This is a genomic window from Tenacibaculum sp. IMCC1, assembly GCF_054906355.1.
In genome coordinates, this window is sequence record NZ_CM142818.1 from 2,250,758 (window position 1) to 2,308,428 (window position 57,671).

Genomic DNA, 57,671 nt, shown 5'->3' on the forward strand with positions numbered 1-57,671 from the left:
GATGAACTTCCTTATATTCAAGCAGATGGTGAGTTAATAGGTAGAGGACAAGTTAAAGTTAGTATTCTAAAAAGTGCTATTCAAATAGTTATTCCTTAAAAAGTTAAAAAAAACTTAATAAAATTGTAACGTTTCTTAAATTCATACGTCTTTATAGTAAGAAAGTCGTTAAAAATGAAAAACTTACGCAAAATAATAGCACTGTTTATTTTCATATTCATTACAGGAATTATCGTAACAGTAGTGAGTATAAATACAACTTTAAACAAAAAAACTCCTTCAGAAGTAGTAACTAAAGATACTATTTACCTTATCAAAGCTTCTAAGAAAGCCGTATAAGCCTTTTTCACTCACTTATTATCACTTTTCAACAAACGTAGTATTTACGCCTTATTTTTTGCAATTTGCCCTAAAAGAAGACAAAAAGGTTACACTAGTTTTTTTAAATCAGTAAATGATTAGTAGAAGAATTTGTAAAACTCAAACTTCAAAAAAACTGTTATTAACATATTATATTATTAATAAAAGAGATTTTAAAAATTTAAAAAAAGAAATGATTGTTATTATAGTGTGTTAATATGTAGCATAAAAAGTGGATTTTATTTTTGGTGAAGTGACTTATTAAAATAAATAAACAAGTTATTAGTTAAATAAAACTTTAAAAATCAACTATAAAATAGAGTTATTAACAAAAGTTATAAACAGCAATTCACTGAAAATTTTGAATAGTTAATTTTCTTTTCAATGTAAAAAAAGGGTTAATTTAATGTTGATAAATGTTCATTAAAATCTCAAAAAAAAAGTTGCATAATTAATTCTTGTTCTTGTATTGTAAAAAATATCTAGAAAATCAAATTTTCTTTTCAGAATATACTATTACTTCTTAACAATTTGATAATATAGCTTAACTTCTTAATTTTAAATAGGTTATTAAGAATGCTAAAAAAAGCATTGTTAATTACTGTTGATAACCGTGAATAACTGTATTTTTGTAATTCACAACTGAATTAAAATCAACAAATTATGACAATCGCTGTAGGAAATGATCACGCAGGCACCGAATACAAATTTGAAATAGTTAAACTTTTAGAAGAATTAGGGCATAAAGTAATCAATTTTGGTACAAATGAAACAGATAGTATGGATTACCCAGATACCATTCACCCAACTGCTGAAGCTGTGGAGACAGGACAAGCAGAAATGGGAATTATTTTATGTGGAAGTGGTAATGGAGCGCAAATGACTGCTAATAAGCACCAAGGAATTCGTGCTGCTTTATGTTGGAATAACGAATTGGTTGAATTAACACGTCAGCACAATGATGCTAACATTTTAACAATTCCAGCTCGTTTTGTATCGTTACAACAAGCTTTAGGTTTTGTAAAGATTTTTTTATCTACCGAATTTGAAGGAGGTCGTCACGCGAATAGAGTAAATAAAATAGCTTGCTGTTAATGAATTTTATAGTAAAAAGATTTCAAGAATTAACAACTTCAGAACTGTATGAGCTTTTGCAATTACGTTCTGAAGTTTTTGTTGTTGAACAAGATTGTGTCTATCAAGATATTGATGGTAAAGATCAAAAAGCTTTACATGTTATAGGAGTTAAAGAAGGTAAAATAGTAGCTTATACACGATTATTTAATAGTGGTGAATATTTTGATACACCAAGTATTGGTAGGGTAGTAGTTAAAGAAACGGAACGTAAATATGGTTACGGACACGATTTGATTAAAGCATCCATAAAAGCTATTGTTGATAACTACAATGAAACTACCATAACGATTTCTGCACAAACCTATTTGCAAAAATTCTACGAATCTCATGGATTTAAACAAATAGGTGATGGTTATTTAGAAGATGGTATTCCGCATATTAGAATGGTACGTAATTGATTAAACCGTGAAGAGAATCAGTTGTACAAACTATAAAAAAGTAAAAACAGCTTTTTTATGTATTTTCTTTACCACTAATTTATCATTGTTTTCTCAATATAATGAAATTGAAAAAGATCTGATAGCTTGTGGAATAACTGTATATAATAAATATTATACAGCTAACAGAGAAACACTTATTATTGAAACAGATTCAATAACTTCTAATAACTTTTCAAAAATATATATTGAACCATTTAATCATGAAGTTTTAATTTCAGATTACAGTAAAATAGATTCTATAATTACTCAAAAATATAAAAGAAAAGAAATTCTTTCTAGACAGACATCAACAGAAACGTATGGGGATTTATATGCATATGTAATACATAATTCAAAAGGTAACCCTTGTTATGATAGATACTTTATAAGAAAATATAAAAACAGAAAAATTTTAATTTCTTATAATTCGATAATGGGTAATAATAGAAGTAATTTTTTAAAATTTGAATGTTTAATAAATAAAATAAAACTACATTAATTCCTTAATCTCTCTTACCTCCCCAACTTGCATATTACCTAATAAAATATTACCCACACGAACACGTACTAAACGAAGTGTAGGAAAACCAACAGCTGAGGTCATTTTACGAACCTGTCTAAACTTTCCTTCGGTTAATGTAACTGATATCCAAGGAGTAGGACCGTGACGAGCATCTCTAATTTTTTTAGAACGCTCTGGTAAATCTGGTGTATCAATTGACTTAACTTTGCAAGCTTTAGTTATATATTTCTTTCCGTCAAAACCAATTTCAACCCCATTTTTTAATTGATCAATAGCTTCTGAAGTAATTGCTCCGTCTAACTGGACATAATATTCTTTTTCAACTCCACCTCTGGTAGTGATAAAGTCGCTTACTTTTCCGTCGGTTGTTAACAACAATAAACCTTCCGATTTTGCATCCAATCTACCAACAGCCATTGTTTTTTCAGGAAAATTGTATAATTCACCTAATAATTTGTGTTTACCTCCTTTTTTTTGATTTGTAATAAATTGTGATAAAAAACCATAAGGTTTGTAAATCATGAAGTGACGATGGTTTGACATCTTTTCTTTTTTAAGAAGTACAATATTACAAAATGTAACATAAAAAGATAGGATACTAAAGCTAGTTTTTCATAACTTAGCCGTTCTTATTACTTAAAATAATTAGTACGATTTATGGCAGCAGATAAAGAAAAAGAAGCGAAATTAAAAGCGCTTCAACTTACACTAGATAAGTTAGACAAAACTTACGGTAAAGGAACCGTAATGAAGTTAGGAGATAGCCAAGTAGAAGATGTAGATGCAATATCGTCAGGTTCTTTAGGATTAGATTTAGCCTTAGGAGTAGGAGGGTATCCTCGTGGAAGAATTATAGAAATTTACGGACCAGAATCATCAGGTAAAACAACTTTAACAATACATGCAATTGCAGAAGCTCAAAAAGCAGGAGGTATTGCTGCTTTTATTGATGCGGAACATGCTTTTGATCGTTTTTATGCTGAAAGTTTAGGTGTAGATGTTGATAATTTAATTATTTCCCAACCAGATCATGGAGAACAAGCATTAGAAATTGCTGATAACTTAATTCGTTCGGGAGCTATTGACATTGTAGTGATTGACTCGGTTGCAGCATTAACACCAAAATCTGAAATTGAAGGTGAAATGGGTGATTCTAAAATGGGATTACATGCACGTTTAATGTCACAAGCTCTACGTAAATTAACAGGTACAATTAGTAAAACAAACTGTACAGTTATATTTATTAACCAATTACGTGAAAAGATTGGAGTTATGTTTGGTAACCCAGAAACTACAACAGGAGGTAACGCTTTAAAGTTTTATGCATCTGTTCGTTTAGATATTCGTCGTAGAACACAAATTAAAGATGGGGATAAAGTAATTGGTAACAGTACTAAAGTTAAGATTGTAAAGAATAAAGTAGCTCCACCATTCCAACAAGCAGAATTTGATATTATGTATGGTGCAGGAATATCAAAAGTTGGTGAAGTTTTGGATATTGGAGTAGAATACGGAATTATAAAGAAAAGTGGTTCATGGTTTAGTTATGGAGACACTAAATTAGGTCAGGGTAGAGATGCTGTAAAAGGTGTTATTAAAGACAACCCTGAATTAATGGAAGAGTTAGAAAATAAAATAAAAGATGCTATTGAAAATCAAGATTAAGTTTTAAATTTAAAAGTTCTAACTATTACTAAAAAGCTGTTGAAAACTTCAACAGCTTTTTTTCTTTAGAAAGAATAAGATATGTGTTTAAATTCCAGTACTACCAAAACCACCAGCACCACGTTCAGTTTCGTTTAAAACTTCTACTTCTTGCCAGTTTACACGTTCGTGTTTTGTAATAACTAATTGCGCAATTCGCTCACCATCGTTAACTGTAAAATCTTCGTTAGATAAATTTACTAAAATCACCCCAATTTCTCCACGATAATCAGCATCAACTGTACCAGGAGAATTTAATACGGTAATCCCTTTTTTGGCTGCGAGTCCACTACGTGGACGAACTTGAGCTTCATACCCAACAGGAAGCGCAATAAATAAACCTGTTTTAATAATAGCTCTCTCTAAAGGTTTTAAAATAATAGCAGCATCTATATTTGCACGTAAATCCATTCCTGCAGATCCCTCGGTTTCATAAGTTGGTGTTTGATGTTTGGATTTGTTTATGATTTGTACGTTCATATGTTTCATATAGTTTTTAAAATTCAAATATAATAACCTTTAAGTTTAGAGAGTCGATTATAGATTTCTTAATTTTGTAATACAAACAAATACTACTTATGAACAATCAAACTAAAATAGCCGTTTTAGGAGGTGGAAGTTGGGCAACAGCTATTATTAAAATGTTATCTGAAAATTTAGAAACTATTGGTTGGTATATGCGCAGCATATATGCTATTGAACATATTAAACGTAATAAACATAATCCTAGTTATTTAAGTTCTGCAGAGTTACATCCTGAACAGTTAGATTTGTCTGAAAATATAAATTACATTGTAGAAAATTATGACGTGTTAATTTTTGCCGTTCCTTCTGCTTTTTTAAACGGAGAATTAGAAAAACTTACTGCTTCTTTAGAGAATAAAGTTATTTTTTCAGCCATTAAAGGAATTGTACCAGAATCAGGATTAATTGTTGGTGAACATTTTCATGAAAAATACAATATACCATATGAAAATATTGGGGTAATATCTGGACCATGTCATGCAGAAGAAGTAGCCATGGAACGCTTATCGTATTTAACACTTGCTTGTCAAGATGAAGAAAAAGCAAAAAAACTTAGTGAAGCTATTGCAGGACGCTATATTAAAACTAAAATATCTGATGATATTATTGGTACTGAATATGCAGCGATGTTAAAAAATATTTATGCTATAGCTGCAGGAATTGCTCATGGTTTAGGCTATGGAGATAATTTTCAAGCGGTATTAATGAGTAATGGTATTAGAGAAATGAAACGCTTTATTAAAAAGATTCATAAAATGAAGCGCAATATTAACAATTCAGCATACCTAGGTGATTTATTAGTTACTGGATATTCTACATTTAGTAGAAATAGAATGTTTGGAAATATGATAGGAAAAGGTTACACTGTAAAATCTGCAATGTTAGAAATGAGTATGGTTGCTGAAGGATACTATGCAACAAAAAGCGCCTATAAAATTAATCAAAAAAACAAAGCTAAAACTCCAATAATAGACGCTGTTTACAACGTTTTATACGACAAAAAAGAAGCGAAAGATGAGTTTTTAAAGTTAACAAATAGATTAGATTAGTTGTTTGCATTTGTACAAATAATCCTTCTTAATAAAAATTAAGAAGCCCCATCAATCGCTCCTATATTTAGTTGTGTATAGGTCTTGTATACAAGATACAATAGTAACAAATTTAGATTAAAATTCTGATTAACAAAGTTTTTAATTAAAAATATTAGATATTTTAATTATGAAATAATTTTACTATAAGTTTTATTTTTGTTTCTTTGGTTTAAAATTAAACAAAAAATGAAAACAATTCAAGAAGCTGTTGAAATAACTATCAGAAAAACTCCTTTCATAGAGGAGGCTCTTAATGAAAAGTTAATTAATGTGTCATCGTTAGCAAGAGAAATTTTACCTGAAGTTTCTAAACTTTTAAAAAAAGAAGTAAAAGTAGGTGCTGTAATGATGGCTATTAACAGATTATCTCCAGCAAATGAATTGAGAGTTAGAAAAAATATTAAAAGACTTGCTTTAAATTTGGGTGACGTGATTGTCCGTTCTGATTTATGTGATTTTACATTCAAAAATACAACGTCTTTATTAAAAGAAATTGCTAAAATTTTAAGTAAATCAGCAGATAGTAAAGATTATTTCTTAACGGTTTCACAAGGTATTTTTGAAACAAATATTGTAACAAGTAAAAACTTACAACCTTTTGTTGAAGAAATTTTTAAGAAAGAAGCATTAATTAATAATGTAAACGATTTAGCTTCTATAACTATAAAACTACCAAAAGGAAACTTAGATCAATCAGGTATATACTATTTTATTTTAAAACAATTTGCTTGGGCAAATATAGCGGTACAAGAAGTAATTTCTACAACACATGAAATGACTATAGTAGTAAAAGAAAGAGATGTAAATGAAACATTTGCAATTTTAATGGATTTGAAATTAAATTAATTTATGGAAAAAAAAGACCCCTATGCTTCCTTAAGAATTAAAGAATTTAATATTTTTCTTTTAGTACGTTTTGCCTTAGTATTTGCATGGTCTATGCAATTTATTATTATCGAATGGCAGGTTTACAGTATCACTAAAAATCCATTATCATTAGGAATTATTGGACTAATGGAAGTAATTCCTGCAGTATCCATGGCGTTGTTTGCTGGTCATATTGTAGATCAAAAAGAAAAAAGAAATCTACTAGCCTTGTGTATTGGCCTATTTTCACTCATAAGTTTAGGACTATTCTTTTTAACATTGCCTAGTTTTATTGAAGATTGGAATAAAAATACTGTGCTATATGCTATTTATGCTCTGGTCTTTTTTGGTGGATTATTACGTTCTTTTTTCGGACCTACGATTTTTTCATTAATTGCTTTAATTGTACCTAAAAAATTATATCCTAACGCTGCAACATGGAGTAGTTCAACTTGGCAAATAGCTTCAGTATTAGGACCAGCTTTTGCAGGGTTTACTATTTCTTGGATTGGAGTACATTGGTCTTTATGTGTTGTATTTGGTTTAGTTTCAATATCATTTTTTACGGTATTTTTTATAAAAAAGAAACCAATTCTAAATCCAAAAATTGGAGAACCCGTAATGAAAAGTTTAAAAGAAGGAGTACGTTTTGTATATAAAACAAAAGCTATTTTAGGAGCACTTACATTAGATATGATTTCGGTATTATTTGGTGGAGCAGTAGCATTATTACCAGTATATGCTCAAGATATTTTAAAAGTTGGACCAGAAGGGTTTGGTGCATTGCGTGCAGCACCAGCCATAGGAGCCTTTTTAACGATGTTAGTTACTGCATATATACCTATAAGTAGAAATGCAGGAATGAAGCTTTTAACAGCTATATTTGGTTTCGGAATTTGTATTATAGTATTTGGTTTATCAACCGTTTTTTGGATTTCTATTGTAGCCCTATTCTTTAGTGGTGTAACCGATGGAGTTTCTATGGTAATTCGTCAAACTATTTTACAATTAAAAACACCCGATCATATGCGCGGTAGAGTAGCTTCAGTAAATTCTATGTTTGTAGGTTCTTCTAACGAATTAGGAGCTTTTGAAAGTGGGGTAACAGCAAAGTTAATGGGAACAGTAACAGCAGTGGTTTTTGGTGGTACTATGACTTTAATTACCGTTATTACTACTGGAGTTTTAAATCCAACGCTTAGAAAGTTAGATTTAACTAAAGATTTGGAAGAGCATGAGAAGGAAGAATGATAAGTAAACTGATGTTCTATAGATATAAATAAAAATGCCTAGAAAATTACTTCTAGGCATTTTTAATATACTTTTTAAAGTAAATCAATTAAGACATATCAAAATAATTGATTTTTGTAATCTTTTTTGTTGCTTGATCAAAGTTTATGTTTATAAAAACATCACAACTATCACATTCAGCATATAAAATACTCTTAGAGCCATTTCTACCAGTTGTTAAAGCAACTTCTCCTAACTTACTTATTGGATCTCCAACAGTAATTGTTATTCCTTTAATAGTAAAAGTAGCTTCATTACTTAAAACATCTAAAGACTCGATATATGGTTTTCTTCCAGAAGTAGAAAAATCTAGTTTTAAACCATTAAACTTAAAATAGTAATAAAAACCATTATCTTCAAAAGAAACAGTTGCACCTAATAAAGACTCTACTTTAGCTTGTTTACCTAAAGTTTTTTTAATATCAGTTAAGGCAATATTATTTATTTTAATATTATCAAAATCAGAGTTCGAAATAATATTAGTTTGACTTTTTGCTATAAACGCGGTTAATAGAAAAAATACTAGTATTAGTTGTTTCATATTACTTAAAAATTAATTGTATAAACCCTTTCGAAGAACGAGGGTTTTGCAGTTGCCAAAGATATAATACTCGATTAATTTTCTATGTAAGAAACTAGTTAAATTTTAAGGTTAAAGCTATTTTTTTATCCAATTCTTGTTGATGTTTTAAAGTTGTATTTTCATCCCAATTAAAGCGGCTTGTAAATTCTTGAATAACAAAGTTTTTATAAAGATCAACACTAGGTTTATCAAAAAATAAACGACCAGTTCTTCTCATAAAGAAGTCGGTAGGAGTACAGGTCATTTCATGCTTTATTACAAACCATATTTCAGCTTTTAATAAGCGCTCTTGTATATTTTCTTCATTAAGCTCATCAAACTTATCTAAAATAAGTTCGGTTTGTTTACCATAGTTATATACTAAATAACTGGCATCTTTTTCAGTAAAACCATGTAATTTTAGTTGTTTATAAATTTGATTAATGTATAGTTTTACTGATTTATAATTTTGAAAAGGCCCTCCTGATAAAACAATTTCTTCAGTTTGAATTGGATCAAATTCAACTTCAAAACGACGTTTCATTTTTTTCGCAACAATATCCACAATCCGTTCTGCCATTTTTCTATAACCTGTTAATTTTCCTCCAGCAATTGAAATTAACTTGGTATCAGAAACAAAAATTTCATCTTTTCTAGATAATTCTGAAGCCGATTTTCCTTCTTCGTGAATTAACGGGCGTAATCCTGCCCATGATGATTGAATATCATCTATGGTTAATTGAATATCAGGAAACATGTTATTTACTGCTTCAATTAAATACAAAGCATCCACCATTGAGGTTTCAACGGTGTCTTTATCTTCTTGATAATTGGTATCGGTAGTTCCAAAATAGGTTACTTTTCCACGAGGAATAGCAAACATCATACGACCGTCTGGAATATCGAAATACACAGATTGTTTTACGGGTAATTTTTCATGCGGAACAACTAAGTGAACTCCTTTGGTTAAATGTAAACGTTTTCCAATTTTAGAATTGTTAATTTGTCGCAATTCATCTACCCATGGTCCAGCTGCGTTTACTACATATTTAGCTCTAATATCATAACTTTCTTCAGTAAAAGCATCCGTTACTTTAGCACCTACCACACGCTTATTTTCGTAAATAAATTCGTCTGCACGCGTGTAGTTTAATATTTGTGCGTCGTATTGACTTGCTGTTTTTAAAACTTCTATAGTTAAACGAGCATCATCAGTACGATATTCAGCATAAAAACCAGCACCATTTAAAATACTTTTAGGTAATAAAGGTTCTTTTTCTAACGCTTCTTTTTTATCAAGCATTTTACGTTTATCATCTCCTTCAACAGAAGCTAACACATCGTATACTTTTAATCCGATAGATGTTAGCCATGAACCGTAAGTTCCGCCATCAATTAATGGTAAAATCATTTTTTCAGGAATTACCAAATGTGGCGCTAGTTTATGAACAATAGCACGCTCAGTACCCACTTCTTTTACCAACCAAAAATCAAATTGTTTTAAGTAGCGTAAACCTCCATGAATTAGTTTGGTAGATTTACTAGAGGTTCCCGAAGCAAAGTCATTTTTTTCAATTAAAGCGACTTTCATTCCACGTGAGGCAGCATCTAAAGCAATACCTGCACCTGTAATACCACCACCAATCACTAGAATATCAAATTCGGTAGTTTGTAATTCTTGTTGAATGTTTTTTCTATTGAAAGAAGAGAAATTATTCATAGAGCTGTTTTTATTAACCAAAAATAAGAATAAAAAGAAACGATAAGCATAAAAAAAGAGCTGAAATTATCAGCCCTTTTAGAAGTCGCCCCCACAACTATTAAATCTAAAACTAACGATTCAATTTTTTCCAATTAGTATCTGCTTGTTTTTTGAGCTCTTCTGGATTTTCTTTTAACCACATTTTTAAAGTATTGGTTCCCCAAGAGTTATAAAATAAATACAGTTTACCATCTCGTATTTCAAAAGTTTTCGGATCAATATCCACCTTTTCACCAGTTTTTCCAATGGCATAGGCGCAGTACCCTCCATATTGTGGATTGTATTTTTTAGGGTTTTTAAGAAAGGTAGCTAAGTTTTCTTTTGATGAAAAACGAAAAGAAACACTGTTGTATTTTGTGGTAAATTTTTTGTTTCCTTTTTCTGCTTTATTATGAAAATAACTTACTACATCGTAACCTTTAGCAATAACTCCGTTTTTGGTATTGTATTCTTGTGAGAAGACAATACTTGAAAAAAATAGAAAGAAGATAAATATATGTTTCATTTTATTTTTTTTTATGTTTTAGTTCTTCCCAGTTTATATCTCCCTGAGTTTGTAACTTTTTAGTATCACCATTTTTCCAATCATCAAGTTTGCTAGAAAGCCAAGAACTATAAAAAAGATATAATTTACCATCTCTAATTTCATAAGCTTCTGCATCAATATACATTTTAGTTTTCTTAGCAGCTACAGCATATGCACAATATCCACCATATTGAGGAATGTATTTTATTGGATTTTCTTTGAAAAGGGATAAATTTTCTTTTGAAGAAAACTTGAATTTAGCTCCATCATAAGTTGTTTGAAACTTCTTTATTCCTTCAACAGGTTCACTATTTGTAAAGTAAGAAACAACATCGTAACCTTCGGCTACATAACCTTTTTTTGTATTGTAGTCAGTTTTTTGAGCGTATAATGCAGTAGAGACTACTACTAAAAGTAGTGTAATAAAGTTTTTCATTGTTTGTAGATTTTATGAGTAGTCGATGAAAAACAAAAAACATTACAATTGAATAATTAAGAATTATTTAATAATTGCCAAGGCTGTTGAATTTTACCGTTTCTAATAGGTAAAATTTCTCCAAATTGTAAAAAAACAAACTCACTTTGGTGTGGTCTTAAAAAGACAAAATCATCTACTTGTAAAGGTATGTTTTTAGAAACATTAATCATTGTTTGATTAGTAGAAGAACCAAACAAATTATTCTGTTTTACCCCTATAGGGTAGTAATAGTCAGCTTTCCAAAAACCGCCATAAATAAAAGCAGATTTCTTACTAAAAATTTGTTTTACTTTTTCTAAACCTGGAAGCGTTGTATTTGAAAAAGTTTTTAAAACTGGTGTTGCTATAAACGTTGCTGGTTTATAGTTTTTTAATGAAAGAATATCAAATGTTGTAGGTTTTACAAAGCATGAACCAATGGCAATATCGTTTATTGGAGAATTTTGTTCTTTGTGTAAGTTTAAAGTAGGGCTTCCGGCTCCGTTAAAGGTTAAATTTTCATTCCATAGCTCTGGAAAATCATTTTTAACTAAGGTTTTACAGTCTTCATAATATTGATTCGCTAATCGTAGTGCTTTCTTTTGAGAACGAATAATCTTTGGAAGTTTTACTACATGTGGATCATAACCCATAAACCCAGAAAATTCAACAAAATTTTGATTGTTTTCAATAAGTGATAGTACTTTTGTTAAACTTTTTAAAGAAGAAAACCCACCGCGGTGTAAACCCACATCAATTTCAATATTCAATCGTAATTTTTGATTGAGTTGTTTGGCCAAATTAATGTATTCTTCAATTCGTTTTTCGGTATCAACCAACCATTGAATTTGAGTAAATGGGTTAAATCCGTTGTGCTGTTGAGGTAAGTTGTTGTAAAAATATTCCGCAGTTTTTATAGGCATGGGTTTACCCAATAAAACATCAGCTTTGTTCCCCAATCGAGCAACTAAATCAGTTAAAAAAGGTTGATGAAAAACCATCAACTTGCTTGAATGTGTTTTTTCTAATATATATTCAATTAATTGGACCGAAGGCAATGATTTTACTACAATTCTGAGTGATGCATCTTTTCTAAAATTAGAAATTACTTCTGTAATATTTTCATCTAGAATATCTAAATCTATTAACAAACAAGGAATGGCCCGTTGGTAGTTTTTAAGTTCTTTATTTAAGATTTTAAAATAAGCATCCATAATATTAAATACCTAATAGTTTTTGAAGATACGGGTTCACAAATATATTTTCTGGATCATGTTCTTTTCTGAAAGTCATAAAGTTGGTGAATTTAGGGTACATTCTAGCAATATCATCCGAAGTAAATGTATTCATTTTACCCCAATGAGGTCTTCCGTTATAGGCTTTAAAAACTTCTTCTAAAGCAGCAAAATAAGCATTACTATCTTTTTTATTGTATACGTGACAAGCAATATATGCCGAATCCCTTCCGTAGGCAGGGCTCATAAAAACATCATCTCCTTTTACCCAGCGATTTTCAATAGGAAAATGAATATTGAACTTTTTTGAGTTGACAATTTTTTGCACATCCTTAAATACATCTTGATAGGCTTCTGCAGGAATATTATACTCCATTTCATGAAACTTTACCATTCGCTGTGTTGCATATACTTTATGACTGTGATATACTTTTTTTACGTTACTTATACTAGCTGCTGTAATGTTAGCAACTGTTTTGTTTTGTGAAGGAAAAACTTTTGCAAACTCGCACATCAACTTAAAAACATAGTTTTCGAGTACATATTCTGTCCAATAATTAAAAAAGTTTACTTTATCAGGCTCAGAATATTCAACAATATTTGAAGTTTTTGTCCATGCTGTGTTTGTGTATGGAATCCAGTAAAACTCAAAATTACGGTTTTGAGAATTTCTTTGATCCAGAGTAGCCAACACATCGCTTAATTTCTCCTTTTTGTTTTGAAGTTTTAGTTTATAAGCAGGAACACATTGTAAAGTAATTTCAGTAATAATACCTAAACAACCTAATGATACTTGAGCAGCTTTGAATAACTCAATATTTTTTTCGGTAGAACACTCAATGATTTCACCTTTTCCATTCACAAATTTTAATCCAACGACTTGGTTACTGATAGATTTAAGTTCGATACCTGTTCCATGTGTACCTGTACTTATAGCTCCTGCGATTGATTGAACATTAATATCACCCATGTTTTCCATAGCTAATCCTTCTTTAAAAAGTAGTTTGCCTAATAAAGAAAGTTTCGTTCCTGCTTTTACAGTAGCTTGATTTTTTTCTTTGTTTATTGAAATGAGTCCTTGAAAGTTATCGAGAGTTACTAATATTTCGTCAGTACTACATAAAGAAGTAAAAGAGTGACCAGAACCAATGACTCTAATTTTTTGATTAAATTGTATAGCTTTTAAAACAAGTTGTTGAATTTCATTTTCCGAATGAGGAAATGCAACTGCAGATGGATTCCACCGTACATTTTCTGCCCAGTTTTTCATAAGACCTTGAAATAATAGAGGTTAATTGACTGGGAAGATAGTAAAAAATAAAAAAGGATTACAAAACCATCAAATTACAACCGCGTATATCTGAATTATCAAAACGTCCTATAATTTCAAAACTATTGTCTTGGTATACCTTTCCTAAATCTTGTGTAGCAATAAAAGAACAAGAATTGTAGTTTGCTAAATCAATTACATTAATTCCGCCAGATTTTCCTTTAGGTAAAATAGTCAAAGCATCTTCAGTATCACGAGTTAAGACCTGCATCCATGGCGGACAGTTAAAAATACCATTTCCTTTTGAATATCCTTGACTTAATAATTCTGTCATTCCATATTCAGAATGAATTTCATTTACTCCAAAACCATTGCTTAAAATCGCATGTAATTCGTTACGAATAAGTTCTTTTCTTCTTCCTTTCATTCCACCAGTTTCCATAATAATGGTATTAGAAAGATTGAATTCATATTGTTCTACCAAATCTAATAAAGCAAAAGAAACGCCTATAAGTAATACTTTTTTTCCTTGTGAATCTAAATTTGTAAGCTTTTGAGCAAGTTCATCTAAATTGTTGAGGTAAAATCCACTTTCAGGATGTTGAGAACGTTTAATTAAGTCTTCAACCATATAAATCAAAGAAGATCCTTTACGTTCTAAATAATTGGGTAACAAAGCTAGTACAACATAGTCTTCAATATTACCGTAAAAATGTTCAAAACCTTTTAAATAGCTGGTTTCGTACCAAGATAAATCGGTAACTAAATGCTTACTGGTTGTACTTCCTGTAGTACCAGAACTTGTAAAGGTTTCTTGAATTTCATTTGTAGACGAAAGTACTTCTCGAGTTTTAAAAAACTGAATAGGTAAAAACGGAATTTGTTCAATAGTATGTACATCAGAAGGATGAACGTATATCAAATCACAAAAAGAACGATACACTTTATTATTTGTAAACTGATGTTTAAAAACTTGTAGTGCAGTTTTATTAAAATCTTCTGTAGACTGTATGTTAAAAATGGTGTTCTTCATAAACTTTTACAAAAGTAAGAGTATTCGACGCAACCTTTTTAATTTTTTTTCATCTACTATATAAACCATGGAAAGTTAAAATAATAACCCTAATTATATATGTCATGAAAAAAATTTTAATCCTTTTTTTAAGTGTATTTACGTTTTATTCTTGTTTAGATGATGACAGCCCTAATGTTAGATATGAGTTTTTAAAGGTTGATAGTGCCACAACTCCTGAAAGTTTTACATTCGGAGAAGTTGATACAATTAAGATAAAGTATACACTACCCAATAGTTGTTACTCTTTTAATGGATTGTATTATCAAAAAGTGGATACAACTAGAATTGTAGCTGGTACAGCAATAGTAGCTCTTGATGTTGCTTGTACTCAAGATGTAAGACAAGAAGAATATGCTTTTCCTGTTGAGGCAACACAAGAAGAAGATTATGTTTTTAAGTTTTGGAAAGGTAAAAATGATGAAGGAGAAGATGTATACGAAGAAGTGGTAATTCCAGTAAATTTGTAACATCAATTTAGAAAAACTCATACAAGGATGCTGTCATCAAAATATCACAGCGCAAGCGCAAGTTTACCAGTTGTTTTCTGGTAAACTTTTTGCGCTGTGTTTAAAGTATTCACGTAATTATCAAGATGCAGAAGATACTTTACAAGATAGTTTTTTAACTATTTTTAAAAAGATGCCTCAATATCAGCATAAAGGTTCTTTTGAAGGATGGATGAAGAGAATAACTATAAATACAGCATTACAAAAGTATAGAGAAAAATCACCTTTACAGTTAGTTTCAGAAGCTCCTGATGAGGAAATAGTAGAAGAAATAGAGCTTGAAACTGAAAATGTGAATATTGATGTTTTATTAGAGCTCATTCAAAGTTTACCAGATAGGTATCGTTTAGTTTTTAACTTATATGTATTAGATAATTATTCACATAAAGAAATAGCAGAATTATTAAATATTTCTGTAGGAACATCAAAATCAAACTTATCACGAGCAAGACAGATATTGAAAAAAGAAATGGAATTGTATCAAGCAAAAGAGGCAAAAGCATAACTGATGGAAGAAAAAAATATCGATAGACTATTTCAAGAAAAACTTAAAGATTTGGAGGTAACTCCAAATGAAAATGTATGGAATGCTATTGAAGAAAAGCTCCAAAAAAAGAAAAAACAGCGTGTTTTTCCTATTTGGTGGTTTTCTGGAGGGGTTGCAGCTATGCTTGTTTTAGGTTTTTTGTTTTATCCATTTACTTATGAAAAGGGAAATATAGATGATACAGATGTAATTATAGTTGAATCACCAAAACCAGCAACTAAAGAGCAAGAAAATAAAAATGAAGAATTAAAAGATAATTTATTAATAAAACCAACAAAAGAAAATATAAGGGAAATACTTGTTGTAAAAGAAGTAACGAAAAAGAAAAATAATTTGAAAGAAAAACATCGTAAAAACGAAGTTTTAACCGCTAATCATGTTGTGAAGGTTAGTAAAAAAGAATTGCAAGAAAAAGATAGCAATAATGTGTCAAGTAGAGTAGTTGAAGGGGCTTTACTGGCTAAAAATGATGTTGTGAAAGAAGAAAATTCTGCTGGCAAGCTTGAAAATAGCTTGCCAGTTCTTAAAAAAGAAGAAATAAGTTTTTTCAAAAAAAACAATGATACAATTCGTAAGATTATAAAACCAAAAAAAGATTTTTTAGCGGTTGTAAATGCTGAAAAGGATAAAAAAGAAGAGGATAAGATAAAGAAACTTTGGACCGTTTCTCCAACAGTAGCAGTATTAAACTCAAATTCTTTTTCTAAATCATCTCCAATAGATGCAAGTTTATCAAACTCTACAAAAGGAAGTACAAGTTATTCTTATGGTGTTCAAATTGCTTATCAATTAAGTAAAAAATGGTCTATTCAGTCAGGAGTACACCTCCAAGAAATGGGGTATTCTAATACCAACGTAGCTGTTAATCCTGCAAATTCAAGTACTGCAAGTGTAGCTTTTAGTTCAGGAGAAAGTTATGAATTAAATGATACTTCTCAAACAAATTTTAGTACAAATTCAGTATCCATTAGCTCAGGTAGTCTAGATGGTGAGTTGAATCAAAGTTATGGATATATTGAAGTTCCAGTAGAAGTTAAGTATAGTGTATTAGAAGGAAAAAAGCTAAAAACACAATTAGTTATGGGTTTTAGTTCTTTGTTTTTAAATAAGAATGATGTAAACTTAAAAACTACCGATTTTTTAACATCAGGAGAAGCAAACAACTTAAATAGCGTTAACTTTAGTGGAAATTTAGGGGTAGATTTTAGTTATAAGTTCAGTAAAAAATGGTCTCTAAATATTAATCCAATGCTAAAAACCCAGTTAAATACATTTAAAAACGATTCAAATGGGTTTCAGCCATACTTTATTGGTGTTTATACAGGTTTAAATTATCAGTTTTAATCGTTGTAAATTTTAATTACTAAATTACCTTTATCATCCATTGAAGCTCTGTACATTCCTGCAGTATTAAACTCAAAAGACATATTTCCATTTTTATCAAGTGCAACAACACCACCTGTTCCACCAAGTTTGGTTAATTTATTTTGAATCACATCTTTGGTAGCTTCTTTTAATGATTTTTGTTGATATTCCATTTGAGCAGAAATATCATACGCTACTTGAGATCTTATAAAGTATTCACCCCAACCAGTTGAAGAAACACCACAGGTTTTATTATTTGCATAAGTACCTGAACCAATAATAGGAGAATCTCCAATTCGTCCCCAACGTTTGTTAGTCATGCCTCCAGTAGAAGTTCCTGCAGAAATGTTTCCTTTTTTATCCAGAGCAACGCAACCTACTGTACCGAATTTACTATTTTTAATGTCAATATCATAAAAAGCAGCTTCTTTATCATCATGATCTAACTCCGTTTTTTCTTTGTCTTTAATTCGTTGTAAAGATTTAAAGCGATTTTCAGTATAAAAATAACTCGGGTCTACAATTTTCAACCCTTGTTCTTTAGCAAATTTGGAAGCTCCACTTCCAGAAAGCAGCACATGATCGGAGTTTGTCATCACCGTTCTAGCAGCTTCAATAGGGCTTTTTATATCTTTTACCCCAGCTACAGCACCTGCATTCAATGTTTTTCCATCCATAAAAGAAGCATCTAATTCATTAGTTTCTTCATGTGTAAATACAGCTCCTTTTCCAGCATTGAAAAGAGGAGATTCTTCCATAACCTGAATAGTTTTTACAACAGCATCGTTACTAGATCCTCCATTCTTTAATATCTCATATCCTGTTTTTATAGCTTCCTTTAGCTTAGTTTTATAAGCAGTTTCTTTTTCGGGAGTCATATTCTCTTTTAAAATGGTACCAGCACCCCCATGAATAATAATAGCGAACTCATTAGTAGGAGTATTATTTAGCTCTTTGGAAGTTACTTTAGATTGATTGCAAGAAAATAGTAACAAAATTAAGGCAAGGAAGTTGTAAATATTTTTCATTATTTTGTTAATTTTTAAACAAACTAAGTTGTTTTTGTTTAATTTATTAATTGTAAAATTATTCGTAGTTTTGAGTTTTAAATATAAAAACTAAAATTACAATATAAAACATGGCAGATTTTGGTATTAAGGAAGCTTTAGCTCAATTAGGCTTAAAAGATATAAACAACGGAACTTCTACAGGTTCAGTAAACTTTGCAAATGGAGAAGTTATTGAAAGTTATTCACCTGTTGATGGTAAGTTAATTGGTAAAGTAGTAGCAAGTACTCGTGAAGATTATGATAAGGTGATGGATGTAGCTACAACTGCTTTTAAAGAGTGGAGAGCAATGCCTGCACCTCAACGTGGAGAAATTGTTCGTCAATTTGGAAACAAGTTAAGAGAATTAAAAGAACCATTAGGTAAGTTAGTTTCTTACGAAATGGGAAAATCTTATCAAGAAGGTTTAGGTGAGGTTCAAGAAATGATTGATATCTGTGATTTTGCTGTAGGTTTATCTCGTCAGTTAAACGGACAAGTAATTCCATCAGAAAGACCAGGACACGTAATGAGAGAGCAATGGCACCCATTAGGAGTGGTTGGTATTATATCAGCATTTAATTTCCCTGTGGCTGTTTGGTCTTGGAACACAGCATTAGCTTGGATTTGTGGTAACGTATGTGTATGGAAAGGTTCAGAAAAAGCCCCTTTATGTTCAGTAGCTTGCCAAAATATTATAGCTGAGGTTTTAAAAGCTAACGATTTACCAGAAGGAATTTCTTGTATTGTTAATGGAGATTACAAAGTTGGTGAATACATTACTGAAGATACTCGTATTCCTTTAGTATCAGCTACTGGTTCTACAAGAATGGGACGTATTGTTGGTGCTAAAGTTGCTGAGCGTTTCGGTAAATCATTATTAGAATTAGGAGGAAACAATGCAATTATTATTACTCCAACTGCTGACTTAAAAGTAGTAGTTCCTGGAGCTGTATTTGGTGCTGTAGGTACTTGTGGTCAGCGTTGTACATCAACACGTCGTTTAATCATCCACGAATCTGTATATGATAAAGTAAGAGATGCGATTGTTGGAGCTTACGGTCAAATTAAGATTGGAAACCCATTAGATGAAAACAATCACGTTGGACCATTAATTGATAAAGACTCTGTAAATACGTATTTAGCTGCTATTGAAAAAGCAAAAGCTGAAGGAGGTAAGGTATTAGTTGAAGGAGGCGTTTTAGAAGGAGAAGGTTATGAAAGCGGTTGTTACGTTAAACCAGCAATTATTGAAGCTGAAAACCATTATGAAATTGTTCAACATGAAACATTTGCTCCAATTTTATACTTGATGAAGTATTCAGGAGATGTTGAAAACGCTATTGAATTACAAAATGGAGTAGCGCAAGGATTATCTTCTTCAATTATGACAAGTGAAATGAAAGAAGCTGAAAAATTCTTATCATTTGCAGGGTCTGATTGTGGAATTGCAAATGTAAATATAGGAACTTCTGGTGCTGAGATCGGAGGTGCTTTCGGAGGTGAAAAAGAAACAGGTGGTGGACGTGAGTCTGGATCTGATGCTTGGAAAGTATACATGCGTCGTCAAACAAACACAGTAAACTATTCTGATGAATTACCTTTAGCACAAGGAATTAAGTTTGATTTATAAGAAAATATAATTTTCAAAACATAAAAAAGTCACATCGAAAGATGTGACTTTTTGTTTTTAATTAAGTAGGATACATTACTTTTCTAAAGCAGTAGCAATGATTTTATAAGCATCATGTGCTTTTGACATTTTAGCATATTCTAAGGCAGTATATCCTCTTTCAGACTTTGTTTTTAATTTTGCTCCGTTATCAATTAATAATTGAACAATATCTGCTTTGTTATATCTAGCAGCAAACATTAAAGGAGTTAGTCCTGTAGACTTTCTGTTAATATCTGTTCCGTTTTCAACCATAGCTTTTACAGCCTCAAAGTTTCCAGCTCTAATTAATTTACAAAAAGTACTTACATTAGGGTATTCTAGGTTAGTTTTAACAGGTGTTTCATATGGAGTTGAAGTAGCAGTAATAGTTCCGAAGGATAAAGTAATTGCTAAAGCTGATAAAATTAATTTTTTCATGATGTTGTGTTTTTATGATTAGGTTACAGCTAAAAGACGCCTATTAAAACAAAACGTTTCACCAAAAACAGACACTTAACAATTATTTAAGATAAGGTCTTAAAAATCTCTTAATGATATTTTACTTTTCGTATTACTCGCATAGCTTCTTTGTATTTAATATAGGTAGTTTTATCTTCTAAGTTTTTGATATAATTTTTTGCTTTTTTTAGTTGTAGAGGAGCAATTTCAAATCCATTTAAATAACAGATTAGATAGGTAGTAGGTAGTCGATATACATCTTCATGTTCAATAACAGAAAGAGGTTTGTTGTTCATAATTTTAGTGACAATACTATTATTATTATCATAAATAAGTTGTAAAATATCGTTATGGTATTGAGGAGCTTCAAATAAAAATTCCGTAACAATATCATGCTTTCCGTTATCTTTAAAGTTAATAATGGTTTTTTCTAACGGATAGCGTTTTTCACTCTTATCAATCCCTAAAACAATGTATTCGGTGATAATAAAAGACTGTTCGTTGTAACTAATTTGTACATCATCTAACGAAGAAAAAAACAAACGTACTTGTTCGTTTACCAACTCAATATCAACACGAGTAAAAAACGCTTCATTATTTATAATTTTCTTTTTTCCTGCCCAACAAAGCACAAACTGTTCGTTAAATACTTTGTATTGCGGATTATATTCTGGTTTGTGCCTATTAATAAAGTCGAAAACGCCATCAAGGGTAAGTTGAATATTGTTACTTGCGTTTTTTTCAATGGCTTCAACAATAGCTTTGTTGTTATTCTTTAAAATAAAACCTTCTTCAGCAGGCATAGAATTACTACCTCTACGATAAAAAATAGTTCCTTTACGATATTTCCAGACATTTTTGGCTAAAGAGGTAATTAATTTGGTAGGATAAATAGTTACTAATCCAATTACTTTGTGGCGTTGCAAACGTGGAAAAGGAACATTTTCATATTCTATTTTTGGTGGATTATTCAGATAAGCATTTACCAAATTTTGAATTTTGCTATCATCATAAAAATCAACTCCTATAATTTTATTTTCTTCATCCTCAATACCAATAACAATATATGAGTTGTTGTTAGGGTTTGAATTAGAAAGTGCACAAACGTGTTTTATAAACTTAGCTTTTCCTTCTTTAGAACCAAAGGATAATTTTTGTTTTTTATCATAAAAACTATTCTCGTCGTTATGAGACAGTAAGTTTTTAATTAAAAGACGTTTGTTAATCACAACTTAAGCGTTTTTGTTCACAATAGTTGCACTAGCTTGCGCTGTAGGGTATACAATTAAATCTTCAATATTTACATGATACGGACGAGTAACTACAAAGTGAATAATATCTGCTATATCTTCAGGTTGTAGTGCTTTGTATCCTTGATATACAGTTTTAGCTCTTTCAGAATCTCCTTTAAAACGAACATCAGAAAACTCAGTTTCTACCAATCCTGGGTGAATGGCACATACGCGAATATTGTGTTGATTCAAATCAATACGCATTCCTTTATTTAAAGCGTTTACAGCGAACTTTGACGCACAATACACATTTCCGTTAGGATACACATCTTTTCCTGCGATAGAGCCAATATTTACAATGAAACCATTGTTTCGTTCTACCATTTGAGGAATAATAGCTTTTGAAACGTATAATAAGCCTTTAACGTTTCCGTCAATCATAGCGTCCCAATCGTCAATATTTCCATTTTGAATGCTGTTTAATCCATGAGCATTTCCAGCATTGTTAATAAGAATATCAATATGTTTAAATTCGTCAGGTAAACTATTGATCGCATTTTGTACTTCTTCGTTATAACGAACATCAAACTGAAGTATATGTACTTTGGTAAATTTTGATAATTCTTGTTGCAGTTTTTGTAGCTTTTCAACACGTCTACCACAAAGAATTAAGTTGATGTTATTTTTAGAAAAAAGTTGAGCGGTTGCCTTACCAATACCTGAGGTTGCTCCAGTAATTAAAGCAGTTTGTTGCATGGTTTTTTGTTTTGTATAAAGGTAATATTTTTTATGTTAAGCCACCATTATAAAATGAAAAACCGCCCCTAGCGGAGCGGTTTCTTTTAGTTGGCTACTACACCAACCAAAAATCAACTAACCAAACTTTATTTTTATTTCCTTTTAGGAACTGTTTCTCTTTCTATTTTAGTACGTTTTCTACCGCTACTCCTTACAGCTGGTTTTGTAGTACTTGTTTTTTCTGCTTTTAAATACTGGATAAATTCTATACCAGAAAAAATATATGTTGTTCTTGAACTTACGTGCTTTAATCGTATTGTTTCGTCATTTATAACGGTTAAATCAAACTCTTCAGTATCTCCGTTATCATAATTAAGTGTTAAATATTTTAGATTGTTTTCTCCTATAACATTTCTAACAATATAACTTCCTTCAAAATCCCAGTTTATATAATCAACATTTGTGCCAAAAGGGTCATGTGATGAATAGAATGTCACATCATTTTTATGAGTAAATTTTAGATAATGCTCGTTATCAAAAGGATTTGGAGTACCTCCAGTTTCATCAGTTCTTTCCCAAGCTTTAAATTCTTGTAAGAAATACTCAATATTTTCATAAAACAACATGTTATAATCAAATGTATCTGTTTGATACCCTACTAGATAATAACTTACATTTTGTGATAAATCATCAATTCTAATTTCGTTATTAGAAAGTTGTACTACATCAAATTCAAAATATCCATCTATATCATGACGCGTTTCTAAAATTGTTCCGTATGTACTATAGTTACCAACAGCTATACCTAAACCATTTCCTGTTTTACCAATATCAACAATATTATTATTTGCATACATGGTTCCGTTTAAAAAAGAAATAGTAAAAGCTCTTGATAAAAAAGGAACTTCGCCACTACCAGTTGTTCTGTGATAATCTACATACCATAAATCATAACTTGAAATATATTCGTTTAAAGAAAAACCATCATCTACAATTTCATTTCTTACAACACATGACGTAAGTGTTACACCACCAATAAGTAGTATTAAAAGTAATTTTATACGTTTCATAAGCATTCATTTTATGGTTATGCTTATAGGTTTTCAAATTACGTGCCAAAAATAAAAAACACCTCTTTTTTTGAGGTGTTTAAAGTTATTCTATACTAAGGTTTTTATTGCATAAAGACCTTATCTTTTTTTATAATGTTTTCTATTTTAACGTAGTGTGTTTTCCCTTCAATAATATAAGAAACCATTGCTTCATTTTCTTTTAATTCAAAAGGAAATTCTTCTGCAGGAGTGTTACCAAACTCTTTTTTTGGGTCAGCATGTAAAATAAGATCATTTAACTCATTAGATGAGGTTTTATAACGAGCAGCAATGTATTGTTTATCGTTATGTTGCTCAACAACAGCTTTGGTAATCCTATTTTGAAAATATACTTTTTGAAAGTCAACTGGCTTCTCAGCAGTAAAATTAATAATCAAGTTAGTAGAGTTATAACTACCTTTTACACCTCCTGTTACATGAGAATAACTTGCAGATTCTATTTTGAAAGGATGATTGTTCTCCATTTTTACACTTGCGCATTTAGTAAAGCTTAGAGCTAAAATTAAGATTCCAATTAATTTCATAGAGTTGTTTTTTAATGTTTAAATTTAGACATTCAAGGAGTGTGCCAAGTCACAAATATAATCAGATTTATATGAAGTTGAATTTCAGTTACTGGGAACTAAAAGAGTGGTTTACAAATGTTGATTTTACTGTAGTAGGAAGTGGAATTGTGGGGTTAAATTGTGCATTACAATTAAGAGAAAAATACCCCAAGGCAAAAATTCTAGTTTTAGAAAAAGGAGTGTTACCACAAGGAGCCAGCACTAAAAATGCAGGTTTTGCTTGTTTTGGAAGTTTATCTGAACTGATAGATGATTTAAATACACATACCGAAGAAGAGGTTTTTAGCTTGGTAAAAAAACGTTGGCAAGGTTTACAGCTTTTACGCACCACATTGGGCGATAAAAACATAGATTTTCAACAAAATAAAGGATATGAATTGTTCTTAACAACAGAATTACACGAATCGTGTTTAGAGCAAAAAACATCGATAAATGAGCTTTTAAAGCCGTTGTTTTCTAAGGATGTTTTTTCGGTTGATGATAACAAGTTTGGGTTTCAAAATATTCATCAACAATATATAACCAACCAGTTTGAAGGGCAAATAGATACTGGTAAAATGGCGGCTAATTTGTTAAAAAAGACATTGTCTTCAGGAATAAAAATTATCAATAATATTCAAGTTAAAGAATTTATAGAAAACAACGATGAAGTAGAAGTAAAAACTAATCAGATTGAGTTTACTACTAAAAAATTATTCATTGCTACCAACGGATTTGCAAATAAATTATTGAAAGAAAATGTACAACCTGCACGAGCACAGGTATTAATTACGAAACCGATTGAAAATTTACATATAAAAGGAACTTTTCACCTAGATAAAGGATATTATTATTTTAGAAATATTGATAATAGAATTTTGTTTGGAGGAGGAAGAAATTTGGATTTTAAAGGTGAAGAAACTGATGAGTTTGGACAAACATTGCTTATTCAAAACAAATTAGAAGAAATTTTAAAAACAACAATTTTACCGAATACTAAAGTTGAAATAGAACATCGCTGGAGTGGAATTATGGGGGTTGGAAATCAGAAAAAAGCGATTGTAAAACAGCTTTCAAATAATGTGTTTTGTGGTGTACGATTAGGAGGAATGGGAGTTGCTATAGGAAGTTTAGTAGGAAAAGAGTTAGCACAACTTGTAAATTAGTATTACTTAGAAAAGTAAGAAATGAATATTAAAGAAGAACTATACAAACAATGTGAGTTGTATGTAAATAAACGTTTACAAACTGTAGAAGAAACAATTTCTTCTCATCAAAAAGCATTACAATCTGAAACAAAAAGTTCTGCAGGAGATAAACATGAAACCGGTAGGGCAATGTTACAGTTAGAAATGGAAAAAGCGAGTCAGCAACTTAGCGGAGTTTCTCAAATGAAAGAAACACTTGCTAAAATTAATACAGATACAACTTCAAAAATTGCTCATTTAGGCAGTGTAGTTATAACCACCTCAACTATAAACTATTTCATTAGTGTGAGTGTAGGATTGTTAACTTTTGAAAATAAAAAATACTTTGCAATATCTCCATCTTCACCCATAGGAAAGTTAATTTTAGGTAAAAAGGAAGGAGAATCTTTTGAGTTCAATGGATTAAAAAGTGTCATTAGAGAAATTTTTTAAGAAAAAGTAGGGTAAAACAAAAATAACTTGTTTTACATGCAGGAAAGGTTGTTATAACCAGAACAGAAAAAGAAGCTATAATACACTTTTATCTTTTGGTGTTTAAGATGGTAAGGGTGTATTTTTTTAGAAAAATAATTTATTTTAAGATAGTTGAGTAATAATTATTGAGATAGTTATTATTGGTTTAAACAGTCTCTTTTAACTTAAATGAGACTGTTTTTTTATGCTCAATATTTTCAAAGTGGTTTATAAAAATGGATTGGTTGTTATAAGCAACTTCTATTAGCCAATACCCCCCCTTAAAATAAGATTTCAATACAGTTCCTTCTAGTTTTGATGGTTTTTTGGTAATCTCAAGTAAGTTAGGATATAGTAATAATGTTTGTTTATTTATGGTGAGTTCGTTTACATCATCAAATAAAGAAGCAACATACTTTTCTTTTGGGGTTCTATATAAGTTTGCTGGACTGTCATGCGCAATGATTTGGTTGTTGCGGATTACCATCATGGTATCAGCAAAAGAAAGAGCATCATTTCCATCGTGCGTAGCAACAATACAGGCAATATTTTTCTTTTTTAAATAAGCAAACAATCGTCTTCTTAATGAGTTCTTTTTAAAGTTGTCTATTTGACTGAAAGGTTCGTCTAACAATAATAATTCTGGTTCTTTAGCCAACGCTCTAGCAATAGCTACTCTTTGTTGCTGTCCACCACTTAAGTTTTTAACTTTTTCGTTCGCTAATTCAGTCATTTCAATAACATCAAGAAGTTCTTGTGTTCTTTCTTCAGCTTCTTTAGGGTAAAATCGCGACAGGAACTTTTTAATATTTTCACTTACAGATGTGAAAGGCATTAAGTCAAAATCTTGCGCTACATATTTAAAAAATTCCATTCCAGGAACTAAATGATGTTCAGGTCCTAAAATTTGAATATCATTCCAATATAAGTTCCCTTTATCAACATCTAGTAAACCATATACAATTTTTAAAAGTGTAGATTTTCCACAACCGCTTTCACCCATTACATACAAGTGCTCACCTTTTTGAAGTGTAAAATGGATGTTTTCTAAGGTTTTTTCTTTAGATGGATAAGTGAATGAAATATTATTTACTTGTAGCATGGTTGCAAAAATACATAAAGGTTTAAGATAAATTATAAACAAGATTTTTCATTCCAAGTTTCTCTTTAAATAGTCTTCTTTTTTAAAAATTAGCTCTAAGTATATTTGTTATAAATGGTATGAAGAGTTTTTTAAAAAAAATGCAATAGAAAATAAAAAGTACGTCTTTATAATTGAGGAGCTCAAAGAAAGCCTATAAATGAACCAAGAAACGGAAAATAAAAAGAAATTAAAAGCCTTTTTTGATAAAGAATATGGTGCCCTTAAGTCTTATGTTGGAACTAAAATTAAACAAAGTATTCATCAAGATGCAGAAGATATTATTCAAGAAGTTGCTTTAAAATTGTTTTCTGGAGTTAATGGAAATTCACCTATAAACAATGTAGCTAGCTTTGTTTACAGGTCTCTAAAAAATAAAATCATTGATAATTTAAGAAGAAAGAAATACGAAGCTTCAGCTTCAGATATTGATGAAATAAAACTGATTGAATTTACAGAGGTTTTATATGGTACTCCTGATAATACGTACTCTGAAGTAATGAAAAAGGAACTAGAATTAAGAATAATGAACCTTAAACCTGTATATAAAGAAATAATTATAGCTATTGATTTTGAAGGGTACACATACAATGAACTATCGGAGGAACTTAAAGTACCTGTTGGAACATTAATGTCAAGAAGACATCGAGCATTAGGAATATTACTTAGAAAAATTGAAAACAAAAAATAAAAATAAAAGATGGAAAATTTGTTTAAAGAAAGAAGAGATGGAGAATCTCCAGGAATATTTGTAGGAAGAATAATATTCGGAATAATTGCAGTTTTAATGCTTGCAATACTTTTTGGATATGCAATTATGTGGCTTTGGAATAACCTTATGCCAGATATTTTTGGATTACCAGTTATTAACTACTGGCAAGCAGTAGGGTTATTTATTTTAGCTAAAATTTTATTTTCTTCTAGTGAATGTGGAGGAAAACATAAATCAAAGAAATATTCTAACAAAAGAAGAAAACACAAGTTCAAATCACATTATGAAAAGAACTGTAAAGGAAAGTTTTCAGAATGGGAACATTATGATAGGTTTTGGAAAGAAGAAGGCAGTGAAGCTTATCAAAAATATGTAGACAAATTAAATAAAGAAACGGAACAAGAATAAAAACCATTGAGTTATGAAACTATTTATCTATGGAACCGATATTGACACAAAGAAAAAAGAAGATTCTATACGTCAGTTATTTAATAAAGATAATAATATAATTAATATATCTATTGATCTTGAAGATGTTGATAATGTTTTAAGAATAGAGGCAACTGATATTATAACAGAAGCTGACATTATAAATAAAGTAAAAGAAAAAGGATTTAACTGTATGGAATTAGCAGATTAAATATTAAATCAAAACCGACATTAAATAATGTCGGTTTTGATTTTAAGCACTTCTTTCTACGTAACGTATAATACTTTTTGCTATATCTTTTCCAGTGGCTTTTTCAATGCCCTCTAAACCAGGAGAAGAATTAACTTCTAAAATCAAAGGACCTCTATCAGACTGTAACATGTCTACACCGGCGATACCTAATTTCATTGCTTTTACAGCTTTTAAAGCAGCATTTTCTTCTTCATCAGTTAATTCTATAATTTCTGAAGTTCCTCCCCTATGTAGGTTGGATCTAAATTCACCTTCTTTTCCTTGACGCTTCATAGCTCCAACAACAACACCATCTACCACAAAAACACGAATATCAGCACCTTTAGCTTCTTTAATATATTCTTGAACTATTACACGAGCTTGCAAACCATTAAAAGCTTCTATAACAGATTCTGCGGCTTTTTTGGTTTCTGCTAACACAACACCTAAGCCTTGCGTTCCTTCTAAAAGTTTAACAATTAAAGGAGCTCCACCTACTTTTTTTATAATTTCTGAAGTGTCTTTTGAATAATTGGTGAAAACCGTTTTTGGAAGCCCTAAATTTGCTCTTGAAAGTACTTGTAAACTACTTAGTTTATCTCTAGAGCGTACCAAAGCTTGAGACTCTACAGCAGAAAATACTTTCATCATTTCGAATTGACGTACAACTGCGGTACCATAAAAAGTAACTGAAGCACCAATACGAGGAATAATAGCGTCAACATCGGTTACAAGCTCATGGTTGTATACTATCGCAGGCTTTCTTTTTTCGATAATAAGATCACATTTGGTATGGTCTAATACGACCATTTCATGTCCTCTTTTTTCGCCTGCTTCTACTAAGCGTTTGGTTGAATATAATTTAGGGTTTCTAGAAAGAACAACAATTTTCATTTTTTATATTTCTTTTGATGTGATGTTTTTTTGTGAAACGTCCACAATAAATTTTTTGTTTAAAAATTTTCTACCAATTAATACTGGATAATTCATTTTACCTCTATCTGATAGTGATAGTTTTATTTTATATTTTTTACCATAAAAAATAGCGGAGGTAGAAACAACATATCTTTTTTGTTTCTTTCCGTTTGAACTTCTTATGCTTTTAACTTTATACTTTGTTGTTTGGAGCAGTTTATTATTATATTTTTCTGTTTTTGGGCAGAGTAATATAAACTCTAACACTCCGTCTTTTTCTTCAATATGCTTACAATGTATTGCAGAAGTATAGGCTCCTGTATCAATTTTTACAGGTAAATCTTCTATTTCCCAGTTTAAAAAGGATATTTTTTCAATCCTTCCAATTAGTCTCATTCTATTAAAAATTAAGGAGGGCGAATTACTTACTATTTTTTGGAATATACAAAACTTGTTGTTAATTTTTGGAAAACAAAAAACCAGTGTATATACACTGGTTTAAAGGTACTTATTTTTTAATTGAATTTACCAAATTCTTACACGATCTTCTGGTTTTAAGTACATTTTGTCTCCTTCTTTAACATCAAATGCTTCATAAAAAGCATCTACGTTTTTAAGAGGCATATAAGCTCTGTACATTCCAGGAGCGTGTGTATCAGTCATGATACGGTTTTTTAATGCTTCATCACGCATTTTAGTTCTCCAAATAGTTCCCCAAGAAAGAAAGAAACGTTGTTCAGGAGTAAATCCGTCAATTTTTTCTGGACGACCATTCTTTTCTAAGAAAATTTGTAATCCTTCATAAGCAGCTTGTACACCACCTAAATCACCAATATTTTCACCTAAAGTAAACTCACCATTTAAGTTCATACTATCAATTGCAACAATATCACTAAATTGCTTTATTAATTTGCTTCCTGCTTCTTTGAACTTTTCTGAATCTTCTTCTGTCCACCAGTTTTTTAAGTTTCCGTCACCGTCAAAACGAGCTCCAGAATCATCAAAACTATGTGAAATTTCGTGACCAATAACTGCTCCAATTCCTCCATAGTTTACAGCTTCATCAGCTTTGTAGTTATAGAAAGGAGGTTGTAAAATTGCTGCTGGGAATACGATTTCGTTGTTTACAGGATTAAAATAAGCGTTAACAGTTTGAGGAGACATTCCCCACTCAGTTCTATCTACTTCTTTACCTAACTTGGCCATATCTTTTTCAAAGTTCCACTTACGAACATTAACGGCGTTGTCAAAATAAGTACCTCCCTCATCTAATCCTTTAACAAGTAAAGTTGAGTAGTCTTTCCATTTATCAGGATATGCAATTTTAACAGTTAATTTGTGTAATTTTTCTAAAGCTTTTTCTTTAGTTTCAGCACTCATCCAAGGTAATTGCGCAATACGTTTTTCAAAACCTAACATTACGTTATCAATCATTTCCTTAGCTTTTTGCTTCGCTTCTGGTGGAAATTTCTCATCTACATATAACTTACCTAAAGCTTCGCCAATAGCTCCATTTAAATTAGCTAAAGCACGTTCGTCTCTTGGACGTTGTTGTTTAGCTCCACGCATTTCTTTACTGTAGAATTCCCAGTTAGCTTTTTCTAAATCAGTAGATAATAAACCTAATGAGTTGTTAATAGCATTCCAACGTAATGATAATTTAACTGTTTCAATAGGACTATTTTTAAGTACTTCATTCATTGCTTTGAAATATCCTGGATCTGTAACAATAATCTTTTCAAGACCTTTAGAACCATCTAATCCTTCAAGATCAACACCAATTCCTTTTAAATGAGCTTCCCAATCAATTACAGGAGCCAATTCAGCTAATTCAGCAAGAGTCATTGGGTTGTAAATTTTACGTGTATCTCTACGCTCTTCTTTTGTCATTCTAGGTTCAGCTAAACTCTTTTCAAAAGCAACAATAGTTGCTGCATTCTTTTTAGCTGTAGCTTCATCATCACCAAATTCTTGTAACATTTTAGCTACAAACACCTCATATTTTTCAAGCTTGTCTTTTACCTTTTCATCTACGTAGTAATCTCTTGATAAACCAAGTCCGCCAGCTCCCATGTAACCCGCATTCATACTACTGTTCTTAAGGTCGTTAAACACTCCAAAACCATAAAAACCAGCACCCCCATAAGGAGCCATATTGGTAATGAAAGTTTGTACGTCGTTTAAGTCTTTAATTTCTTCAATTTTTTGAAGAAAAGGTTGTACAGGTGCTTTACCTGCTTTATTTCTAGCTACGGTATCCATGATGGTTTCGTAGTAGTTTACCGCTTTTTCTTGATCAGAATCTATTTCGTTTCCTTCAGCATCTTTTATTTTTGGGAAGTTACCTTCTTCAATAGCCTTGTTTAAGATAGCTAATACATCTTTGGTAGTGGTTTTTCTTAATTGATTAAATCCTCCCCAAGAAGTTTCGTCAGCAGGAATTTCAGTGTTATCAATCCAAGAACCGTTAACATATCTAAAGAAATCATCGGTAGGTTTAACCGAAGTATCCATGTTTTCTAAAACAATTGCCTGTACTTTTTCTTCAGGCTTTTTATCTGTTTTACATGCAATAACTCCTAAAGAAGCAACGGCAGTAGTAAACAGCATTTTGTGAATGGTTTTCATTTTTAATGTTTTTTGAATGAATCTTAATTTTAACAAACTACCTCGAGATTTTGTCCCGAGGTAGTAAATTTACTCTAATAAGAGTCTGTTTTTATAAAAATGTTACAGTTTTAACTTTTTATTTTCGATTTTGGAGCATTTGGTAATGTTTCAAATCCCATGTTAAATAAAGTAAATCCAAAAATATCAGCATACTGCTCAATAGTTTTTGCTACAGGAGTTCCAGCTCCATGACCCGCATTGGTTTCAATTCTAATTAATACAGGGTTGTCTCCTTGTTGTTTCTCTTGTAATTCAGCAGCAAACTTAAAACTATGAGCTGGTACTACACGATCATCATGGTCTCCTGTGGTTACCATAGTTGCAGGATATTGAGTACCTTCTTTTACATTGTGTACTGGTGAATATCCTTTTAAGTATTCAAACATTTCTTTGCTTTGTTCAGAAGTTCCGTAGTCATACGCCCAACCTGCTCCAGCTGTAAATGTGTGGTAACGTAACATATCTAACACGCCTACTGCAGGTAAAGCTACCTTCATTAAATCAGGACGTTGTGTCATCGTAGCTCCTACTAATAAACCTCCGTTTGATCCTCCTCTAATAGCTAAGTAATCAGATGAAGTATAGTTTTCTTTAATTAGGTATTCAGCAGCAGCAATAAAATCGTCAAAAACATTTTGCTTTTTTAACTGTGTACCTGCATCGTGCCATTTTTTACCATATTCACCACCACCACGTAAGTTTGGTACAGCATATACACCACCTTGTTCCATCCAAACCGCATTGGCAATACTAAAGCTAGGAGTTAAGCTTACATTGAATCCGCCATAACCATATAAAATAGTTGGATTTTTACCGTTTAACTCTAATCCTTTTTTATAGGTAATAATCATAGGAACTTTTGTTCCATCTTTTGACGTGTAGAATACTTGCTTGCTTTCATACTCATCTGCGTTGAACGAAATAGCAGGTTTCCAGTATAGTTCATAAGTTCCATCTTCTGGGTTGAACTTATATGAAGAACTAGGAGTGTTATAATTGGTAAAAGAAAAGTATAATTCTTTTGCATCAGTTTTTCCTCCAAAACCACCTGCAGAACCTACGCCTGGTAATTTTACTTCTCTGATTAATTTTCCGTCAAAATCATATTGTAATACTTTAGAAACAGCATCTACCATATATTTTGCAAAGAAGTATCCAGCTCCTGTTGATGGAGATAATACATTTTCAGTTTCAGGAATAAAATCTACCCAGTTTTCTGGAGTTGGGTTTGCAGCATCTACAGTAACAATTTTCTTATTAGGAGCATTCAAGTTGGTTACTAAGTATAACTTACTTCCTCTACTGTCTATTACACCAGTATCACTATCAAAATTGTCAATGATAGGTGTTAATTTACTATTAGGGTTTGTTAAATCTTTAATAAATAACTTGTTTCCAGAAGTTGAGGTTGAAGCAGAAATTAATAGATATTTGTTGTCTTCTGTTAAATATCCACCAACATAACGGTGTTTTTCTTCTGGAGTAGCCCCAAAAATAACTTCATCGGAACTTTGAGGAGTTCCTAACTTATGGAAGTATAATTTATGTTGATCTGTTTTAGCAGATAATTCACTTCCTTTAGGTTTGTCATAACTAGAATAGTAAAAACCTTCGTTTCCTTTCCAAGCTATTCCAGAAAATTTTACATCAACTAAAGTATCTTCTTTAATTTCTTTGGTTTCAGCATCCATTATAATAACCTTTCTCCAATCACTTCCTCCTTCAGAGATTGCATAGGCTACAGTTTTTCCGTCTTTGGTAAAGCTTACTGAACCTAACGATGTAGTTCCATCTTCAGCAAACGTATTAGGATCTAAGAAAACTTCTTCTTTACCCTCTTTATCTTTTCTGTATAGAACATATTGGTTTTGTAATCCATTGTTTTTATAAAAATAGGTGTAATCACCTTCTTTAAATGGAGTTCCTACTTTTTCATAGTTCCATAATTCAGATAAACGGTCTTTTAACTGTTTACGATATGGAATTTTGTCTAAGTAATCGAAAGTAACTTCATTTTCAGCTTTTACCCAAGCTTCAGTTTCGGTACTTCTATCGTCTTCTAACCAACGATAGTTATCAGTTACTTTAGTACCAAAATATTCATCTACAACAGGCTTTTTAGTTGTTTCTGGATAGTTCACACTAATATTTTTTTTAGATTGCTTTTCTTCTTTACAAGAAACTAAAATTGTTCCTGCACAAATAATGGGAAGAAGGATTTTTCTCATGATTAAAAAATTGGTTAATTAGACCAAAGTTAGAAGAAAAACACTCATAGTCATTTATTTTAAGATGATTTTAACAAAAACAGCTTTGTAAATCTATTGAAATAAAAACGACTACCTTTACGTAATTATAATACAATAAGCATGACTGAAAATTTAAACAAAGAAGCTTTTTTAAAAAAGGTTTTTAATTATGAAGAAAATAAAGAATGGAAGTTTGAAGGAGAATTACCTGCAATAATTGATTTTTATGCTGATTGGTGTGGACCATGTAAAGCATTAGCTCCTGTTTTGGAAGAATTAAGTGCAGAGTATGAAGGGAAAATTCATATTTATAAAATAGATACAGAAGCAGAACAAGAATTAGCTGCTGCTTTTGGAATAAGAAGTATTCCTTCTATGTTATTTTGTCCTGCTAACGATGAACCTCAAATGGCTCATGGAGCATTACCAAAAAAACAAATTGAACAAATAATAGAGGATGTTTTAAAGGTTAAAAAATAACCTAAAAAAGAAGAATACAAAGGTTTAAAAAGTGGCGCAAAAAGTGTCACTTTTTTTATGTTTAAACACAAAATAAGAAACTCAGTGAGTATCACTTGTCAAGCATTTTTTTTAATTTTAAGTATTTGATTTGTAGGTTTTTGTAAAATGTAAAAAATATTGTAAATTGAAGAAAAAAAAGTGTTTTGTTAAAAACTTCAAGGGATTTGTGAATAAGTATAGCTTTCAAAATATAGCAATTTTTCCAATCTTTGTTTCTGTACTCAGGGAATAAAAATAACACACTAAAAAGAGCTTAAAAAGCATGGCATCGATTGAACCAATTTTACAAGAAAACAAAGACAGATTTGTAATTTTTCCAATTCAACATAATGACTTATGGGAATGGTATAAAAAGCAACAAGCTTGTTTTTGGACTGCTGAAGAAATTGATTTACATTCAGACTTAACAGACTGGAACACTAAACTAACAGACGATGAGCGTTACTTTATTAAGCATGTTTTAGCATTTTTTGCTGCATCTGATGGAATTGTAAATGAAAATTTAGCAGAAAACTTTGTAAACGAAGTTCAATACTCAGAAGCAAAATTCTTTTATGGTTTCCAAATCATGATGGAAAATATTCATTCAGAAACGTATTCATTATTAATTGATACATATATAAAGGATGAAGAAGAGAAAGATAGGTTATTCAAGGCAATTGAAGTTTTTCCAGCAATTAAAAAGAAAGCAGATTGGGCTTTAAAATGGATTGAATCTGATTCGTTTGCTGAGCGTTTAATCGCTTTTGCCGCAGTTGAAGGAATTTTCTTTTCAGGTTCTTTCTGTTCAATTTTCTGGTTAAAGAAACGTGGGTTATTACCTGGGTTAACATTCTCAAACGAGTTAATTTCTCGTGATGAGGGTATGCATTGTGATTTTGCTGTACACTTACACAACAATCACTTAGTAAACAAAGTTCCAAAAGAAAGAATAAGAGATATTATTATCTCAGCTTTAGATATTGAAAGAGAATTTATAACGGAATCTTTACCTGTGAGTTTAATAGGTATGAATGCAACGTTAATGACTCAGTATTTAGAATATGTTACCGATAGACTACTTTTAGAATTCGGATGCGAAAAAGAGTATGAGTCTACCAATCCATTTGATTTCATGGAAATGATTTCTTTGGAAGGAAAAACTAACTTCTTTGAAAAAAGAGTATCAGAGTACCAAAAAGCCGGAGTAAAATCTGGAGGTACAGGAAGCATCAGCTTTGATGCAGATTTTTAGGAACCAATAAGCTGCTATTTCCCCTACATGCAGTATTACTCAGCTAGAGCAGTTTTTTCAGTGCTTTAGCGTTATAATCGTTTCAAAAGAAACAAACTAGTATTAACATTTTACATGTTGTCATAAACAACTATGTTTTGACGACGCTATTAACCAACAAAAACCAATATCAATATGTATGTAGTAAAAAGAGACGGCAGAAAAGAGCCTGTGATGTTCGATAAAATCACAGCAAGGGTTAGAAAAATGTGTTATGGATTAAACAATATAGTTGATCCAGTAAAAGTAGCAATGCGTGTTATTGAAGGACTGTATGATGGGGTAACTACTTCTGAATTAGATAACTTAGCAGCAGAAATTGCTGCGACAATGACAACTGCTCATCCTGATTATGCGAAATTAGCAGCGAGAATTGCCGTATCTAACTTACATAAGAATACCAAAAAATCGTTTTCGGAAACAATGACCGATTTGTACGAATATATCAATCCACGTACAGGAAATAAAGCTCCTTTACTAGCAGATGATGTGTACAAAATTATCATGAATAATGCCGATAAATTAGATTCAACAATTATCTACAGTCGTGATTTTAATTACGATTATTTTGGTTTTAAAACATTAGAACGTTCTTATTTATTAAAGTTAAACGGAAACATTGTTGAACGTCCACAACAAATGTTAATGCGTGTTGCGATAGGTATTCACAAAGAAGATATTGACGAGGCAATTGCTACATACGAATTGATGAGTAAAAAATATTTTACCCATGCAACACCAACATTATTTAACTCAGGTACGCCAAAACCACAAATGTCATCTTGTTTCTTGCTACAAATGCAAGACGATAGTATTGATGGAATTTATGATACTTTAAAACAGACAGCTAAAATTTCACAATCTGCAGGAGGTATAGGTTTATCTATTCACAATATCCGTGCTACGGGAAGTTATATTGCAGGTACTAACGGAACATCAAACGGAATTGTACCTATGTTACGCGTATTTAATGATACAGCACGCTATGTAGATCAAGGAGGAGGAAAACGTAAGGGGTCTTTTGCAATGTATTTAGAGCCTTGGCATGCAGATATTTTTGACTTTTTAGACCTGAAGAAAAACCACGGTAAAGAAGAAATGCGTGCGCGTGATTTATTCTATGCAATGTGGATTTCAGACTTATTCATGAAGCGTGTGCAAGAAGATGCTGACTGGACGTTAATGTGTCCACATGAGTGCCCTCATTTATACGACACTTATGGTGAAGAGTTTGAGCGTTTGTATACAAGTTATGAAGCTGCTGGGAAAGGAAGAAAAACTATTAAAGCACGTGATTTATGGGAGAAAATCTTAGAATCACAAATAGAAACAGGTACTCCGTACATGTTGTATAAAGATGCAGCAAACCGTAAGTCAAATCAAAAGAATTTAGGAACGATTCGTTCTTCAAATTTATGTACTGAGATTATGGAGTATACTGCTGAAGATGAAGTAGCAGTATGTAATTTAGCATCAATAGCAATACCAATGTTTGTTGCAGAAGATGAAAACGGAAATAAGTTCTTCGATCATCAAAAGTTATTTAAAGTAACGAAAAAAGTAATCCGTAATTTAGATACAGTAATTGATCGTAACTATTATCCTGTAAAAGAAGCAGAAAACTCTAATTTCCGTCACCGTCCAGTAGGATTAGGAATTCAAGGGTTAGCTGATGCTTTTATTATGTTACGTTTACCGTTTACTTCAGAAGAAGCGAAGAAGCTTAACCAAGAAATTTTTGAGACATTATATTTTGCAGCTGTAACCTCATCAATGGAAGTTGCTAAGGCAAAAGGAGCTTATTCTACTTTTAAAGGTTCACCAATGTCAGAAGGAGAATTCCAACACAATATGTGGGGAATTAAAGATGAAGAATTGAGTGGCCGTTGGGATTGGGAAAAATTACGTAAAAATGTCAAAAAACACGGAGTCCGTAACTCACTATTAGTAGCACCAATGCCTACAGCATCTACTTCTCAAATTTTAGGAAACAATGAAGCTTTTGAACCATATACTTCTAATATCTACACACGTAGAGTATTATCAGGAGAGTTTATCGTAGTAAATAAACATTTATTAGAAGATTTAGTAGAGTTAGGTTTATGGGATAATGATATGAAGGAAGATATTATGCGTGCCAACGGATCAATTCAACATATTGATGCTATTCCACAAAACTTAAAAGATTTATACAAAACCGTTTGGGAAATGAGTATGAAAGATATTATCGATATGGCACGTCATAGAGGATACTTTATCGATCAATCTCAATCGTTAAACTTATTTATGCAAGATCCTGATTATGCGAAGTTAACCTCAATGCACTTCTACGCATGGAAATCTGGATTAAAAACAGGAATGTATTATTTACGTACCAAATCTGCTGTAAATGCGAAGCAGTTTACATTAAATATAGAAAAGAAGGAAGAAGACAAGCCAATGAGTACAGATGAATTCAAAGCGATGGTTGAAGCTTCTAAAAATGCAGAAGGACCAGACGATTGTTTAATGTGTGGATCTTAAGCTAGAATTAAATTAAAAGTGATAAAGAGAAGTCGATAGGCTTCTCTTTTTTAGTATTTTAGAGGTCTATGGAGATAAAATATTTTATAATTCTTGGCATTTTTTCCGCCGCTGTTGCTATTTTAAGAAAGAATAACAGAATTGATTCAGATAAAATAGAAAAGAAAAAAGCTGTTAGGAGTAAAGCAAAAAGTTTGCTAGATAAATTTAGGAATTCTACTGATTACAATCATCCTATTTCTAAAAGTATAGTTAGGTTATTAGAAAACTACCATTATCATGAGAATGTTGGAAAAACATTAACTGATGAAGAAATTAAAATGATTGAAGAGAAGTTAAATCTAAAACTCCCAAAGTCATATAAACTATTTCTGAAATATTTTGGAGATGGAGGCCATTGGGTTTTTGTACAAAATATAGATAGCATCCAAAATGGAGGCTTTTATAAAGAATACGATTACAATAAAACTTTAAACGAATTTGTTTATTTAGGAGAGGAGAAGATTATGACAGAAAGTTTACTTTCTTTAATGATAGGAGACTCAAACGGAGGAGCATGGTGTTGGTTAACTCATGAAGAGAGAAAGGATAATGAATGGTCATTAGCTTATTATATGGATGGATGTTTACATTACAAGGTGAAAAATTTTACAGAATGGTTAGAAGTAGCTGCGTCGGATAGAGAGGTTATTAGAGAATATGATATAGAAGAAAAACTAGGTTTAGGGTAAAGATTTTGTATTTTCGACAAAATTTTATTTACGAATGATGAACTGGGAACAACTCCTTTCTTTAAAACGTTTTGGTGATACCCAAAAACGTGAACGTGCAAAACAAGATGAAACTCGTTTAGGTTTTGAGGTAGATTTTGATAGAATTATATTTTCATCGGCTTTTCGTAGTTTGCAAGATAAAACACAAGTAATTCCATTATCAAAAACCGATTTTGTTCATACACGTTTAACGCATAGTTTAGAAGTATCAGTTGTAGGGCGCACGTTGGGACGAAGAGTAGGTAAAGAATTACTAGAGCGCCACCCAAAATTAAAAGAACTAGGATACACTTTTAATGATTTTGGAGCGATTGTAGCCGCGGCATCAGTAATGCACGATATTGGGAATCCACCATTCGGACATTCAGGAGAGAAAGCCATTGGAGAATATTTTAAAACAGGAAAAGGACTTCAGTATAAAGACCAATTAACCGATTTAGAATATCAAGATTTAATAGATTTTGAAGGAAATGCTAATGGGTTTAAAATTCTTACAGAAAATAGAGAAGGAATTCAAGGAGGGTTACGTTTATCATATGCAACGCTAGGAGCTTTTTTAAAGTATCCTAAAGAGAGTTTACCGAAGAAGCCTACTAAGCATATAGTAGATAAGAAATATGGCTTTTTTCAATCAGAAAAAGATGCTTTTTTAGATGTTGTGCAAGATTTAGGGTTATTGAAAAAAGAATCTGAAGGAGTTTCTTATTATCGTCACCCATTAGCATACTTAGTTGAAGCAGCTGATGATATTTGTTATACAATTATCGATTTTGAAGATGGAATCAATCTAGGTTTAATTGAAGAAGATTATGCCTTAGAATATATGATTAAGTTGGTAAAAGATACGATTGATAGTAAAAAATACCATTCATTACAGCATACTAAAGATCGTGTAAGTTATTTACGTGCCTTAGCCATAGGAGTATTAATTAATGAAGCAGTAGCCATCTTTTTAGATAATGAAAAAGCTATTTTAAATGGAACCTTTGATAAAGGGTTATTAGATAAATGTAAATATGAAGCTCAGATTAATGATATTATTAAATTAAGTGTTGATAAAATTTACAGAAGTAAAGAGGTTGTTGAAAAAGAAGTTGCAGGATATAAAATCATAGCAGATCTTCTAGATGTTTTTGTAACTGCTTTAAATAATAAATTTGATGATAAACAATCTAATTATGATAAGTTAGTACTTAATCTAATTCCACAGGAATATCAACAAGATAAAGAAAGCTTATATGATAGAATTATGCAAATTTCAAGCTATGTTGCAGGTTTATCTGATGGATATGCTATTCGTTTACACAGAAAAATAATGGGAAATATTAGTTAAGTATATATACTAATAAGATAAAAAACGACGCTATTTAGCGTCGTTTTTTATCTTATTTTTTTAAATATTTTTCTGCTGTTTTTTCAAGTTCATCATACCAGTTTTGGCCAAACTTTCTAATTAAAGCTTGTTTTACAAATTTGTATACAGGAACTTGTAATTCTTTACCTAAAGAACAAGCATCGTCGCAAATTTCCCATTTGTGGTAGTTTACGGCAGCAAATTCACTATAATCCTTTACACGAACAGGATACAAATGGCAAGAAACAGGTTTTTTCCAATCTACAATACCTTGGTTATATGCTTCTTCAATGGCACATAAGGCAGTGCCTTTATCATCAAAAATAACATAAGCACAATCGGCATCATTAATTAAAGGAGTTTCCAGTTCACCAAAATCACTAGTAATCCAAGTACCTTGTTTTTCAATAGCTTCAATTCCTTCTTTTCGTAAAAAAGGTTTAATTTTTGGATATATTTCTTCTAAAATTATTGTTTCCTCTTTTTCAAGGGGTGCTCCCGCATCGCCATCTATACAACAAGCCCCTTTACATGCAGATAAGTTACAAACAAACTCTTTTTCTATAAGGTCTTCTGAAACGATGGTTTTTCCTAATTGAAACATAAAATGTCTTTAATATTGGGAAGTTTATATTAACTTCTTGTAAATTTAAATGCAAAAATACTAGATTGTAACATTACTTATATAATTTTGCACGCGAAAATATAGCAACTATGGACTTTAACTTCAAAGAAATCTTCACAGCCTTTATGGTATTATTTGCGGTAATTGATATTGTTGGAAACATTCCTATCATTATTGATTTACGTAAAAAAGTAGGACACATTCAATCAGAAAAAGCTTCTGTAATAGCAGGATTTATTATGATTTTGTTTTTATTCTTAGGACAGAGACTATTAAATTTAATAGGTATAGATGTACACTCATTTGCGGTAGCAGGTGCTTTTATCTTGTTTTTCCTAGCATTAGAAATGATATTAGGAATTACTCTTTATAAAGAAGATGATGAGGAAGCATTAAGTGCAACTGTTTTTCCTTTAGCTTTCCCATTAATAGCAGGTCCTGGTAGCTTAACAACACTACTTTCATTACGTGCGGAATTTAACCTTGAAAATATTATTGTAGCCGTTTTATTAAATGTAATTGTAATTTATATTGTGTTAAAAACGTCCAGAAAAATTGAAAAAGTAATTGGACCAAACGGAATAAAAATTATAAGAAAAATATTTGGTGTAATCTTGTTAGCTATAGCAGTTAAATTATTTGCGGCTAACTTTAAAATGTTAGTAGCTTAACTATGGTTTTTGATGTACTTATTGTTGGAGGAGGAGTATCAGGTATGCAATGCGCTTTAGTTTTAGGTTCTGCACTTACTAAAGAATATGCAAAAGGAAAAACAGTTGGAATTATAATGCATCAGCGTTCTTCTCACCTACAAGATGCTCTCTTTAATAATGTTTTAGGCTTAGCTCCAGAAACTTTAGGAAAAGATATTCTAGAAAGCGGTAGAAATCAGTTAAAAAATTTATACCCAGAAGTATCTCAAATTGAAAATGAAAAAGTGATAGCTGTTTTGGATGATGAAAATGGATATAAGATAATCACTAATAAAAATGAATATTACAGTAAAAAAGTTGTTATAGCCCTAAACTATTCAAAGCCTTTTGAAATAGCTGGTTTAGAACAATATGTAGAGCGTCATATTAGAGCAAATGCTATGAAAGATAGAATTCAGTTACGTAATTTCAACCACTTAATAAAAGAAGGGTTATATGTTTGCGGAACCTTAGCTGGGTGGAGAAGTCAGTTTGCAATTGCAGCAGGAAGTGGAGCAAGTGTAGCGACAGATATTTTAACAGTATGGAATGATAATGTACCTACCAAAGTGCATGATAAACATAAAAAAGACTAATTATTTAAGATAGAATCATGAAGAAAATAATAGGAATAATAACAATTTTAATGTTGTTTATTAATTGTGGAGGAAGTGATAGTGATGTTGTACCAACAGAAGACAAAGTAGTAGCTGTTGATGATTCCTTTGAGGCTGAAGAAAATAAAGAGAATGTATTGGCTAGTTTTTTAGAGAATGACACTTATACTTCGGGAAATGTAAAAGTAACGTTTGAGACTAGTTCTGCAAGAAATGGAACTATAGTTAGGAACAATAATGCTTTTATATACACGCCAGCACAAGATTTTGTAGGCACAGATTCTTTTAAGTATACCATTTGCAGTACAATTACGCCAAGTAATTGTTCAACTGCCATAGTAACTATCAGCGTAAAAGAAGACACTTCTGGTTCAGAAGGTAATTCAGGAAGTTTTAATATCCCTTCTGAATTATCAGAATATTATAAAGATGTAGACTTTACCTTAACAGGAAGTTCTTTAAAAGATGTTTTAGCTACTGAAATTATTAATAGTCATACTACCTTCTTAGATTATACGCCAGATGTTTGGAATGTATTAAAACAATCAGACTTAGACCCTAACGATAATAGCAAAGTAGTTTTAATTTATGGTCATGACGATACAGATGGTAATTATGTAACAGATAGAACTCGTAGTAAAGATGCCAATGGAGGAAATACAGGAGATTGGAATAGAGAGCATGTATACCCTAAGTCATTAGGAAATCCAAATTTAGGAACTTCAGGTCCAGGGGCAGATGCGCATCATTTAAGGCCTTCAGATGTAACTTTTAATTCTCAAAGAGGGAATAAATTATTTGCTGCAGGTACAGGGAATGCCGGAGACGTTTCAGGGAACTGGTACCCTGGTAATGAATGGAAAGGAGATGTCGCTCGTATGATGATGTATATGTACTTGCGATATGGAGATAGATGTTTACCAAAGAATGTAGCTGTCGGTTCTGTTACAGCTTCTGATAGCAATATGGTTACTTTATTGTTACAATGGAATGCTGAAGATCCTGTATCTGATTTAGAGATACAACGTAACAACGCAGTTGCTAATGCGCAAGGAAATAGAAATCCGTTTATTGATAATCCGTATTTAGCTACGGTTATTTGGAATGGTGATGCAGCTGAAAATACTTGGGAGTAGTCCCAATAACCTATTGATTCTTAATTTTTAAAAGAGTCAATAGGTTATTTTTATAAGTTCTACCAATAGGAATTTTGATGTTTTCTACATAAAGAAAAGTTCCTGTATATTTTTCAATCTTTTCTAAATTTACAATATATGATTTGTGTATTTGTACAAATTTGTTTGAATTTAGAGTTTCCTTCCAGTTTTTTAATGAATCTATAATCGTCAATTTTTTTGATGAGGTGATAAAATGCACATAGTTTCGATCAGATTCTAAGTATAAAATATCGGCTAGATATACTTTATGTATAATTTTATCTATATTCAAATAAGTAGCTTCTTTTTCTGAAGTTTTTGATTTTAATAATTGACTTTCTACTTTACTAATTGCTTTTAAAAAGCGATCAAAAGAAAAGGGTTTTACCAAATAATCAACAATTGTTTCTAACTCAAAACTACTCACTGCATAATCAGGGTAAGCCGTTGTAATAACTATTTTAGGAGGGTTTTTAACTGTTTTTATAAAGTCTAACCCAGAAATATCAGGTAAATTAATATCTAGAAAAATAACATCAACAGTATTATTTTTTAAAAACTCATTAGCTTCTATTGCTGTTTGAAAAGCATGTACAATTTCAGTATCTGGAATTTTACCGATATACTTTTTCAAAATAGCTTGCGCAGGCAACTCATCTTCAATAATTATACATTTCATAATTGATCTATTTTCAGTTCTACAGTAAAAACATCTCCTTTTTGATGAATGTAAAGAGAATGATTATCTGGATAAATTAATAGCAATCTCTTTTTTAAGTTTTCTAAGCCAATGGCTTTGGTATTTTTATTTGTGTTTATATTGAATTGATTACTACTTATTAAATGTAATTGATGGTTAGTAACGTTGATAAAAATACCAATCTTACTATGTGCAATGCTATGTTTAAAAGCATTTTCAATAATGGTAATTAAAAGGAGTGGAGCAATTTGGTATTGATTACTATCAGTTTTATAATGGTAATCAATTTCTTTCACTCCTTCAGTTCGAATTTTTTGAAAATCGATATAGTTTTGTATGAAAAGTAGTTCTTTTTCAAGAGAAACCTTTTCAGAAATTGTCTCATATAAGACATGTTTAAGGTTTTCTGAGAGTTTTAAGATTAAATCAGGGGTTTGGTTAGGTTTGTCAATAGAATACGCGTAAATCGTGTTTAAATTATTTAAGAGCACATGCGGATTTATTTGTGATTTTAAAAATTTCAATTCCATTTCTGTTCGTTCTTGGGTTGTTTGTGCTAATTTTTCTTGTCCGTCTAAAAACTTAAACAACATCCATATAAAAGAGAAAAATAATAGAGGGACTAGAGTTTGCCATAAATAATCGCTTAAACACTTCATAATGGAACATCCACAACGTGCAAAAACATTACAGTATAGTTGAGTTGCTAAAACAGAAATAAGAACAAAAGCAATTCCGTATAACACATACCATTTCTTTTTAACGAATAGCGGTAACAATAGTTGATTGTTAGTATACACGATAATGATAAGAATAAAAAAGTACTGTAAAAAAGGGTTTTCTGCCCAGTAATACTGGGTAAATACAAAAAGAGAGATAAAGATAAATAAAGCCCAAAAAAGTAGGTGGATTAGAATTTCAGCGCTATGTTTTTTTAAAAGGCTCATTGTGTATTTCAAAGTAAACAAAATATAAGCTGTAATCAAAGCAGAAAGTACCAACGACATTTTTCTTTGTATCAATAACATGTTATAAGTTGTTTGTACATGTTTTAAAGTAGTGTATACGATTAGTTTTTTTATGGGGATATATTAAGATAAATTCGAAGAAATAAAATATTTATTACTAACTAAAAATATTAAAAATGAGAAATACTGTATTATGTGTAATTGTAGGATTAATGGCAATCATGGCAAACGCTCAAGAGTTTCAATTTGAAACAGCATCAATCGATTACGGAAAAATTAAACAAGGCGCTGATGGGGTTCGTGTGTTTGAGTTTACAAATATTGGTACTGAACCGTTGATTATAAAAGATATTAAATCCACTTGTGGGTGTACAGTTCCTAAAAAACCAGAAAAACCAATTATGCCAGGTGAAAAAGGGCAAATAGAAGTATCATATGATACAAGAAGAGTAGGAGGGTTTTCAAAAGCCATTACGATTATATCGAATGCTAAAGCATCTAGAAAAATGTTAAAAATAAAAGGGCATGTTGAAAAAGAGAAAGAAAAAGATAGAGTTTAATAATTTAAAAGCCTGAGTTTATAAGCTCAGGCTTTTTATCTCTAATTGGAGATATGATTGATTTAGTAATAGATAGCCCCCCCGGATTACCATATTGTAATCATCGGAGACAAATGTATATGCTTTTCATTTCTTTAAATTTAAAAAAGGCATAAGTGTGTAAATATTAAGTATAAAAGAAGGTATAAAAAAACCGAAGCATTAGCCTCGGTTTTTTTATGTATAGGTGTTTTATTTTATCCTTTAAAGCTAGCTTTTAAGAACTCTGAGTTCATACGAGCAATGTTTTCTAAAGAAATTCCTTTCGGGCATTCAATTTCACAAGCTCCAGTATTAGTACAGTTACCAAAACCTTCTAAATCCATTTGAGCAACCATGTTTTTAACACGCTCAGTCGCTTCAACCTGTCCTTGAGGTAATAAAGCATATTGAGATACTTTTGCTCCAACAAATAACATGGCAGATGAGTTTTTACAAGTAGCAACACAAGCACCACAACCAATACATGTGGCAGCATCCATGGCTTTATCAGCATTTTCTTTAGGAACCAAGATAGCATTCGCATCTGTGGTGTTTCCTGATGTGTTTACTGAAATATAACCGCCTGCTTGTTGAATTCTTTCAAAAGAACCTCTATCAACCACTAAATCTTTAATTACTGGAAAAGCAGCAGCTCTAAATGGTTCAATTGTAATAGTATCTCCATCGTTAAACATACGCATGTGCAACTGACATGTAGTTACTCCACGATCTGGTCCGTGTGCTTCACCATTAATGTACATAGAACACATACCGCAAATTCCTTCACGACAGTCGTGGTCAAATGCTACAGGCTCTTCACCAGCATTAACTAATTGTTCGTTTAATACGTCCATCATTTCTAAGAAAGACATATGCTCGGAAATATCGGTCACCTTATATTCGACCATTTTCCCTTTATCGTTCGCTCCTTTTTGTCTCCAAATTTTTAGCGTAAGATTCATGTTACTCATATCTCTTTTCTTATTTGTATGAACGTTGTTTTAGTTCAATATCGTTAAACTCTAATTTTTCTTTGTGTAATACAGCATCAGCTGGTTCTCCTTTATACTCCCAAGCAGAAACGTAAGCAAAGTTTGCATCATCACGTTTTGCTTCTCCTTTTTGAGGTCCGTCTAATTCAACAGACTCTTCTCTAAAGTGTCCTCCACAAGACTCAGTTCTGTTTAAGGCATCTTTAGCAAATAACTCTCCTAACTCTAAGAAATCAGCAACTCTTCCTGCTTTTTCTAATTCTGGGTTCATTTCATTTGCACCTCCGGGAACTGTTACATTCTTCCAGAAATCTTCACGTAACGCTTTAATTTCAGCCATCGCTTCTTTTAAACCTTGTTCGTTACGTGCCATTCCACATTTTTCCCACATAATTTTTCCTAATTTCTTGTGGTAGTAATCTACAGAATGCTCTCCTTTATTGTTAATAAAGAAATCAATACGATCTTTAACCGCTTTTTCAGCTTCTTCAAATTCTTTAGTTTCAGTTGAAATTTTACCTGTACGGATATCGTTAGATAAATAATCACCAATTGTGTAAGGTAACACAAAGTATCCGTCAGCCAAACCTTGCATTAATGCAGAAGCTCCTAAACGGTTAGCACCGTGATCAGAGAAGTTTGCTTCACCAATAGCATAACAACCATCAATAGTAGTCATTAAGTTATAATCTACCCAAATTCCACCCATGGTGTAGTGAGTTGCAGGATAAATCATCATTGGTGTTTTGTATGGATTGTCATCTACAATCTTTTCATACATTTGGAATAAGTTCCCGTACTTAGCTTCTACTATTTTTTCACCTTCAGCAATAATTTTCTCTTGTGAAGGGTTTTTAATTCCATGTAATTTACATTGCTCTTTACCATAACGCTCAATAGCTGATTTAAAATCTAAGTAAACAGCTTCACCAGTAGCATTTACACCATAACCAGCATCACAACGCTCTTTTGCAGCACGAGAAGCCACATCTCGAGGTACTAAGTTACCAAAGGCAGGATATCTTCTTTCTAAGTAGTAATCTCTATCTTCTTCAGCAATTTGAGTTGGTTTTAATTTTCCTTCTCTAATAGCTAATACATCTTCCATTTTCTTAGGAACCCAAATACGACCATCGTTACGTAACGATTCAGACATTAGGGTTAGTTTAGACTGATAGTCTCCCGAACGAGGAATACAAGTTGGGTGAATTTGCGTGTAACAAGGATTCGCAAAGAATGCTCCTTTTTTGTGAACTTTCCAAGCAGCTGTAGCGTTAGATCCCATTGCGTTGGTTGATAAGAAATATACATTTCCATATCCACCAGAAGCAATTACTACTGCATGTGCAGAGTGACGCTCAATTTCACCAGTAACTAAGTTACGAGCTATAATACCACGAGCTTTTCCATCAACAATTACCAAATCTAACATTTCATGGCGATTGAACATTTCAATCTTACCACGAGCAATTTGACGGTTCATTGCAGAATATGCTCCTAATAATAACTGCTGACCAGTTTGTCCTTTCGCATAGAAAGTACGAGATACTAATACCCCACCAAACGAACGGTTATCTAATTGACCACCATAATCACGTGCAAAAGGAACTCCTTGAGCAACACATTGATCAATAATATTTGCAGAAACCTCAGCTAAACGATAAACGTTTGCTTCACGAGAACGGTAATCTCCACCTTTTACTGTATCATAAAATAAACGGTAAAAAGAATCACCATCACCTTGATAGTTTTTTGCTGCGTTAATACCACCTTGTGCTGCAATAGAGTGTGCACGACGAGGTGAATCTTGGTAAGCAAAAGCTTTAACGTTATATCCTAATTCTGCTAACGTTGCAGAAGCAGAACCACCCGCTAAACCAGTGCCCACTACAATAACGTCAATTAAACGTTTGTTAGCAGGGTTTACCAAGTCAATTTTATCTTTATAAGTTGTCCATTTATCTTTTAATGGACCTTTTGGAATTTTTGAATCTAAAGTTGCCATACTTGTTGCGTATTAGTGATTGAAATGATGAAATAATGCAATAATTACGAATCCTAACGGAATTAAGATTGCGTAAAGCTTACCAAAAGTTTTCAATCCTTTAGTATATTTATTATTTGCTCCCACAGATTGGAAAGCAGAATTAAATCCGTGTAATAAGTGTAATGCTAAGAAAACAAAAGCAATTACATAAGCACCAACTCTAATTGGGCTTAAAAACTTGTGTTGTAGTTCGTGGAAGTATCTAAACTCACCATCGTGTAAACCACTCCAGTCACCTTGAATAAATTTGGTGTTGATTTCTGGAAACCAAAAATCAATAAAGTGTAATACAATAAACGCTAAAATAGCAGCACCACTGTAAATCATGTTTCTACTCATCCAAGTAGAGTTTGCAGCTCCATTATTTTTAGCATAGCTAACCTTACGAGCACTTTTGTTTTTAATTTCTAAGATGAATCCCATTACAAAGTGAAATACTACACCAAATATTAAAATTGGTTGCATTACATATTGAACTAACGTATTTGTTCCCATAAAGTGCGACAATTTGTTAAATGTAGCTCCGTTATCTGGAAAAATCGAAGTAATGTTAATTGCAAAATGTTGTAATAAGAAAAACATCAGGAAGAATGCCGAAAGTGCCATGGCAAATTTTCTTCCGATAGAAGATTTTAGTAATCCGCTCATTATTTTGTTTGTTGATTAAATAATAGCACAAATTTAAGAGGATGATAGTACTTGAACAAACTTTACGAATTGTTTTGTTAAATATTTAGAATGGGTTTAAATAGAGGGTTTCTTTGGAGGTCTATGCATGTAAGGACAACCCTTTTGATTTAAAACGTATAAGTTATGTTTTTATACACTATAGTTGGCAAAAGTTATTCTATTTTTTGAGTATATTTTTCAGAGATTAGTTTTAAAGGAGTGATTTTAATTAAATTCTCTAAGTGATTGATAATACTTTCTTCCTCATAGTTTCCAAAACTTTCTAATCTGCCTTTTCTATCAAATGCTTTTATATATTCCTTATATTCTTTTGTACCAGGCTTTACTTTTATTGAATAGGATGTAACTCTTCCTTTAATTGACTTTGTAGAATATTTAGAAATAGTATCCTCAAGACTTTTAATTTCTTTTTTCAATATATTTCTTTCTTTTTCAACTGATTTTTTTCTTTGTTGAGACTCTTTTTTTAACTTTTTTTTGTCTAAAAAGAGAGTGTTGTAAGTTATTTTTATATTTATTTCAAAGTTTGAATTATATGTTTTTTTTAAAAAATAAAATGTTTCCTTTTCATTTGGATATATTGCTTTTGTAGAATAATCCATATTTAGTTTATCACCGTTGTATGAATTATTTAAATTTGTAGTAAATGCCTCAACTTCTTCAGTTAACATTTCTAATTCATTAGAAATAATCTCATGTGAGATTATTTCTTGCTCATTTTTTCCAACTATTTTCTCTTCTATTTCTATTAAGAAATAAGGTTTTTTTATTTTGTAAAAGTATAATTTATCAATATGATTATTTGACCAATCATTAAGTCTCAGCATATTAGGAAATATTAAAGTATCATTTGATTTATTCATTATTTCAAATGTTCCTGATATGTACTTACCATTTAGTTCTGAGTCTTTTCCTTTGAAATCAGATTGAGTAATTATTTTACAAGATTTTACTTTCAAACTAATTTCCTGTGCATTTATTATATGATAAAAGTTGCAAAGAACAAATGTGAGAATTATTTTTTTCATTTAAATTAGAGCGTATATTGATGTCAATCAAAACAAAGTTAATTATATTTTTTTGGTAACTTTGTGTAATTAATCGATTTTCTTTCTAAGATATCAAATTGTTTAAAGGCTAAGAATCAAACCAAATTTAATATATGAGTAAGTTCCTTTGGTTTTTCTAACGGAATCATATGACCGCAGTTCTTAATCATTATATATGTTCCTCTTTCAGTTTTATTGGCAAACTCTTTTAGTTTTTTTGGGTTGATAAGCGCATCGTTTTCGGCAGCAATAAAAAAGATAGGGATGTTTAAATTTAAAACTTCTTGTGAAATATTTAATCTAGTTGAAGTTGCTTTTAACTGACGAAGTAGTACGTCTTTTCCTAAATCGGCATCCATTTTTTTAATAACAGAAATAATTTCGGAATTACGGTGATTATCTGGGTGTAAAAACTGTTGAATTCTTGCTTGAGATATTCCTTTGTAGGTGTGCTTTTCTAAAAAGTCAATAGTGCTTTTTCTTAGTTGAATTTCTGAATCACTCAATCCATCAGTATTGGCAGCAACTATAACTAATTTTTTTACTTTTTCAGGATAATGAACACTAAAGTTCATAGCAGAAAACCCACCTAAAGAAAACCCAATAATTGTAGCAGGTTCTTCAATATGATTTAGTATAATCTGATTAATTTCTTCAAAAGAAGTTGCTGGAGTTATATCGATATGTACTGGAAGTATATTTTTTAGTTTAGGAAAAACATATTGCCATAAATCTACCGTACACATGGTACCTGAAATTACATATACTTTTTGCATTTATCTATTATAATTAGAACTAACCAAACATTTACTATTTTCCCATTTACCAAAAAGCCTTTTTTTAGGAATAACCTCATTATTACAAGTTAGAAAATTACTGTTTTTATCTTTCTTTATAATTTTTAACTTTCCTTGGTGTATAGCATTGATTACTCTGTAGATTAATCCATTTTTTGGAAGGTTGTTACCCTTTTTTGATAAAGTTAAGCCAACCTCATTATTAAATAAATCCATTTTTGAGGAAATCTTATCAGGAATAACACCATCTTCTAACTTTCTGTCTTTGTATGTTTTGTAGTTGTCTTTTTCGTGAGCTTTACCAAGTGAACGAGCAGCATTTTCTCCAATTTCTTGTTGTAATAAAGCCATCCAAAAAGCGTGACGAAAAGCATCTACTTGTCCACCTGCGTAATCCCCGTCTAGTAGGGGAGAAGCTCTTAAAGAGTCACTTACTCTTGATGCTTCACGTGAAACAATAAAAGCTTTTTTAGCTTTAAAAGGGTGGAGTAGTACCCATGTTTTTTGAGCTCCTTGTAGTTTTTTAAATTGTTGCCAGTTGGATTGGGCAGAGGTGTAAAAAGGGAGTAAAAGAACTAAAAAAAGCAGTTTTTTAAGCATAAAAATTAATTTTTACTGCTAATTTGCTCTTCTAATTCAACAATTTTACTTTCTAAATCGTGTAATCTATCATAAACATCAACAGGTTCAGGCATTTGTTTAGAGGCAAACATAGTTACATACCAAACTTCCATAATTTCCTCAGCATTTATAGTGTAGGTAGGGTAGTTTCCATCTTTGTTATCACTTTTTAAGATAAGTTTTCCTCTTTCTTCTATTCTATTAATTACACGTTTTAAAACAATACCATCATTTTTACTTACAATTACATATACACGACCATCTTTAATATCATGTAAATTCTCAACATACTTTCCAAAAACTAAATCTCCATCAAAAAAAGTACGCACCATAGAGTTTCCTTGTACTTCAAAACAACGAAAGGAGCCATTGTTAAGATGAGGCATATTAAAAGAAGGAAGTTGTTCTATATAATTTGAATCTCCATAACCATTTAAATAACCAGCTCTTGCTTGTATAGGAACATAAACCACGTTTTCATTACCTGAAGAATTCACAGAAACAACCTGAGGAACTCCAGAATATGTTTGAATATTTGTAGGTTCTGTTTTTAGCATTATATCACTTTTTCCAAATAAATAATCAGGATTAATGTTGAATTCATTAATAATAGAAGTAAGAACATCGTAACCAGGTTTTGTTTTTTTTCTACTACCGTCAGATTGAGGCCTCCCATTAATAATGCTATCTATAGTGGTTCCAGTAACACCTATTTTTTTTGAAAAAGAAAAGTTATTTAAGTTAAAAGCATCTCTAATTGCTGCTATTTTTTCGGAAATTCCCATAACATTTTATGTTTTTACATATTGCAAAAATAATTAAACTTTTGTTTGTTTAAATATGTAATATGTTTTATATTTGCCTCGTTAATGAATTGCTAATATACAAAAAAATTGTAATAATCAAACATTTGTGTGGTTTTAGCGATTGTGTTTTTAAGATTTCAACTTGATTTTCTTCACTTTTTTGAAATCTATACTCGTTTATTCAAACATTTTTTTGAATAAAACCAAAATCAAGAAAAAAAGAACTGTTAGAAAAGCAACTAAACAGGGCTCTTTTTGAGCTTGATTAAAAAATTAATTAAATTTTATAAAAATGAGTAAAAAACCAATCAAATCAAACCTATTTAGGTTTGTAACATTACGTAGTCCACAATTAATTGAAGACAAAGAAACTGGATTTGTTTCCTTTCCGGAAGAAAAAAAAGCAGAGAGTTTAGCCTTTAAGTCGGTAGAAAATGTAACTAGTGATGCAGAAAGAACAACGGCGTTAAAAGGAGCATATAATAATACCGTTGATTTTACACCCATAGTGAGTAGGGTAGAAATTAAAAATTTACATCCAGAGTTGTATCAGTTTTCAGGCTGGTTAATGCGTAACAAGTCAGTATTGTCTTATGCTAGTATTGAAGCAAATTTAAGCGGAGCACAAGAGCTTGCAATAAATGAGGAGTTTGTATTATGGGAAAATTTATTTCATCAAACGATAGACAAGGAGTCAATAGCTGTTAGAGAAGGATTGATTCAAATGTTGGTTGCCAATAAGTTTTTAAAAGCGTTTAATGCTTTTACGAATAGTTTTACAGAAGGTATAGAGGGGGAAATTGTTTTTACAGAAGAAAATGAAAAAGAATTTATACGTTTAGCGAATGCAAGTGTTATTGTACCAAAAGAAGTAATGCTTGCTGCACAAAACAAGTTTTCGTATACGACTCCTACGGTATCTAAAGCTTCTCAAGATTATATGCAATCACAACTAGATGTAGCACTGGCAAAAGATAGAATTCAACAGTACGAGGCTACTTTAAGAGAATTAGAACAAGCAGAAACTACGTATAAAAAAACAGAAAGTCTGCGTTATGAAACAGAGTTGAAGGTATACGATGCAACTATTGAGCAATTACAACAAGAAGCAGTACCTGAAGTTCAGCGAATTATTAATGAAGAGGGGTTCTCGAAAGAAATAACGGTTTATCCTAATTTACAGTTGCCAAAATTTGAGTTTGAAAACGCTACAGAAATTGATAGAGATGAAACTACTAGTTCATTTTCTACCACAACCTTAGATGTTTTAAACTTAAAAGAAATGGAGTCTTATGATAGTTTTAATGAGGTAAAACCATTGCTAAGGGAAAAAATAAAAAGAGATAATCAATTTGTGTACGACAGAACACCTGAAGAAACACAAAAGATTAATGTAGCTGGTACTGCTGTAACCTACAATGCCATGCAAAGTGTTCCATTGTATTCTTTTTCTGGAAAATTGGTACCAGCTTTGGCTTACGATAGAGATGCCATTTCTATGAGCATTAATGTAGGTTATACCAATGCTTACGTAACTAATGCTACTTACGAATTAAAAAGAGACTCAGGAGAAACTATTACAGGGACAAGTGTTAGAAAACTTTCTCAAATAGGAGATTTATTAAACTTACATTTTTTTCCAAATGGGGAGTTGTTAACTTTTGGTAAGCACATATTTTCCGGAGAATTAACGTTGAGTAATGGCGTAATGTTAAGTTTTAATACTTCACTTTTTATTGATTTGGAATTTATTGGAGGAGATTTTGAATTCCAATTACAAAGAATGATTAACAATACTGATTTTACAGGAAGTTATTCAGGGATAGCGACAAGAGTCGTAGAAGAAGGAGAACCAATAACGGAATCAGAAGCTGAAAATACGGTGTTGTATGGAGTTTCTCAATTAGGAATTGCTGATTTTAGACGGGTAGAACAAGAAGTTTGTTGTTATGTACCAGGTGAAGTTTCGCATATTGAAAACATCATGGCTCGTGAATACAAAGAGCGCTCTACTAGAAACTTAAATGTGTCAGAAAAAACATCCGAACAAAGCTCGGAAAAAGAAGTAGAAAACCTAACCGATACCACTTCTACTGAGCGCAATGAATTACAAAAAGAAGTATCTTCTGTAATTAATAAAGATAAGTCTACTAGCTTTGGAGCAAATGCCAGTTATTCCGGTTTTGGATTAAGTTTAGGTGTAAATTACAATACTTCTTCTAATAGCTCAATATCTAACTCAAATTCACAGGCACAAACCTATGCACAAGAGGTTACCGAAAGAGCTTTAGAGCGAGTGGTACAAAAAGTGAGTACTAAGCGTACGTCTCGAATGTTACGTGAGTTTGAGGAAAATAACACCCATGGATTTGATAACCGTAAAGGAGATAAGCATGTTACGGGTGTATATCGTTGGGTGGATAAGGTATACAAAAACAAATTAGTCAATTATGGAAAACGCTTGATGTATGAATTTGCGTTACCAGAACCAGCTAAGTTTTATATTGAATCATATATAAAAAAGAATGGTGGAGATGAGATAACAAAAGAAGGGTTAATTATTCCTAAAAAACCAGTACACCCTAAAGATTTGATTAATGGTGGAGTTGGTAATGCAAGAGATATAAATGAAAATAATTATCAAAGAATATCGTCTATTTATGGAGCGAATGTTAATGCGCCTATTGAAAATAACATAAAAATAGGTAAGTCTTTTAAAAAGGATGACAAGAACTATGAATCTACAGGGTTTTCCTCGAATGAGATAAAAGTACCAAGAGATTATGCTGCATTTAAAGGGACAGTGTATTGGGCTATTACTCATAAAGTTAATAAATATACATCATTGACTATTGGGTTAGGAGATTCTTTAAAAAAGGTAGTAGGAAACAGTTCAATTAAAACTGCTGACTATGACTTTTCAGATAATTATGTAGATTCTGTACCGTTTTCATACCGTGCTTGGGAGATACATTCAGGGAGTTTTAATGTGACTATTCATTGTAAAAGAACTGATGAAGCTTACCAAAAATGGCAAAATGAAACATATGAAGCTATTCTTCTCGCTTATCAAGAACGTTTGTTAGAGTATAATAATTTTATGGCTAATGAAGCTACAAAAAACAAGCCAAAGGAATTAAACTCTCAAATCAATCGTAGTATAGAAAAGCGTGAGTTAAAACGCATTGCCATTGATTTAATGGCTAAACCTCATGAGGTTGAAACGACAGGAGATCATTATAAAGCAAACTCTTCTAAAGAATTGAAAGGAGGAATAGATGATAAAGAAAAGTTCCAGGAACACGCTGAAACGGTAAAATTTTTCGAGCAAGCTTTTGATTGGGAAATTATGGCGTATACTTTTTATCCGTATTTCTATGGAGCTAAAGCTAACTGGGATGCCAATTTTGAGTATAATGAAGGTAGCGATCCTATTTTTCAAGCCTTTTTACAAAGTGGTATGGCAAGATCAGTAGTGCCTGTGCGTCCAGGTTTTGAAGAAATGGTAAACTGGTATATGAAAACAGGAGAAGCTTGGTTTGGGCAAGGAATGGTTACCGATATGGACAACGATTTATACGTTTCTATTGCCGAAGAAATGCAAACTATTGAAGGTGAAGTAGAAGGTACTTGGGAAACTCGTGTACCAACAACCTTAACCGTGTTACAAGCAGATTCTGTAGTATTAAACGAAGGAGGTTTACCGTGTAATCCAAATTGTGAAGGTCAAGGCTTATTTGATGTAAGTACTTATAAGATAGGACAGGGACCTGATGGTGTAGATTACGATATTGTAGGCGAGACCAACAATGTAGCATAAGTGCAGTAAAAATGTTTGTTTAACAAACATTTTTCTATACACACAGTCACAAACCTCACCCTATATTTTTTTACGTCATTGCGAAAAAAATGAAGCAATCTATGTATCAAGAGTTTTAAACTTAAAGGATTGCCAAGTATAGCTCGTAATAACATTTCTAATACTCTTCTCTTTGCTTTAAAAGAGAAGAGCAGGGTGAGGTTTGTTTTTTATTAATTATAAAAAATAAAAAATATGCATGCTCATGAATATGGAAGCAAACATTTTAAACACAAAACCAATTTTAAAGATTTGGTAGTGTTTTCAGATGTTCAGCAACAAAAAATAAAAGAAACCGCAGTTCCAAGTCCCAATATATATGTAGAAATAGAAAAAGGAGTACAACATCCCAATAAGTGGTTTTTACATATCAATAGTACATTATCTGGAGAATATGGAGATTTTTTTTTGCAAGAAAATCCACAACCAGTAGGTGAAATTTTAAATGATTTTGATTACGATATAAGTCCAGAAAACACAGCGTTTATAAAGTCGTATTTTGACTTTAGTTTTGGAGAAATTGCCTATTATAAAATAAACGAAAAGTTTTATATAAAGCTTTGGGGAGACATCCTTAAAGATGATGCTTTTTTTGAGATTCAAAACAGCTCAAAGTCAAAACAGAAAGAAGAAGTCAGCATTGAATACGATGCGTTTATTACGGTATTTGTTTCAGATAACGGAGCAAAACTAGAAAGAGCGTACCAAAATATTACCAAAGTAAATACACATCAAATAGTGGTGTTTATAGAATCTGGTGGAGGCACGAATGCTTTTGGTACGGTATTCAGAATTCATAAAGGAAAAAATGTAAAAACTTTACCAGAGGTAGATAGGTTAACTCTTTCTAAAGTAGCAAAAGCTTTTGGAGTTCAGGTACAAACCAATGACCTTTCTGAAATGATCAAAGAAGAATTAGCAGAGGAAGATAGTGTGTTTTATTTGTTGGTTACTAAAAAGCTACTGAAAGGAGGAAGAATCATACGATGGTCTACCAAAGATGTTTTT

The 57,671-nt window shown here is 31.3% G+C and carries 59 protein-coding genes (2 of these 59 running past the window's edge); 29 read left to right on the forward strand and 30 right to left on the reverse strand.

The window, feature by feature from the left end:
• The 5 genes from ACXIHB_RS10505 to ACXIHB_RS10525 all read left to right on the forward strand — a co-directional run.
• Positions 1–99: the end of a diacylglycerol/lipid kinase family protein gene (locus ACXIHB_RS10505; protein ID WP_462098210.1), read on the forward strand. It extends 813 nt beyond the left edge of the window; 99 of the gene's 912 nt are visible here — the last part of the coding sequence; the start codon falls outside the window, past its left edge; its stop codon occupies positions 97–99.
• 75 nt (positions 100–174) lie between these two features.
• Positions 175–339, forward strand: a complete 165-nt coding sequence (locus ACXIHB_RS10510; RefSeq protein WP_164505163.1) for a hypothetical protein — start codon at positions 175–177, stop codon at positions 337–339.
• A gap of 684 nt (positions 340–1,023) precedes the next feature.
• On the forward strand, positions 1,024–1,455 hold the full coding sequence (gene rpiB, locus ACXIHB_RS10515) for a ribose 5-phosphate isomerase B (RefSeq protein WP_462098211.1): 432 nt from the start codon (positions 1,024–1,026) through the stop codon (positions 1,453–1,455).
• Positions 1,455–1,895, forward strand: coding sequence for a GNAT family N-acetyltransferase (locus ACXIHB_RS10520; RefSeq protein WP_462098212.1), 441 nt, complete (start codon positions 1,455–1,457; stop codon positions 1,893–1,895). Before rpiB ends, ACXIHB_RS10520 begins: the two co-directional genes overlap by 1 nt.
• A gap of 7 nt (positions 1,896–1,902) precedes the next feature.
• Entirely contained in the window at positions 1,903–2,415 is a 513-nt protein-coding gene (locus tag ACXIHB_RS10525; RefSeq protein WP_462098213.1) for a hypothetical protein, read from the forward strand.
• Here the strand turns inward: ACXIHB_RS10525 and ACXIHB_RS10530 are convergent.
• Complete coding sequence (locus tag ACXIHB_RS10530; protein ID WP_462098214.1) at positions 2,407–2,982, reverse strand: pseudouridine synthase; 576 nt, start codon at positions 2,980–2,982, stop codon at positions 2,407–2,409. The genes ACXIHB_RS10525 and ACXIHB_RS10530 overlap by 9 nt on opposite strands.
• A gap of 114 nt (positions 2,983–3,096) precedes the next feature.
• On the opposite strand from ACXIHB_RS10530, the gene recA reads away from it, so the two are divergent.
• Complete coding sequence (gene recA, locus ACXIHB_RS10535; RefSeq protein WP_047788064.1) at positions 3,097–4,104, forward strand: recombinase RecA; 1,008 nt, start codon at positions 3,097–3,099, stop codon at positions 4,102–4,104.
• An 87-nt stretch (positions 4,105–4,191) separates the two neighbouring features.
• Here recA and dut read toward each other — a convergent pair whose 3' ends face one another.
• Positions 4,192–4,623 carry a dUTP diphosphatase gene (gene dut / locus ACXIHB_RS10540; RefSeq protein ID WP_462098215.1) on the reverse strand — a complete coding sequence of 144 codons (432 nt, stop codon included), beginning with the start codon at positions 4,621–4,623 and terminating at the stop codon, positions 4,192–4,194.
• Positions 4,624–4,721: 98 nt separating this feature from the next.
• Between dut and ACXIHB_RS10545 the strand changes: the two genes are divergently transcribed.
• The 3 genes from ACXIHB_RS10545 (at position 4,722) to ACXIHB_RS10555 (ending at position 7,877) form a co-directional block, all read left to right on the forward strand.
• On the forward strand, positions 4,722–5,717 hold the full coding sequence (locus ACXIHB_RS10545; protein ID WP_173361122.1) for an NAD(P)H-dependent glycerol-3-phosphate dehydrogenase: 996 nt from the start codon (positions 4,722–4,724) through the stop codon (positions 5,715–5,717).
• A 228-nt stretch (positions 5,718–5,945) separates the two neighbouring features.
• Positions 5,946–6,605, forward strand: a complete 660-nt coding sequence (locus ACXIHB_RS10550; RefSeq protein ID WP_047788067.1) for a hypothetical protein — start codon at positions 5,946–5,948, stop codon at positions 6,603–6,605.
• A gap of 3 nt (positions 6,606–6,608) precedes the next feature.
• Positions 6,609–7,877: an MFS transporter gene (locus tag ACXIHB_RS10555; protein ID WP_047788068.1), complete on the forward strand. Its 1,269-nt coding sequence runs from the start codon at positions 6,609–6,611 to the stop codon at positions 7,875–7,877.
• Positions 7,878–7,965: 88 nt separating this feature from the next.
• Here the strand turns inward: ACXIHB_RS10555 and ACXIHB_RS10560 are convergent, their stop codons facing one another.
• The 7 genes from ACXIHB_RS10560 to ACXIHB_RS10590 all read right to left on the reverse strand — a co-directional run bounded on the left by ACXIHB_RS10560 (position 7,966) and on the right by ACXIHB_RS10590 (position 14,761).
• On the reverse strand, positions 7,966–8,457 hold the full coding sequence (locus ACXIHB_RS10560; RefSeq protein WP_159488729.1) for a hypothetical protein: 492 nt from the start codon (positions 8,455–8,457) through the stop codon (positions 7,966–7,968).
• Between the two features lie 94 nt (positions 8,458–8,551).
• Positions 8,552–10,198 carry a glycerol-3-phosphate dehydrogenase/oxidase gene (locus ACXIHB_RS10565; protein WP_073182370.1) on the reverse strand — a complete coding sequence of 549 codons (1,647 nt, stop codon included), beginning with the start codon at positions 10,196–10,198 and terminating at the stop codon, positions 8,552–8,554.
• Between the two features lie 112 nt (positions 10,199–10,310).
• Positions 10,311–10,745 carry a YHS domain-containing (seleno)protein gene (locus ACXIHB_RS10570; protein ID WP_462098216.1) on the reverse strand — a complete coding sequence of 145 codons (435 nt, stop codon included), beginning with the start codon at positions 10,743–10,745 and terminating at the stop codon, positions 10,311–10,313.
• 1 nt (position 10,746) lies between these two features.
• On the reverse strand, positions 10,747–11,202 hold the full coding sequence (locus ACXIHB_RS10575; protein WP_462098217.1) for a YHS domain-containing (seleno)protein: 456 nt from the start codon (positions 11,200–11,202) through the stop codon (positions 10,747–10,749).
• Between the two features lie 56 nt (positions 11,203–11,258).
• Entirely contained in the window at positions 11,259–12,437 is a 1,179-nt protein-coding gene (locus ACXIHB_RS10580) for an alanine racemase (protein ID WP_462098218.1), read from the reverse strand.
• A gap of 4 nt (positions 12,438–12,441) precedes the next feature.
• Positions 12,442–13,728, reverse strand: coding sequence for a D-arabinono-1,4-lactone oxidase (locus tag ACXIHB_RS10585; protein WP_462098219.1), 1,287 nt, complete (start codon positions 13,726–13,728; stop codon positions 12,442–12,444).
• A gap of 58 nt (positions 13,729–13,786) precedes the next feature.
• On the reverse strand, positions 13,787–14,761 hold the full coding sequence (locus ACXIHB_RS10590) for a LuxE/PaaK family acyltransferase (protein ID WP_159610613.1): 975 nt from the start codon (positions 14,759–14,761) through the stop codon (positions 13,787–13,789).
• A gap of 104 nt (positions 14,762–14,865) precedes the next feature.
• On the opposite strand from ACXIHB_RS10590, the gene ACXIHB_RS10595 reads away from it, so the two are divergent.
• The 3 genes from ACXIHB_RS10595 to ACXIHB_RS10605 are packed head-to-tail and all read left to right on the forward strand — an operon-like array spanning position 14,866 to position 17,200.
• The gene (locus ACXIHB_RS10595) at positions 14,866–15,270 is read left to right on the forward strand and encodes a hypothetical protein (RefSeq protein WP_047788073.1); all 405 of its coding nucleotides are present in this window, start codon (positions 14,866–14,868) and stop codon (positions 15,268–15,270) included.
• A gap of 43 nt (positions 15,271–15,313) precedes the next feature.
• On the forward strand, positions 15,314–15,814 hold the full coding sequence (locus tag ACXIHB_RS10600; protein WP_317125563.1) for an RNA polymerase sigma factor: 501 nt from the start codon (positions 15,314–15,316) through the stop codon (positions 15,812–15,814).
• Positions 15,815–15,817: 3 nt separating this feature from the next.
• The gene (locus ACXIHB_RS10605) at positions 15,818–17,200 is read left to right on the forward strand and encodes an outer membrane beta-barrel protein (RefSeq protein ID WP_239178318.1); all 1,383 of its coding nucleotides are present in this window, start codon (positions 15,818–15,820) and stop codon (positions 17,198–17,200) included.
• Here ACXIHB_RS10605 and ACXIHB_RS10610 read toward each other — a convergent pair.
• Positions 17,197–18,249, reverse strand: coding sequence for an isoaspartyl peptidase/L-asparaginase family protein (locus ACXIHB_RS10610; protein WP_239178319.1), 1,053 nt, complete (start codon positions 18,247–18,249; stop codon positions 17,197–17,199). The two genes, ACXIHB_RS10605 and ACXIHB_RS10610, sit on opposite strands and share 4 nt — an antisense overlap.
• A gap of 110 nt (positions 18,250–18,359) precedes the next feature.
• Between ACXIHB_RS10610 and amaB the strand changes: the two genes are divergently transcribed.
• On the forward strand, positions 18,360–19,901 hold the full coding sequence (amaB, locus tag ACXIHB_RS10615; RefSeq protein WP_394420398.1) for an L-piperidine-6-carboxylate dehydrogenase: 1,542 nt from the start codon (positions 18,360–18,362) through the stop codon (positions 19,899–19,901).
• A 75-nt stretch (positions 19,902–19,976) separates the two neighbouring features.
• Here amaB and ACXIHB_RS10620 read toward each other — a convergent pair whose 3' ends face one another.
• The 5 genes from ACXIHB_RS10620 to ACXIHB_RS10640 form a co-directional block, all read right to left on the reverse strand.
• Positions 19,977–20,360, reverse strand: a complete 384-nt coding sequence (locus ACXIHB_RS10620; protein WP_462098220.1) for an ankyrin repeat domain-containing protein — start codon at positions 20,358–20,360, stop codon at positions 19,977–19,979.
• A gap of 110 nt (positions 20,361–20,470) precedes the next feature.
• Positions 20,471–21,610: a DUF5929 domain-containing protein gene (locus ACXIHB_RS10625; protein ID WP_462098221.1), complete on the reverse strand. Its 1,140-nt coding sequence runs from the start codon at positions 21,608–21,610 to the stop codon at positions 20,471–20,473.
• Between the two features lie 3 nt (positions 21,611–21,613).
• Positions 21,614–22,369: an SDR family NAD(P)-dependent oxidoreductase gene (locus ACXIHB_RS10630; RefSeq protein ID WP_073182385.1), complete on the reverse strand. Its 756-nt coding sequence runs from the start codon at positions 22,367–22,369 to the stop codon at positions 21,614–21,616.
• Between the two features lie 134 nt (positions 22,370–22,503).
• On the reverse strand, positions 22,504–23,421 hold the full coding sequence (locus ACXIHB_RS10635) for a hypothetical protein (protein WP_253679220.1): 918 nt from the start codon (positions 23,419–23,421) through the stop codon (positions 22,504–22,506).
• Positions 23,422–23,525: 104 nt separating this feature from the next.
• Positions 23,526–23,987, reverse strand: a complete 462-nt coding sequence (locus ACXIHB_RS10640) for a hypothetical protein (RefSeq protein WP_159488740.1) — start codon at positions 23,985–23,987, stop codon at positions 23,526–23,528.
• Between the two features lie 77 nt (positions 23,988–24,064).
• Between ACXIHB_RS10640 and ACXIHB_RS10645 the strand changes: the two genes are divergently transcribed.
• Together ACXIHB_RS10645 and ACXIHB_RS10650 are read left to right on the forward strand one after the other, a co-directional pair.
• On the forward strand, positions 24,065–25,174 hold the full coding sequence (locus ACXIHB_RS10645) for an NAD(P)/FAD-dependent oxidoreductase (protein ID WP_462099338.1): 1,110 nt from the start codon (positions 24,065–24,067) through the stop codon (positions 25,172–25,174).
• Positions 25,175–25,195: 21 nt separating this feature from the next.
• A complete protein-coding gene (locus ACXIHB_RS10650; RefSeq protein ID WP_159610623.1) occupies positions 25,196–25,648 on the forward strand; it encodes a GreA/GreB family elongation factor in 453 nt (150 codons plus the stop codon).
• A 187-nt stretch (positions 25,649–25,835) separates the two neighbouring features.
• Here ACXIHB_RS10650 and ACXIHB_RS10655 read toward each other — a convergent pair whose 3' ends face one another.
• Entirely contained in the window at positions 25,836–26,771 is a 936-nt protein-coding gene (locus ACXIHB_RS10655) for an ABC transporter ATP-binding protein (RefSeq protein WP_462098222.1), read from the reverse strand.
• A gap of 199 nt (positions 26,772–26,970) precedes the next feature.
• Here ACXIHB_RS10655 and ACXIHB_RS10660 point away from each other — a divergent pair, with 199 nt between their 5' ends.
• From ACXIHB_RS10660 to ACXIHB_RS10670, 3 genes are read left to right on the forward strand one after another with little or no spacing between them, the layout of a single operon-like run.
• Entirely contained in the window at positions 26,971–27,501 is a 531-nt protein-coding gene (locus ACXIHB_RS10660) for an RNA polymerase sigma factor (protein WP_047788096.1), read from the forward strand.
• 9 nt (positions 27,502–27,510) lie between these two features.
• Positions 27,511–27,930 carry a hypothetical protein gene (locus tag ACXIHB_RS10665; RefSeq protein ID WP_073182380.1) on the forward strand — a complete coding sequence of 140 codons (420 nt, stop codon included), beginning with the start codon at positions 27,511–27,513 and terminating at the stop codon, positions 27,928–27,930.
• Between the two features lie 13 nt (positions 27,931–27,943).
• Positions 27,944–28,162 (forward strand): hypothetical protein, encoded by a 219-nt coding sequence (locus ACXIHB_RS10670; protein ID WP_047788095.1) that lies wholly within the window; start codon positions 27,944–27,946, stop codon positions 28,160–28,162.
• Between the two features lie 42 nt (positions 28,163–28,204).
• Here ACXIHB_RS10670 and rimK read toward each other — a convergent pair whose 3' ends face one another.
• The 4 genes from rimK to ACXIHB_RS10690 all read right to left on the reverse strand — a co-directional run bounded on the left by rimK (position 28,205) and on the right by ACXIHB_RS10690 (position 33,996).
• Positions 28,205–29,077 (reverse strand): 30S ribosomal protein S6--L-glutamate ligase, encoded by an 873-nt coding sequence (gene rimK / locus ACXIHB_RS10675; protein ID WP_047788094.1) that lies wholly within the window; start codon positions 29,075–29,077, stop codon positions 28,205–28,207.
• Positions 29,078–29,080: 3 nt separating this feature from the next.
• Positions 29,081–29,494 carry an ATP-dependent zinc protease family protein gene (locus ACXIHB_RS10680; RefSeq protein WP_047788093.1) on the reverse strand — a complete coding sequence of 138 codons (414 nt, stop codon included), beginning with the start codon at positions 29,492–29,494 and terminating at the stop codon, positions 29,081–29,083.
• Between the two features lie 129 nt (positions 29,495–29,623).
• The gene (locus tag ACXIHB_RS10685) at positions 29,624–31,726 is read right to left on the reverse strand and encodes a M13 family metallopeptidase (protein ID WP_159488739.1); all 2,103 of its coding nucleotides are present in this window, start codon (positions 31,724–31,726) and stop codon (positions 29,624–29,626) included.
• A 110-nt stretch (positions 31,727–31,836) separates the two neighbouring features.
• Positions 31,837–33,996 carry a prolyl oligopeptidase family serine peptidase gene (locus tag ACXIHB_RS10690; protein ID WP_073182376.1) on the reverse strand — a complete coding sequence of 720 codons (2,160 nt, stop codon included), beginning with the start codon at positions 33,994–33,996 and terminating at the stop codon, positions 31,837–31,839.
• A 141-nt stretch (positions 33,997–34,137) separates the two neighbouring features.
• Here ACXIHB_RS10690 and trxA point away from each other — a divergent pair, with 141 nt between their 5' ends.
• From trxA to ACXIHB_RS10715, 5 genes are all read left to right on the forward strand, one after another.
• Complete coding sequence (gene trxA, locus ACXIHB_RS10695; RefSeq protein ID WP_462098223.1) at positions 34,138–34,497, forward strand: thioredoxin; 360 nt, start codon at positions 34,138–34,140, stop codon at positions 34,495–34,497.
• A 304-nt stretch (positions 34,498–34,801) separates the two neighbouring features.
• Entirely contained in the window at positions 34,802–35,773 is a 972-nt protein-coding gene (locus tag ACXIHB_RS10700) for a ribonucleotide-diphosphate reductase subunit beta (protein ID WP_047788089.1), read from the forward strand.
• Between the two features lie 174 nt (positions 35,774–35,947).
• Complete coding sequence (locus ACXIHB_RS10705; protein ID WP_173361113.1) at positions 35,948–38,335, forward strand: ribonucleoside-diphosphate reductase subunit alpha; 2,388 nt, start codon at positions 35,948–35,950, stop codon at positions 38,333–38,335.
• A gap of 68 nt (positions 38,336–38,403) precedes the next feature.
• Entirely contained in the window at positions 38,404–39,066 is a 663-nt protein-coding gene (locus ACXIHB_RS10710; protein WP_173361112.1) for an SMI1/KNR4 family protein, read from the forward strand.
• Between the two features lie 37 nt (positions 39,067–39,103).
• Positions 39,104–40,441, forward strand: coding sequence for a deoxyguanosinetriphosphate triphosphohydrolase (locus tag ACXIHB_RS10715; protein ID WP_073182733.1), 1,338 nt, complete (start codon positions 39,104–39,106; stop codon positions 40,439–40,441).
• A 52-nt stretch (positions 40,442–40,493) separates the two neighbouring features.
• Here the strand turns inward: ACXIHB_RS10715 and ACXIHB_RS10720 are convergent, their stop codons facing one another.
• Complete coding sequence (locus ACXIHB_RS10720; RefSeq protein WP_047788085.1) at positions 40,494–41,066, reverse strand: DUF3109 family protein; 573 nt, start codon at positions 41,064–41,066, stop codon at positions 40,494–40,496.
• Positions 41,067–41,176: 110 nt separating this feature from the next.
• Between ACXIHB_RS10720 and ACXIHB_RS10725 the strand changes: the two genes are divergently transcribed.
• From ACXIHB_RS10725 to ACXIHB_RS10735, 3 genes are read left to right on the forward strand one after another with little or no spacing between them, the layout of a single operon-like run.
• Positions 41,177–41,758, forward strand: coding sequence for a MarC family protein (locus ACXIHB_RS10725; protein ID WP_047788084.1), 582 nt, complete (start codon positions 41,177–41,179; stop codon positions 41,756–41,758).
• Between the two features lie 2 nt (positions 41,759–41,760).
• On the forward strand, positions 41,761–42,375 hold the full coding sequence (locus tag ACXIHB_RS10730) for an FAD-dependent oxidoreductase (protein WP_159610635.1): 615 nt from the start codon (positions 41,761–41,763) through the stop codon (positions 42,373–42,375).
• A 17-nt stretch (positions 42,376–42,392) separates the two neighbouring features.
• Positions 42,393–43,532 (forward strand): endonuclease, encoded by a 1,140-nt coding sequence (locus tag ACXIHB_RS10735; protein ID WP_462098224.1) that lies wholly within the window; start codon positions 42,393–42,395, stop codon positions 43,530–43,532.
• A 10-nt stretch (positions 43,533–43,542) separates the two neighbouring features.
• Here the strand turns inward: ACXIHB_RS10735 and ACXIHB_RS10740 are convergent, their stop codons facing one another.
• Together ACXIHB_RS10740 and ACXIHB_RS10745 are read right to left on the reverse strand one after the other, a co-directional pair.
• Entirely contained in the window at positions 43,543–44,232 is a 690-nt protein-coding gene (locus ACXIHB_RS10740; protein ID WP_462098225.1) for a LytR/AlgR family response regulator transcription factor, read from the reverse strand.
• The gene (locus ACXIHB_RS10745; protein WP_462098226.1) at positions 44,229–45,032 is read right to left on the reverse strand and encodes a sensor histidine kinase; all 804 of its coding nucleotides are present in this window, start codon (positions 45,030–45,032) and stop codon (positions 44,229–44,231) included. The genes ACXIHB_RS10740 and ACXIHB_RS10745 overlap by 4 nt, the downstream gene beginning before the upstream one ends.
• A gap of 365 nt (positions 45,033–45,397) precedes the next feature.
• Between ACXIHB_RS10745 and ACXIHB_RS10750 the strand changes: the two genes are divergently transcribed.
• Positions 45,398–45,781 carry a DUF1573 domain-containing protein gene (locus ACXIHB_RS10750; protein ID WP_125066371.1) on the forward strand — a complete coding sequence of 128 codons (384 nt, stop codon included), beginning with the start codon at positions 45,398–45,400 and terminating at the stop codon, positions 45,779–45,781.
• A 236-nt stretch (positions 45,782–46,017) separates the two neighbouring features.
• Here the strand turns inward: ACXIHB_RS10750 and ACXIHB_RS10755 are convergent, their stop codons facing one another.
• From ACXIHB_RS10755 to ACXIHB_RS10785, 7 genes are all read right to left on the reverse strand, one after another.
• Positions 46,018–46,773: a succinate dehydrogenase/fumarate reductase iron-sulfur subunit gene (locus tag ACXIHB_RS10755; RefSeq protein ID WP_047788102.1), complete on the reverse strand. Its 756-nt coding sequence runs from the start codon at positions 46,771–46,773 to the stop codon at positions 46,018–46,020.
• Positions 46,774–46,783: 10 nt separating this feature from the next.
• The gene (locus ACXIHB_RS10760) at positions 46,784–48,799 is read right to left on the reverse strand and encodes a fumarate reductase/succinate dehydrogenase flavoprotein subunit (RefSeq protein ID WP_159610641.1); all 2,016 of its coding nucleotides are present in this window, start codon (positions 48,797–48,799) and stop codon (positions 46,784–46,786) included.
• Positions 48,800–48,811: 12 nt separating this feature from the next.
• Positions 48,812–49,489 (reverse strand): succinate dehydrogenase cytochrome b subunit, encoded by a 678-nt coding sequence (locus ACXIHB_RS10765; protein ID WP_125066374.1) that lies wholly within the window; start codon positions 49,487–49,489, stop codon positions 48,812–48,814.
• Positions 49,490–49,683: 194 nt separating this feature from the next.
• Positions 49,684–50,559 carry a hypothetical protein gene (locus ACXIHB_RS10770; RefSeq protein WP_462098227.1) on the reverse strand — a complete coding sequence of 292 codons (876 nt, stop codon included), beginning with the start codon at positions 50,557–50,559 and terminating at the stop codon, positions 49,684–49,686.
• Positions 50,560–50,675: 116 nt separating this feature from the next.
• On the reverse strand, positions 50,676–51,356 hold the full coding sequence (locus ACXIHB_RS10775; protein ID WP_462098228.1) for an alpha/beta fold hydrolase: 681 nt from the start codon (positions 51,354–51,356) through the stop codon (positions 50,676–50,678).
• Positions 51,357–51,977 carry a DUF6973 domain-containing protein gene (locus ACXIHB_RS10780; protein ID WP_281979499.1) on the reverse strand — a complete coding sequence of 207 codons (621 nt, stop codon included), beginning with the start codon at positions 51,975–51,977 and terminating at the stop codon, positions 51,357–51,359.
• Positions 51,978–51,982: 5 nt separating this feature from the next.
• A complete protein-coding gene (locus ACXIHB_RS10785; protein ID WP_462098229.1) occupies positions 51,983–52,783 on the reverse strand; it encodes a S24 family peptidase in 801 nt (266 codons plus the stop codon).
• A 313-nt stretch (positions 52,784–53,096) separates the two neighbouring features.
• On the opposite strand from ACXIHB_RS10785, the gene ACXIHB_RS10790 reads away from it, so the two are divergent.
• Positions 53,097–56,624, forward strand: coding sequence for a hypothetical protein (locus ACXIHB_RS10790; RefSeq protein WP_462098230.1), 3,528 nt, complete (start codon positions 53,097–53,099; stop codon positions 56,622–56,624).
• Between the two features lie 234 nt (positions 56,625–56,858).
• Positions 56,859–57,671 carry the 5' end (the start) of a YwqJ-related putative deaminase gene (locus tag ACXIHB_RS10795; RefSeq protein ID WP_462098231.1) on the forward strand. It continues 1,737 nt past the right edge of the window, so 813 of the gene's 2,550 nt are visible here — the first part of the coding sequence; the start codon lies at positions 56,859–56,861; its stop codon lies beyond the right edge, outside the window.

What these genes read in the sequence shown, in the direction of transcription:
- ACXIHB_RS10510 (WP_164505163.1), top strand. Translation starts at nt 175, where the DNA reads ATGAAAAACTTACGCAAAATAATAGCACTGTTTATTTTCATATTCATT.
- rpiB (WP_462098211.1), top strand. Translation starts at nt 1,024, where the DNA reads ATGACAATCGCTGTAGGAAATGATCACGCAGGCACCGAATACAAATTT.
- ACXIHB_RS10520 (WP_462098212.1), top strand. Translation starts at nt 1,455, where the DNA reads ATGAATTTTATAGTAAAAAGATTTCAAGAATTAACAACTTCAGAACTG.
- ACXIHB_RS10530 (WP_462098214.1), bottom strand. Translation starts at nt 2,982, where the DNA reads ATGTCAAACCATCGTCACTTCATGATTTACAAACCTTATGGTTTTTTA.
- recA (WP_047788064.1), top strand. Translation starts at nt 3,097, where the DNA reads ATGGCAGCAGATAAAGAAAAAGAAGCGAAATTAAAAGCGCTTCAACTT.
- dut (WP_462098215.1), bottom strand. Translation starts at nt 4,623, where the DNA reads ATGAACGTACAAATCATAAACAAATCCAAACATCAAACACCAACTTAT.
- ACXIHB_RS10545 (WP_173361122.1), top strand. Translation starts at nt 4,722, where the DNA reads ATGAACAATCAAACTAAAATAGCCGTTTTAGGAGGTGGAAGTTGGGCA.
- ACXIHB_RS10550 (WP_047788067.1), top strand. Translation starts at nt 5,946, where the DNA reads ATGAAAACAATTCAAGAAGCTGTTGAAATAACTATCAGAAAAACTCCT.
- ACXIHB_RS10555 (WP_047788068.1), top strand. Translation starts at nt 6,609, where the DNA reads ATGGAAAAAAAAGACCCCTATGCTTCCTTAAGAATTAAAGAATTTAAT.
- ACXIHB_RS10560 (WP_159488729.1), bottom strand. Translation starts at nt 8,457, where the DNA reads ATGAAACAACTAATACTAGTATTTTTTCTATTAACCGCGTTTATAGCA.
- ACXIHB_RS10565 (WP_073182370.1), bottom strand. Translation starts at nt 10,198, where the DNA reads ATGAATAATTTCTCTTCTTTCAATAGAAAAAACATTCAACAAGAATTA.
- ACXIHB_RS10570 (WP_462098216.1), bottom strand. Translation starts at nt 10,745, where the DNA reads ATGAAACATATATTTATCTTCTTTCTATTTTTTTCAAGTATTGTCTTC.
- ACXIHB_RS10575 (WP_462098217.1), bottom strand. Translation starts at nt 11,202, where the DNA reads ATGAAAAACTTTATTACACTACTTTTAGTAGTAGTCTCTACTGCATTA.
- ACXIHB_RS10580 (WP_462098218.1), bottom strand. Translation starts at nt 12,437, where the DNA reads ATGGATGCTTATTTTAAAATCTTAAATAAAGAACTTAAAAACTACCAA.
- ACXIHB_RS10585 (WP_462098219.1), bottom strand. Translation starts at nt 13,728, where the DNA reads ATGAAAAACTGGGCAGAAAATGTACGGTGGAATCCATCTGCAGTTGCA.
- ACXIHB_RS10590 (WP_159610613.1), bottom strand. Translation starts at nt 14,761, where the DNA reads ATGAAGAACACCATTTTTAACATACAGTCTACAGAAGATTTTAATAAA.
- ACXIHB_RS10595 (WP_047788073.1), top strand. Translation starts at nt 14,866, where the DNA reads ATGAAAAAAATTTTAATCCTTTTTTTAAGTGTATTTACGTTTTATTCT.
- ACXIHB_RS10605 (WP_239178318.1), top strand. Translation starts at nt 15,818, where the DNA reads ATGGAAGAAAAAAATATCGATAGACTATTTCAAGAAAAACTTAAAGAT.
- ACXIHB_RS10610 (WP_239178319.1), bottom strand. Translation starts at nt 18,249, where the DNA reads ATGAAAAATATTTACAACTTCCTTGCCTTAATTTTGTTACTATTTTCT.
- amaB (WP_394420398.1), top strand. Translation starts at nt 18,360, where the DNA reads ATGGCAGATTTTGGTATTAAGGAAGCTTTAGCTCAATTAGGCTTAAAA.
- ACXIHB_RS10620 (WP_462098220.1), bottom strand. Translation starts at nt 20,360, where the DNA reads ATGAAAAAATTAATTTTATCAGCTTTAGCAATTACTTTATCCTTCGGA.
- ACXIHB_RS10630 (WP_073182385.1), bottom strand. Translation starts at nt 22,369, where the DNA reads ATGCAACAAACTGCTTTAATTACTGGAGCAACCTCAGGTATTGGTAAG.
- ACXIHB_RS10635 (WP_253679220.1), bottom strand. Translation starts at nt 23,421, where the DNA reads ATGAAACGTATAAAATTACTTTTAATACTACTTATTGGTGGTGTAACA.
- ACXIHB_RS10640 (WP_159488740.1), bottom strand. Translation starts at nt 23,987, where the DNA reads ATGAAATTAATTGGAATCTTAATTTTAGCTCTAAGCTTTACTAAATGC.
- ACXIHB_RS10650 (WP_159610623.1), top strand. Translation starts at nt 25,196, where the DNA reads ATGAATATTAAAGAAGAACTATACAAACAATGTGAGTTGTATGTAAAT.
- ACXIHB_RS10655 (WP_462098222.1), bottom strand. Translation starts at nt 26,771, where the DNA reads ATGCTACAAGTAAATAATATTTCATTCACTTATCCATCTAAAGAAAAA.
- ACXIHB_RS10660 (WP_047788096.1), top strand. Translation starts at nt 26,971, where the DNA reads ATGAACCAAGAAACGGAAAATAAAAAGAAATTAAAAGCCTTTTTTGAT.
- ACXIHB_RS10665 (WP_073182380.1), top strand. Translation starts at nt 27,511, where the DNA reads ATGGAAAATTTGTTTAAAGAAAGAAGAGATGGAGAATCTCCAGGAATA.
- ACXIHB_RS10670 (WP_047788095.1), top strand. Translation starts at nt 27,944, where the DNA reads ATGAAACTATTTATCTATGGAACCGATATTGACACAAAGAAAAAAGAA.
- rimK (WP_047788094.1), bottom strand. Translation starts at nt 29,077, where the DNA reads ATGAAAATTGTTGTTCTTTCTAGAAACCCTAAATTATATTCAACCAAA.
- ACXIHB_RS10680 (WP_047788093.1), bottom strand. Translation starts at nt 29,494, where the DNA reads ATGAGACTAATTGGAAGGATTGAAAAAATATCCTTTTTAAACTGGGAA.
- ACXIHB_RS10685 (WP_159488739.1), bottom strand. Translation starts at nt 31,726, where the DNA reads ATGAAAACCATTCACAAAATGCTGTTTACTACTGCCGTTGCTTCTTTA.
- ACXIHB_RS10690 (WP_073182376.1), bottom strand. Translation starts at nt 33,996, where the DNA reads ATGAGAAAAATCCTTCTTCCCATTATTTGTGCAGGAACAATTTTAGTT.
- trxA (WP_462098223.1), top strand. Translation starts at nt 34,138, where the DNA reads ATGACTGAAAATTTAAACAAAGAAGCTTTTTTAAAAAAGGTTTTTAAT.
- ACXIHB_RS10700 (WP_047788089.1), top strand. Translation starts at nt 34,802, where the DNA reads ATGGCATCGATTGAACCAATTTTACAAGAAAACAAAGACAGATTTGTA.
- ACXIHB_RS10705 (WP_173361113.1), top strand. Translation starts at nt 35,948, where the DNA reads ATGTATGTAGTAAAAAGAGACGGCAGAAAAGAGCCTGTGATGTTCGAT.
- ACXIHB_RS10710 (WP_173361112.1), top strand. Translation starts at nt 38,404, where the DNA reads ATGGAGATAAAATATTTTATAATTCTTGGCATTTTTTCCGCCGCTGTT.
- ACXIHB_RS10715 (WP_073182733.1), top strand. Translation starts at nt 39,104, where the DNA reads ATGAACTGGGAACAACTCCTTTCTTTAAAACGTTTTGGTGATACCCAA.
- ACXIHB_RS10720 (WP_047788085.1), bottom strand. Translation starts at nt 41,066, where the DNA reads ATGTTTCAATTAGGAAAAACCATCGTTTCAGAAGACCTTATAGAAAAA.
- ACXIHB_RS10725 (WP_047788084.1), top strand. Translation starts at nt 41,177, where the DNA reads ATGGACTTTAACTTCAAAGAAATCTTCACAGCCTTTATGGTATTATTT.
- ACXIHB_RS10730 (WP_159610635.1), top strand. Translation starts at nt 41,761, where the DNA reads ATGGTTTTTGATGTACTTATTGTTGGAGGAGGAGTATCAGGTATGCAA.
- ACXIHB_RS10735 (WP_462098224.1), top strand. Translation starts at nt 42,393, where the DNA reads ATGAAGAAAATAATAGGAATAATAACAATTTTAATGTTGTTTATTAAT.
- ACXIHB_RS10740 (WP_462098225.1), bottom strand. Translation starts at nt 44,232, where the DNA reads ATGAAATGTATAATTATTGAAGATGAGTTGCCTGCGCAAGCTATTTTG.
- ACXIHB_RS10750 (WP_125066371.1), top strand. Translation starts at nt 45,398, where the DNA reads ATGAGAAATACTGTATTATGTGTAATTGTAGGATTAATGGCAATCATG.
- ACXIHB_RS10755 (WP_047788102.1), bottom strand. Translation starts at nt 46,773, where the DNA reads ATGAGTAACATGAATCTTACGCTAAAAATTTGGAGACAAAAAGGAGCG.
- ACXIHB_RS10760 (WP_159610641.1), bottom strand. Translation starts at nt 48,799, where the DNA reads ATGGCAACTTTAGATTCAAAAATTCCAAAAGGTCCATTAAAAGATAAA.
- ACXIHB_RS10765 (WP_125066374.1), bottom strand. Translation starts at nt 49,489, where the DNA reads ATGAGCGGATTACTAAAATCTTCTATCGGAAGAAAATTTGCCATGGCA.
- ACXIHB_RS10770 (WP_462098227.1), bottom strand. Translation starts at nt 50,559, where the DNA reads ATGAAAAAAATAATTCTCACATTTGTTCTTTGCAACTTTTATCATATA.
- ACXIHB_RS10775 (WP_462098228.1), bottom strand. Translation starts at nt 51,356, where the DNA reads ATGCAAAAAGTATATGTAATTTCAGGTACCATGTGTACGGTAGATTTA.
- ACXIHB_RS10780 (WP_281979499.1), bottom strand. Translation starts at nt 51,977, where the DNA reads ATGCTTAAAAAACTGCTTTTTTTAGTTCTTTTACTCCCTTTTTACACC.
- ACXIHB_RS10785 (WP_462098229.1), bottom strand. Translation starts at nt 52,783, where the DNA reads ATGGGAATTTCCGAAAAAATAGCAGCAATTAGAGATGCTTTTAACTTA.
- ACXIHB_RS10790 (WP_462098230.1), top strand. Translation starts at nt 53,097, where the DNA reads ATGAGTAAAAAACCAATCAAATCAAACCTATTTAGGTTTGTAACATTA.